Raw genomic sequence first — 57671 nt, forward strand, 5'->3', positions numbered from 1 at the left:
GGTATCGGCGTCGGGGCTGGTATCGGTATCGGTATCGGGGCTGGTGTTGGTCCCGGCGCGGGTATCGGCGTCGGGGCTGGTGTTGGAGTTGGAGTTGGTGTCGCCGTCGGCGCGGGTATCAGCGTCGGGGCTGGTGTTGGAGTTGGAGTTGGTGTCGCCGTCGGCGCGGGTATCGGCGTCGGGGCTGGTGTTGGAGTTGGAGTTGGTGTCGCCGTCGGCACGGGTATCGGCGTCGGGGCTGGTGTTGGATTTGGAGTTGGTGTCGCCGTCGGCACGGGTATCGGCGTCGGCACGGGTATCGGCGTCGGCACGGGTATCGGCGCTGGTGTCGGCGTCGGGGCTGGTGTTGGAGTTGGGGCTGGTGTTGGTATCGATTCCTTAAGGGGAATGAGAGAGACAGTGGCGACTGCCGCACTGATGGCACCGAGGTTATCTGTAGCGCTGTAGGTGAAGTTTGCTCCTGTGAAATTGCCGGACGCCTGGAAGAACAACTGGGTAATTTGCTCGGCTGTAAGGGTTTGACCAGCCGTGACCCGCACTCCCTGGCTCGGATCACCCAAGAACAGCGTGCCTTCATTGGCTGGTGGCAAGGTGTTTACGGTAAAGGAAACCACCGTCCCGTCTGGGTCGGTTCCTCCGAGTCCGGGGATGTTCACGGTTCTTTCCAGCAACACAGCGACGCTGGAGTTGTTGGCGACGGGTGGCTCGTCGGTGGGAGGTAATAGTGCTAGCAGGGAGGCTGTAGCGGGGGCTGGACTAATGGCGCCGCGCCTGTCTGTGGCGCTGTAGGTAAAGTTGGCGGCTGCGAATTCGCTGGTTGCTTGGAAGAATAGCTGGCTGATTTGACTTGTGCTAAGTTTTTGGCCTGCTGTGACCCGGATTCCCTGGCTGGGGTCGCCCAAGAACAGGACGCCTTGGTTTGCTGCCGGCAGGGTGTTGATAGTGAAGAATTCGATCGAGTCGTCGGGGTCTTTTGCCGTGAACCCTGTGAGGTTGACGGTGCTGTTTGGCGCCAGTGTCTTGCTGATGTTTGTGGGTACCGGCGGGTAGTTGAACGCCAGCGACAGCAGAGAAACGGTGGCTGCAGGACTGCTGCCACCGAGATTGTCCCTGCTGGTGTAGGTAAAATTAGCTCCTGTGAAATTGCCGGCCGACTGGAAGAATAACTGCGTCATTTGCTCGGCTGTCAGGGCTTGACCTGCCGTGACGGCGACTCCCCCAGTTGCGGGGTCGCCCAAGAACAGGACGCCTTGATTTGCCGGTGGCAGGGTGCTGATGGTGAATGTAACCACTGTGCCGTCTGAGTCTCTGCCTCCGAGCCCGCTAAGAAGGACAACGCTGTTGGGCGCGATCGCCACATTGCTGCTGTCGGCTGATGGAAGTTTGTTGGGTGTTGGCTGCGGGCTGATGGCGGTGGTGACAGTGGCTCTGGACTCGGAACCGTTGTTATTGCTGGGTTCTGGGTCAAAAGTGGTCGATCGACTCTGGGAAGTATTGCTAATCGTACCCGTCGCTGGAACGACTACTGTTACCTCGCGGTTGATGTTGCTGCCGCTAGTCAAGCGGCGAATTGTTGGGAAGGTGACAACCCCTGTCACGGGGTCGTAAGTGCCGTTATCGGAGGCGCTGACTCCCGTTAAACCGGGAATGATGCTGTCTGTAATCACTACGTTTTCAGCAGCATTCGGCCCATTGTTGGCGGTAGTTATAGTATAAGTCACGGAACTACCACCAGGAGCAGATGTGAGACCGCTCTTGGACGTAACCAGGTCGGCGCGGGCTACATCGATCGAGGTAATAACTTGCCCCCCCGCCTGACCGGGCAATGCGACTGTCGAGCCGTTGTTATTCGTCAAGTCCGGGTCAAAAGTGTCCGATCGACTCAATACAATGTTGGTGATGCTCGTCAGGGTAGGCGGCGGTACAAAAATCAGGGTGCGGGTGACGCTGCTGCCGCTGGCTAAAGTCGCGATCGCTGGGAACTCGATCACTCCTGTGTCTGGATTGTAGGTTCCGCCATCGAACACGCTGACATTAGTTAAGCCGGGAATCAGGCTGTCGGTGATGACTACGTTGGTCGCAGGACTCGGCCCGTTGTTGGTAGTAGTGATTGTATAAAGGAGGGTGTCGCCCACCTGGATGCTGGGCGGAGCCGTTTTTTGGGTGACAACATCGGCCACAGCCTCGATCGAGGTAGTGACGGTGGCGTTGGGGTTTGTACCGTTGTTGTTGGCCGGAGTGGAGTCGGGAGTGATGGAGGTACTTCTTGCCGTGTTGCTGATGGAAGTTAGGGTGGGCGGTACTATGAAGCCGATCGTCCGGGTGACTGTCTCCGCGTTGGCTATTGCCACGGGCGCGAAGGTGACAATGCCGGTTACTGGATCGTAAACGCCACCGTTAGATGCCGTGACTCCGGTTAATCCCGGAACTATGCTGTCCGTGATAGTTACAGCTTCCGCAGGACTCGGCCCTAAATTGACTGTGGCGATCGAATAACTGACCGAACTACCAGCAGTAGCACTCGTAGAGCCCGTTTTTGTGGTTGCGAGGTCGGCGTTGGGCGCAATACTTGTCGTAACCGTAGAGTTAGTGGGAGTGCCGTCTTTGTTGGTTGTCGAACCGTTGTTGTTAGTGGCGATCGGATCGAAAGTGGCCGCGCTACTCCGGGCCGTGTTGCTGATGGCGGTACGGGTGGCTGGGGCAGTGAAACTGACGGTGTGGGTCGCAGTATCCGCATTTGCCAGCACCGTCAGTGCTGGGAAAGTGACAATGCCCGAAACTGGGTCGTAACTCCCCCCGTCCGATAGGCTGACTCCTGTTAAACCTGGAATAATGCTGTCGGTGATGGTTACATTGGCAGCGGGGTCTGGCCCAATATTAGTAGTAGTCAATGTGTAGGCGACGCTTGACCCGGCCGAAGTAGTCACAGGGCCACTTTTGGTAGTAACTAAATCCGCGACTGTATCGACAACTGTGGTAAAAACTACACCCGGCCCCTCGATTTGCCCTGGCGCGAGTACACCGCTGTTGTTGCTGAGGTCGGGGTCGAAAGTCGAGCTATTGCTGAATGCAACGTTGGCAAAACTGCTACCGCTGGTTAAACCGGGCGGCAAATCAATAGTCAGGGTGTAAGTCAAAGTCTCACCCGCATTGAGAACCGGAATTAACGGCCAGGTGACAGCCTTCGTTTGGTTCACGTAAGTGCCGTTGTTGGAGGCAGTGAGAACCGGCGGCAATCCCCCCGGACGCAGCAGTTCAAAAGGTATTTCGTCTTGAATCAGGACATTTGTAGCGGGCGCTGGCCCTCTGTTTACAGTAGTAATCGTGTAGGTAATGCTGCTTCCGGGCTTGACGAACTGCGGGCCGGTCTTAATAGTGGAAACCTCTGCGGCGATACTGGGAGGATTGATAGTTTCAACTACCAGGTTTTGAAGTTCGTGAATGTTGTTTGCGCCTCCTGTGGAACTACCAAAACCAAATTTGAGAAGGGGCGGTACTGGGTCGTTTCCGGTGGCCAAGTTGGAGATGTCGATTAATGTAGTTTCGTAGATGTCGTCGAAATTTTCATCGAAAGCAACGGTGAGACGAGAGGGATTCACCGGATCGTTAGATGGATTCAGGGTAATTTGAACGGATCTTTTGGCTAAATTGCGATCGCTCGTGAACGTATTGCTGAAATTAAAATTTTTGTCGGCAACAGGGCCACTAAAGTCAATGCTCGTAGGAATGTTATCGATGCCGAAGGGAACGATCGCATTTGTTAAAAACCGATAACCGTTTGCTTGATTTCCTCTAACAGTTACTGAATCAGGTCTGAAAGAACCAATAGAGGAGCCGGGAATCGGAGATGGATCAGGGCCAGAGCGCCCTTCTGTGGATGTTGAAAAATTGCCAAACTCGTCAAGCCCAATGCCTAAATAACCTCCCTCAATACCGGGTATACCCGTTCGTGGAGCGTAAGCCAGAGAACCGCCATAACCCCCAGTCCTGGTTGGGCTGGCAGTGCCGTCAATCAAGAAGAAACCCAGCCCGTCCCCTGGCTGAGGGCTAATAAATGGTTGCGGAGCATTAAATTGCTGGCTTGAACCGTAAGAATAAAAATCAAACTGGACTCTGAGACCGTCGGTTGAAGGAATGGGGTTGTTGTAGATGACAAAGGCTTCCCTATCACCTGCTGCTGGAGTTAATTGCAGAGCGCCATCGCCGGGAGTCGAACCGCCCAAAGCCGGAAGTACGCCGGATACTGTGCCTCCGGTAATGCCGGGGATACGTTGATTGGCTGCGGTCACCCCGCTGGTGGGATTGAACAGTGCCCCGTTGTTTCCCCCGTAAATCCAAGGCCCCCTAACTGTGGAGTTTTTGAAGGTTTCGTTAACTAATGTGCCGAGGGCGTAAGGGTAGGCTTCGAGGACTTCTTTTTCAATGGCGATACTCCTCTTTATTCCCCTGATCGCAAATTTTAATTCCCAGTCGCCGCCGAGTGCCGCACTCCCCGTTAAGTTGTCGGAAGCTGCAATATCTGCACCGACTATCAAGCTCAGCCTCCGCACGAATACCTCGCCGCTTTTCCCCGCTGCGACGCTGCACCCGAATAACAAGATATCTCCTCTCTCGCTGAGGGCTTTTCCCCACTGTTGTAACAAATGGCTGTAGGTTTCTAAATTGTCGCTGCAGAGTTCGATCGACCCTAGCTGCACCCTCGCTTCCCGACCGTGAGAAACTATCTGAAGGCTGTCTAAATCGCTGCAATTAGCCAAAATTCTAGTAATTTGCTCGACTCCATCCCGCGTCGAGTCCAATACAAATACCTCTGTATCGGCTGTTGCTCCTCTTGCCAAGCTGTCGAACTTCTCTACTCTGGCATCGAGGAACAGTACATTTTTTATAGTCCGAGGGGGCAACCACGGGGGGTTTGCCCCTACAGTTGCTCGCAAAAATTCTCTGTGGGGATGCCCAATTCTTGTGCCACAACGCAGTTTCTGGGACAGGAAATACTCCTCTGTGTTTACTTGTTTTATGGCTTTTTTCTGATAATAAGTTGCTGTTGTTTGGGAGTTTGTACCCGCAATCATTGCGGTGGAATCACATTTTTGTGGGGTGATGGAAATTGGTTTGTTGCAGATGCTTTGCATGGTCAATTTGGCTCACGGATTGTAGATGATGTACCCATTTCCAGATGATAATTATCACCTGTGGACAAGGTTTAATTGCACAGTAAGAGACTCTGCAGCTTGACGGGGAGCAAGAGCAAAAAGTGAATTTTACTCAGCACAAAGCAGTGCTATATTGACATTTGATAGCATTGCAAATATCGTCGGCTGAAAAGCTGAGGATTTGGGGTTTAAATCCCCATAATCTCTCTATCGGGTGATATTTTGCCTTCGGCTTTTTTCTTTTCTGTTAGCGAGTGTATCTGTTACACGCCTGTCTCTTAAATCGCGCCGTAGATAATAACACGAGTTCTCAAAAATTTACTTGATGAGGTTTTCTGTAGATCGTCTAAGGCACTTTATTTGCAGAGAATTTTCACTATTTCTGGACGCATAAACAGGTTAGATGGACGAAAAGACTTGTTTGCAGCCTTAGCTCCCGGTAAAAACTCGGTTTCTTTTTTTTTTGCGCGCAAACCCTGTTCACAATAGCAACTAGACATTAATTAGGGAGTGATAGCCGTCACATAATTATGCCGACCGTGCCCGAAGTGTCATTCAACTGAGATCTTTTAGCATTCTCAATAAGCCTTCAATGGGGGGGTCTCCTGCCCAGCCCATAAGAAAATTCACTTATTGTGGAACAGGCCAGAAAGCCTATTCTTGAAAATGGTGCAACATATGAGATTCAATTGAAATCGGCATACCCTGTATCGACGAGGCGTCTTAAAAATTCATGACTTGGAGTCTGGAGATAGCAATCTAGGTTTGAGACTGTTTCGCTACGATCGCAAAAACAGATTCGTGCAGCCCACAACTAACTTCTCAAACTGTCCACTTAGAGTCTTCGAGCTGGTTTCTGGTTAAGATAAATGCTCGGGACAATGTTTCGTGCAGAATTTTTCATGATGTTTTGGAGAAACTGATTTGGAGATTTGCCCCTCAGCTAGTTACGATTTTTGTTGGCTAATTTTCTTAACTGCAGGAGTTACGCCCAGGAGACTAGAAACCCTCTTTAGACCTAGATTTCTCGCCGCCCAACCAAAATTTATCATCTAAACCTGGTTCATGATCGTAAGTTGTCAACTAGAAAAACAGCTATCGCAATCCGCCTGTTATGGCAACTGTAACCAAGCAATAATGCTCGATTAGGTTTTAACTGCTGAGTTTGGGCGTGGGTCGTCCAAAACAAGCTCCAACAAGAATCCTTATACGTAAGTAAATATTAACTCATTGATTATTACATCGGTAAATAGACGTAGATACCAGCACCAATATAAGCTATATCTTTTCACCGCGAGCGTCAAGAGTTCTGGCTTGGTAGTACCGACAATCTTGACAGGGCCCAGAAGGATTGACAGCGCAGCGAATGTAATTTGAGCGGGCGTTATACTCGCAAGTGATATCGCCGATCGAATAACCGAGGCTTTGTATGTAAGTGCGATCGGCAGTTGGTAGTTGAGTTCGCATGGGTCTATTCGCTACCGCAAGTCTGGCCGCTGCAATTCTCTCGCGGGCTTGGCTCTGGGCAGAGCGCATCACCCACAAAGACAGCAGCGACGGAGCTAAACCTATGAAAATAATCAGGAGAGCAGTTAGCACTTTTTCAGAGCTTATGTGGAGAATATTTGTTTTAATTTAGGCGATCGGCAACAAAAAATCCTCCTCAAAAAGACGGTTTTAAATAAGAAAAGTTCCCGCTCAAGTCTCAAACTAGACCGCCCCTGTGTTAACCGTTAGCTGGCGCGTGAGGAGGGCGATCGCTGTTGGCGACACTTTCTTGGTAAAGCGCAGCGTCAGGAGCCCAACAAAGCCAGAAGTGCAGATAGGATGTGATATTATGTCAAGTCAATTACCAGCAATCAAATAGGTTTGTAGTGACGAATGCCAGTCCTGATAAAAATCAGAGGACTTGGATTCATCACTACAAACGCGAAATCGGTTATTTTACAGGACTAAACATGAGAAACGGAATCGGTTCAAAAACAAGCAAGTCAGAACATGAGCCAGCTATTGTTTAAAAAACTTGGTTTCTCTCAAAAACTAAAACGGTTAAACCTTAGCAATATCCCCCGCTAAATCCATCAACGAACCCGCACCTTCCACCTTAGCAACATCTAACAAAGTCTTCAAAACCGAATCGGGATTCAAACTAATCGAATCAATTCCCAACTCAACCAAGAAACGAGCAAACTCAGGATAATCGCTGGGCGCTTGACCGCAAATCCCAATCTTGCGATCGTACTTCTTGGCGGCTTTAATGGCAATTGCTACCATTCGCTTGACAGCTTCATTCCGTTCGTCAAAAATGTGTGCGACTAAAGCAGAATCCCGGTCTAATCCTAATGTTAGCTGAGTTAAATCGTTAGAGCCGATCGAGAATCCGTCAAAAACTTGGGCGAATTCGTCAGCAAATATAACATTGCTTGGCAATTCGCACATCACATACACTTGCAAGCCGTTCTCGCCCTTAACTAAACCGTGTTTTGCCATCTCGGCTAACACTTTTCGCCCTTCATCCGGGGTGCGACAAAATGGAATCATCGGAATCACATTTGTCAAGCCCATTTCGTCGCGAACTCGCTTTAATGCTTTGCATTCCAAAGCGTAAGCTTCGCGGTAATTTGGGTCGTAATACCGAGAGGCGCCACGCCACCCGATCATCGGGTTTTCTTCCTTGGGTTCAAACTGGCGCCCACCCAAAAGATTAGCATATTCGTTGCTCTTGAAATCGCTCATCCGCACGATAACTGGATTTGGATAAAATGCGGCGGCAATTGTAGCAATTCCGTGGGCTAGTTTGTCGGTAAAGAAATCGGGTTTGTGTGGGTAAAGTGCTGTGAGTTCTGCAATTTCTTCTTTGACTGATTCATCCACCAATTCGTCAAAGTGAATCAGTGCCAGCGGGTGTGCTTTAATGTGATTGGCAATGATGAATTCTAGCCGTGCTAAGCCTACGCCGTCGCAAGGAATTGCTGATAAACCAAAGGCTTCTTCTGGGTTCCCGACATTCATTAAAATTTGAGTACGGGTGCGGGGCAAATTCTCGATCGCAGTTTCTTGAATTTCAAAAGGAAGCAAACCGGAATAAACTTTGCCTTCGTCTCCTTCGGAACAAGAAACAGTGATTTCTTGCCCGTTTTTCAAGATTTGGGTTGCCTCGCCGGTGCCGACAATGGCGGGAATTCCCATTTCTCTGGCGATGATGGCGGCGTGACAAGTGCGGCCGCCGGAATTGGTGACGATCGCACTTGCTTTTTTCATAATCGGTTCCCAATCCGGGTCTGTTTTGTTGGTAACTAAAACTTCTCCTGATTGAAATTCAGCGATTCTGTGCACATCTAAAATCACGCGGGCTTTGCCTTGCCCGATTGATTCGCCAACGGCGCGTCCTTTTGCTAAAACTGCACTGCTGCCTTGCAATTTGTAGTTTCGCAAAACTTTAGCAGACTTTTGAGATTGTACTGTTTCGGGTCGCGCTTGGACAATAAACAATTCGCCCGTATTGCCGTCTTTTGCCCACTCTATGTCCATCGGGGTATAAGTCCCGCGCACTTTAGAGTAGTGTTCTTCGATGACTACTGCCCATTTTGCTAGTTGCAGAATTTCGTCATCTTGTATAGCAAATTTATTTTTTTCTGCAGCTATAACGGAGACGTTTTTGGTGTATTTAGAACCGCCGATATCGTACACCATTTTGAGCGTTTTGCTGCCGAGGCGTTTATCTAAAATCGGGAGAAAACCTTGTTTTAAGGTTGGTTTAAAGACGAAGTATTCGTCGGGGTTGACGGTTCCTTGGACGACGTTTTCGCCTAATCCGTAGGCGGCGGTGACTAATACGGCGTTTTTGAATCCGGTTTCGGTGTCGATGCTGAACATGACGCCGGAGGATGCTAAGTCCGATCGCACCATTTTTTGGACGCCGACTGATAGGGCGACTTCAAAGTGGTCGAATCCCCGCTGTTGGCGGTAGGAAATCGCGCGATCGGTGAATATGGAAGCAAAGCATTTGTGACAGCATTCGAGGACGCCAGCGCAAGCTTGGACGTTGAGGTAGGTTTCTTGCTGTCCGGCGAAACTGGCGTCTGGTAAGTCTTCGGCGGTGGCGGAGGAACGCACTGCTACGTCTGTACTGTCGCCGTAGCGATCGCATAATTTTTCGTAAGCATCCGCGATCGCCGCTTGGAGTTCTCGCGGAAATGGTGTGTCGAGAATCAGTGCCCGCGCTTGCTTGCCTTTTTGTCGCAGGTTCTGCAGATCTTCTACGTCTAAATCGGCAAAAATTTCGCGCAATTTAGCTTCTAAACCCGCTGACTGGATGAAGTATCGGTAAGCGTGTGCTGTAGTGGCAAATCCGTTGGGAACTCTGACTCCTTGGGCGGTTAACTGTTGAATCATTTCGCCCAAAGAAGCATTTTTACCGCCTACTAATGGGATGTCGGCGATGCCGACTTCATCAAACAACAATACTAAGGCTTTATCTTTGGGAATTACACCGAGTTTTTGTTCAGTTGCTAAATTTTCGATCATTGCTTTTTTCCTCTCAACTTCATCTCAGTTCGGTCAAAGGACAGTAAACAAAAGACAGTTTATTCGGAATTGTAATTTTGTTACCAAAATTCTCGGATTTTTTCCTAGGCTGTATCAACCGAGTTTTCGATTGCCTCTATTTCAAGATTATCACTTTTTGGCTAAATAGCAAGGCCTGTGGAGATTTTTTATTTGATTGCAAAAAGTAAAGAAATCGCAGTAATGAGTTTATGTAAGGTATTATAAAAGAAGTGGTAAAAATATGAATAGTGAAGATAGTTCGCACCGCTTTTTTTTGGTTGAGTGCTCATTGGTGTGGGGATATGCCTTGGATGGTGTTGCTAGGGGAATTGAAGGAAAACAAAGAGTGGCGTTCGATCGCGCGATCGGCTGAACCCGCCAAAAAACCGATACTTACTTTCCGATAGGAGTCGTGATCGGCCCAAAATTGGAGATTCTAGTTCCACATCCTCAATTCATCTCTGGACTGAATCTAAAATCTAAAATCGTGTCACAGAGGCGATCGCCCAAAAAAATACTAAGCAGCTTAGTTTCATCCTGAAACCCAGCTTCTAAAAACCTTAAAAAATTTCCCCCTGATTGCGTTTGCCTACTTAGAGGAAAAACACAATCGCATAGATATCAGATATTGTACCATTTTCAATAAGCCTTTTAAGGGCTGGTTAGAAGAAACTCTCCTAAGAAAATTTACTTTTTGTGCAATGGGGCGGAAAGCCCGTTCTTGAGAACCGTTCAACATCTGAGATAAAGCGCATTGTAATTGTTGAACCAAAGAGTTTTTAACTGGGAACAGCAGGATTTGTGGCTAGACAATTCTTTATATGCTATAATAGTTTGCTACACTGCCTTCTGACAAAAAATAAGGTATATGATATCAGTTTTGAGCCCACCCGCAAAGCGAAACGGCTTTAAAGTTCTTCTGGTCGAAGACAATCAAGCAGAAGCCGATCTGATCGAAGAATTATTATTAGAAACAAATGTCAGTAGAGCCGAACCCCAAAGGCTATCAGTAAGTTGTACAGACCGTCTCAGCAAAGCGCAGCAACTTTTGGTCAGCGAACATTTTGATGTGATTTTACTAGATCTTTCGCTGCCCGATAGCCAAGACTTAAATACAATTGTCAAAATACAAGAATATAGCCTAAATACTCCGATTGTCGTACTGACTGCCCGCAACGATGAAGAGCTTGCCGTGCAGTCAATCCAAGCCGGAGCTCAAGATTACCTAGTCAAGCGAAAAATTGACAGCGAAGTGTTGATTAGATCGCTTCGCTACGCAGTCGAGCGACAGCACAACCAAGAAGCTTTGCGAAAAAGCGAAGAAAAATATCGCTCAGTAGTCGAGAATTCTCTCGTCGGAATTGCCATTCTTGCTCCTCCGAGTTCCCCCTCAGCACCAGAAAAATGCGGGTGGTTGGAAGTGAACGATGCTTTGTGTGATTTGCTGGGATACGATCGCCAAGATTTTTTGCACGAGAATTGGAAGCGGTGGGTTTTTCCTGAAGACGTGCAGCCTAGTTTAGAGCAGTTAAATAAAATTTTGGCAGGGGAGAGTGAAGGCTATGTTTTAGATCAAAGATGGCACAGAAAAGACGGAAAAACAGTTTATACTAGAGTTTCCCTGCGCTGTATTCGCGCCCGAGACGGCTCTATCGACCGCCTGATTAAAGTAGTCTTAGACGTGAGTGATCGCTATCGTTACGAAGCTAAATTAAAAGCATCAGAAGAGTTTTTAAATCACACGATTAATTCTACTCCTGACCCAATTTTTGTTAAAGATGAGCAGCACAAATGGATCGTTTTAAACGATGCTTTTTGCAATTTGATAGGAAAAAGGCGATCGGAACTGATTGGCAAGTCAGGATACGATTTTTTGCCCCCAGCACAAGCGGCTTTTTTTTGGCAACAAGACGAGCAAGTATTGCAAAGAAGTCTTTCTCAGGAAACAGAAGAGAATTTTACCGATAGCGGCGGCAAAGAACGCATTATATCTACTAAAAAAACAGTATTTAACAACGCCGATGGTCGTAAAATGTTGGTCGGAACAATGCGAGATGTGACTGACTACAAGCGCCAGCAAATTGCGTTGCAGGAAAGCGAAGCTCGATTTCAAATAATGACCGACAACGTGCCGGGAATGATTTATCAATATCGGCTTGATGTAGATGGTAAAACATCTTTTAGTTACGTTTCTTCTGGCAGTTGGCAGATATACAATTTAAAACCAGAACAAATAGAAGAAAATGCCACTTTGGCTTTTGCAACAGTTCACCCAGACGACATCTCTGGCTTGCAGCGATCGATGGCAACTTCAGCGGCGACTCAGCAAGCTTGGCAACACCAGTGGCGGCAAGTTATGGGAGATCGAGTGAAATGGCTGCAAGGCGCGTCGAAGCCAGAAAAGCAAGCCAACGGCGATATAGTTTGGGACGGTTTGGTGATGGATGTTACGGAATTGAAACAAACCCAGCAAGACCGCGATCGATTTTTTAATCTCTCGCTGGATTTACTTTGCATTGCAGGTTTTGATGGATATTTCAAACGCTTAAACCCCGCTTGGTCAAATGTATTAGGTTATAGCAGTGATGAAATCTTAGCCAAACCTTTGATAGAATTCCTCCATCCCGAAGACCGAGAAAATACTGTAGCGGAATTAGAAAAACTTAAAAAAAGCCACCCCATTATTAGCTTAGAAAACCGCTATCTTTGCCAAGATGGTACTTATAAATGGCTATCGTGGACAGCATCGCCGTTTGCAGAAGAAGGCTTGATTTATGCAGTGGCCCGCGATGTTACATTTAGCAAGCAAGCTGAAGCTGAATTGCGTAAGAGCGAAGCCACCAACCGCGCTCTTTTAAATGCGATACCAGACATGATATTTCGCTGTCGGGCAGACGGCACTTTTGTAGACTTCAAATCGGCAAAAGATTTCGAGAATATCCTATCACAAAAAGCATTAATCGGCAAAAAAGCACAAGACATATTACCGACTGCTTTTGCTGAAAAAATCTTGTCGGGCAATCAACAAGCGATTGACACTGGCGAGATTCAAGTCGTAGAATATCAAATGCCAGTTAATGGTGAACTGTACGATTTTGAAGCGAGAATTGTCTTCTGTACGGAGGACGAAATTATCGCGATCGTCCGCGACATCACTCAACGCAAACGATCCGAGTCAGTCCTCCACAGGCAAGCAGCAGCAATGGCCCAAGCTTCCGAAGGTATCGCCATATTCAGTGCCGACCATGAGGTGATTTATTGCAACGCAGCACGACTAAAAATCTACGGTTACGACTCTCTAGAAGAAATCTTAGATAAAAGTTGGAAAATGTTCTACCAAGGTGCAGAACTGCAAAGGTTCGAGCAAGAAGTCCTGCCGACTTTAGTTAAGAAAGGTTCTTACAGCACCGAAGCAGTAGGATGCCGTCGCGACCGCTCGGAAGTCCCTATAGATGTCTCGCTGACAATGCTGCCCGACGGAGAAATTATTTGCGTTGTTCGCGATATTTCCCAAAGAAAACAAGCAGAAGCAGCACTGCGGGAAAGCCAGCGGTTCGCTCAGCAAATTGCTGGGGCAATTCCTAATATTTTGTATGTGTGTGACTTAATTGAAAAAAAAAATATCTATGGTAACGCTTCTATCTACCACATTCTTGGCTATACAGTAGAGGAGATTCAGGCAATGGGGCCGTGGATGATGTCAACTTTAATCCACCCCGAAAATTCAATCAAAATGCCTGATTATTTACAGCAAGTCGAAACAGGCAGCGAAGGGGATATCTTTGAAATTGAATACAGAATTAGGCACAAGGATGGTTCTTGGCGCTGGATGGTTAGCCGAGATACTGTATTTGCGAAAACAACAGACGGTAAGTTAAAACAAATTCTCGGCACGGCAACTGATATTACAGAAAGCAAGCAAGCAGAAGATGAAATAAAGCTGTTGCTGGCAGCAACTCAAGCCATTAGTCAGTCAGCAGATTTTCACAGCGCCCTCCCAGAGATTCTGCGGTTGCTGTGCAATGCGATCGGCTGGAATTTTGCGGAAGCTTGGATACCGACTGCTAACGGTACTTTTTTGGAACACAGCGAAACTTGGTACGCTAGCGATCGCGATTTAGATAGGTTCGGCCGCGAAAGTAAAAAAATTAGATTCGCCGCCGGAGTGGCAGTACCTGGACGGATTTGGTCAACCAGAAATGTAGAATGGATTGAAGATATTTCTCTAGCCAAAAATCATCTTTTTGCCCGATCGCAAATGGCGAAATTAGTCGGATTGAAAGCTTGTTTCGGAGTGCCAATTCACGCTAGCTCAAAGGTGCTGGCAGTTTTAGTATTCTGCAAGCGCGAGCGCTCGATTATGGAACCGCGTATAGTAGAGTTGGTCAAGGCTGTAGCGACTCAGTTGGGCGATCATATTCAGCGCAAACAAGCCGAAGAAGAATTGCGTAAAAGTGAAGAACGCTGGCAGTTAGTTCTCAAAGGCAATCAAGATGGAATTTGGGATCTGAATCTTCAAACAAATGAAGCTTTTCGATCGGCCCGCTGGCAAGAAATTATCGGTTACACAGACGGCGAAATCGAAAACACCAACACCGCATGGATCGATCGCATCCATCCAGACGATCGCTCACGAGTCCAAGCAGCGATCCAAGGTTATCTCGATCGCCAAACCCCCAATTACGCCACCGAATACCGCTTGCAGTGCAAAGACGGTAGCTATAAGTGGGTACTCGCCCGCGCTCAAGCAGTGTGGGACGCAGCCGGAAACCCTCTGCGGATGGTGGGTTCGATGACGGATATTAGCCATCGCAAAGCAGCAGAATTAGCTTTACTGCGGGTCACTCAAGCCGTCGAAAGTACCAGCGACGCGATCGTGATCGCCGACTTGAAAGGGCGGTCTATTTACCACAATCAAGCCTTCATTCAGCGCTACGGCTACACGGTGGAAGAACTCAATGATATTGACGATATGACCGCACTTTATGTCCGGCATAAAAATTACAAACAAATCTATAAAAGCCTTCGCCAAGGTCGCTCTTGGTGTGGCGAAGTTGCGCTGGAAACTAAGAGCGACGAAGCAGTAACTGCTCTCGTTCGAGCCGACAGCATTCAAGACGTTAATGGAAATTACATCGGCTTAATTGGAGTGATTACCGACATCACAAAACGCAAAGAATCAGAGCTGATTCTGAGGCAAAAGTTAAAGCGCGAACAGTTGGCAGTAGCCATGCTGGAACGCATTAGATCTTCTCTAAATCTTGAAGAGATTCTTACCAAGAGTGTCGAAGAAGTGCGGCATTTTTTGCAGGTAGATCGCACTATTATTTACCAATTCAATCCAGATTGGAGCGGGTTTATCGCTGTCGAGTCGGTTGCCGAAAATGTCCGACCAATTGTAGGAATGGAAATTTATGACCCCTGTTTCGGGGGAGCCTACGTTCCTCTTTACCAAGACGGCAGAATTAAAGCCATAGAAGATGTTCACAATGCCGGCCTGGCCGACTGCCACTTGAGTTTGTTGACTCGGCTCGATGTGAGAGCGAATCTGGTAGTTCCTATTTTGCAAGGCGAAAACTTGTGGGGGCTGTTAATTGCTCACCACTGCACGGGCCCGCGTCCCTGGCAGCAATTGGAGGGAGAGTGCCTAAAACAATTGGGGGTGCAGTTGGCGATCGCCATTCAGCAATCGATGCTATTTGAACAAGCACAAACCGAAATTGCCGATCGCAAACTTGCAGAAACCGCCCTGCAATTAGCTAAAGAAGCCGCCGAATCCGCCAACCGCGCTAAAAGCGACTTTCTCGCAAACATGAGCCACGAATTGCGGACGCCTTTGAACGGGATTTTGGGATACATTCAACTGCTCAAAGTCGATAAAAATTTTACCGCCGATCAACAGGAAAGTCTTGACAACATTCACCAGTGCGGCAACCACCTGCTGATGCTGATTAATGATGTTTTAGACCTCTCAAAAATCGAAGCTAGTAAAATGGAGCTGTCACGGGCCAACGTGCATTTTTCCAGTTTTGTGAAAAGTATTATTGATTTGTTCCAGATGCGATCGGCTCAAAAAGGAATTGCCTTTAATTACGAGCAGGTTTCAGCGCTGCCAGACGGCATTTTGGCAGACGAAAAAAGGTTGCGTCAAGTTTTGATTAATTTGCTCAGTAATGCCGTTAAGTTTACGGACAGCGGCAGCGTTACATTCAAAGTCGGTTATGCAGAAAATTTCCCCGATAATTATCCTAAAACCAACTGCAAAGATTCTAGTTTGACAGCGGAAATTGCCCCTCAAATAATCAATTTGACCGCGAATTTAGACGCGCAGCAAATGTCTAATCCGCCGCTAGGAACAACAGAAGCGCCCGAGGGGATAATAGCAGACAATACCGGCCGTACCCCTACCTCTAAAATTCGCTTTCAAATCGAAGATACCGGCATTGGCATCGGGCAGAATAAATTAGAAGAAATATTTTTGCCTTTTCATCAAGTGGGCGATCATAACAATTTCGTCGAAGGTACCGGCCTGGGACTTTCCATCAGCCAAAAATTAGTCAAAATGATGGGCAGCCAAATTCGCGTCCAAAGTACCTCCGGCAAAGGCAGCATATTTTGGTTGGATCTAGACTTGCCCGCAGTTGCCCAGTCTTCGGAACTCCCCTCCCGGCCAGAAAAAAGGCGGCTTGTAGGTTTTACCGGCCCCCAGCGGAAAGTGCTAATCGTGGACGATCACGAAGTAAATCGCGCCATGTTGCACAGGCTGCTTTTTCATTTAGGCTTTGAAATTGCACAAGCCACAGACGGCGAAGACTGCTTGCACAAAGCACAGGAATTTCTACCGGATATAATTTTAATGGATTTGCTGATGCCGGTAATGAACGGTTGGGAAGCTACCAGGCGGCTGCGACAGTTGCCGGAATTAAAAGATACGGTTATCCTTGCTTTGTCCGCTAACGTTTACGAGACTACCAAGCAAGAGAGCATACTTGCAGGTTGCGATAATTTTCTCACCAAGCCGATTCAAACTAATGAGCTTTTAGAATTATTGCGCCTGCATTTGAGACTAGAATGGGTTTACGAAGAAAGATCACAAACCAAAAAGCGGACAGATCAAACTGCAAAAGTATCTTCTGAGATTGCTGCTGCTGACTCAACGATGGTGTCTCCTGCCTCAGAGTCAGTCTTGGCGTTGTTAAAATTGGCTGCAATGGGCGATATTGAAGCTATTCTGGAAGAAATTGCTAAACTCGAACATTCTGACCCGACATTAGTGCCTTTCGTTCATCACCTGCGCCAACTTGCTAAAGGATTTCAGCTCAAGCAAATTCGAGATTTTTTGAAGCAACATTTGTCCTAAAATTGACGGTAGCTAACAGACAACTCAAAATCAGTTAAATCTCGCGTCCAGAGTACCATTCTCAATTAGGTGTTCTGGCCTCCCGCGAAGCGACAACTTAATTTGCTTGGGCGCCCCGGACTCGCAGCCGGCTCCTCAAAGGGTTATTGCAAATAGAAGCATCTAGGAAGCAACCAGGTTTCTAGAGCCGCCAAAAATTCATTGAATCCGATTTAACGTCATAACCCACAACTCAAAAATCAAAAATTTGAATGTTTCCCTTGAATATGAACGATAAGAATTCCGAAAGAAGCATCATACTAATTGTCGATGACAACCAAACAAATCTTGACGTGCTTTTCGAGTTGTTAAGGAATTACGGGTTTAAAGTATTAGTGGCTCTAGATGGCGAAAGTGCGATCGAGCAAATTGACTACATCCATCCAGACTTGATTCTTCTGGATATCATGATGCCAGGAATTGACGGTTTTGAAACTTGCCGACGTTTGAAAGCAGACCCGTCAACGCGAGATATTCCCATCATATTTATGAGCGCCCTTTCCGATACGCCTGATAAAGTAAAAGGCTTTCAGACAGGAGCCGTTGACTACATCACTAAGCCTTTCCAGCACGAAGAAGTTTTGAGCCGGATTCAAACCCACTTGACAATCCGCAGCTTGCAAAAAAAACTCGAAGAAAAAAACCTCGAACTTGCCCACCTCAACCAAAACCTGGAAAGACTTGTTGAACAAAAAACCAAGCAATTAATAAATCAGGAAAAAACGGCCATCATCGGACGTTTGACCCAGGGAATGGTTCACAATCTCAAAAGTCCGCTGCAAGTGATCCAGACTAGCGTCGATTTGATTGAAACAAAAGCCACACAAATTCAAGAAGACTCTCTGTTTAACTATACTAAATATATTTTTCAAGCAGTCACAAAAATCAATCAGATCATGGATACTCTGATGATGAAAAGCCGAAATGAGCAAAAGCAAGATTTGCACCCGGTGAATATCAACGATTTAGTGCAGAGAGAAATTCAGCTATTGGAAGGCAACCTGTATTTTAAAAATAAGATTAGAAAAAAATACTTTTATGACGAAGAAATTGCTAGCATTCCATTAATTTATTCCTATCTTTCTCAAGTATTTTATAATTTAATCAATAATGCAATGGATGCTATGTGGGAAAAGAAAAGCAGAGAAATAACTATCGTGACTCGGCAAGACGACTCGAACATATATATGGATATTGCAGATACGGGATGCGGAATATCCTCTGAAGATTTGTCAAAACTTTTTGACCCGTTTTACACATCAAAACCACCTAAAGGCGAGGAAAAAACCGAAGGCGAACCGACAGGAACGGGTCTAGGACTTTATACTTGTATTGAACTTTTAAAACCTTTTAACGGTGAAATTGCTATTAGCAGCAACGTCGGTCAAGGCAGCGTGTTTACAGTTGTGCTGCCCAAACCGCAGAAAAATTGAGCGACTCGACAGATTTAAATTGTGTCCGGTTAGACAACCGTAATTAAGTTGGTAATTAGGTTTGTAGCAAGGAATGCAAGTTTTGGTTCTTCCTCGCTCAAGAGAGGACTTGCATTGCTCAATACAAACAGGCGCTAATTGCTGGCAATTAACCGCACACAATCTCAGAGCATATCTTGTAAGTCAACGGTAATTCTCGTAGCTTAGTAGTAATACCAGTTTGAAAAAATAATGCCACTTTAGGCAAGCTTTAAACGGCAATTTATAATCTAAAGTTTCAAAGGCTATCAGCAATGCAAATCCTGATTCCTCTGCGCTCTTTTGCCTTTCCCCTTGCTATTCCCCTGCCAAAGGTTGTAAATTAAAATATAGTTAAGTTGCAATATGGGTAAGAGTAGGATATTTTTGGGCCACTAGGTTTGGGGCGAGGCGGAAAACTTGCAGTGAACAACTCAATTCTACAAATAAATCTGCGCGGTCTGCAAGCACACAGCGCACTCTAAAGGCTGCGGTTCAAGTTCCCCAATCATCAGCTAGGTAGCTGCATCCGCTACTGAGATTTAATAATTACTAAAAAATAGCAAAAGGATACCAGTACAAAAAATGCCACTGTACGCCAGAACCAAACCGCGATAGTCATCAGTCATTCCAAATCTCCAATTTCAAATCTAAAATATAAAATGGTATGACATCTGTTTTTGAGTCAACTTTAACGCCTGCTTGTTTAAAAATTCTTTTAGTAGAAGATTGTGCCGAAGATGCAGAACTTATTCAAGAACTGCTGTCTGAGCGCCAACTAGGACAATCAATTCATGTGACCAATGTAGTTCGCCTCCGGGAAGCGATAGAAATTTTAAGGGACAAAATTTTTGATGTAATTTTATTAGATCTTTCACTTCCTGACAGCCCAAAATTTAATACTTTTTTCCGACTTCAAGATTGCGCTATAAATACTCCGATCGTCATTCTGACAGCCGCCGATGACGAAGAACTGGCTGTCGAGCTAATTGCCGCCGGCGCCCAAGATTATCTGGTGAAAAGGCAAGTAGACAGCCGGCTGCTGGTGCGGACGCTCAGGTGCGCGATCGCCCGCCAGAAACGGCAAGCAGAATGGCAAAAAAGTCAAGAAAAATACCAGCAGGTTGTTGGCAATATCAAAGAAGTCGTTTTTGAAACAAATACTGCTGGCAATTGGACTTTTCTCAATCCGGCTTGGACGGAAATTACCGGATTTACCGTTGATGAAAGCTTAGGAACTTCCTGTTTGAGTTACATTCATTCTGAGGATCAATACCAATATTTAAATTCGTTTAGAGGTCAGAGATCAAATCAAAAAACATCCTGTTGTTACCAAAGTCGATATATTACCAAAAATGGCGATATTCGGTGGGTGGAAGTGCAAGAATTTTTTATGTTTGGCTGGAACGGCGAGGCGCAGGGGACAACAGGAACTATCAATGATGTTACAGATAAAATTTTAGCACTTTCCGAACTGGAAGCTAGTAAAAAATTCTTGAACTATACAATCGATGCAGTTGCAGACCCACTTTTTGTCAAGGATGAACAGCACCGCTGGATACTGTTAAATGATGCTTTTTGCAAGCTGATCGGGAAGCAGCGCGAGGAACTGCTGGGCAAATCGGATTATGACTTTTTCTCAAAACAAGAAGCTGAGATTTTTTGGCATACTGACCAACAAGTGTTTAGGACGGGGAAAGAAAACGAGAGTGAGGAAATATTTACGGACGCCAACGGTGCAAAGCACATTCTGTCTACTAAAAAAACTGTCTTTGAAAATACCGACGGTAGTAAAATTCTCGTCGGGATAATTCGAGATATCACTGAGGATAGGCGCAAACAATTAGCGCAGCAAGAAAGCGAAGCTAGACTTCGGCAACTTGCTGCCAATTTACCGGGAATAATTTATCAATTTCGTCTCTCAACCGACGGCCAAAAAAGTTTCCCTTATATTTCTTCGGGCAGCCGCTATTTATTTGAAGTAGACCCAGAAAATATTCAGCAGAATCCTCAACTACTTTTTGATTTTATTCATCCAGATGATCGTCAAAAATTTGAAGAATCTATTGCTGTTTCTGCAGCAGATATGCAGCCCTGGCAGCAGGAATGGCGGGCGATTGTACCGTCGGGAAAACTTAAGTGGATGCAAGGGGTTTCGAGACCGGAACGAGTTGATCGTCCGACGGAAATAGGACAGGAAGGGGATATAGTTTGGGAAGGCATGGTGCTGGACATTACTGATTTAAAACAGGCAGAAGCCGCTTTGCGGGAGAGCGAAGCCAGATTTCGATCGCTCGTTGAGAATATCCCAGGCGCTATCTGCCGCAGCTTGTACGATGCTGAGTGGACGATGGTATTTATTAGCGATGAAATTGAGGTAATTAGTGGGTATCCTGCTGGGGATTTTATTCGCAACAACGGCTTGACTTTTGCCAGCATTGTCCACGAGGCAGACAAGGAAATGGTCGATCGACAAATCAGCGCAGCAGTAGAGTCGAAACAGCCGTACAATCTAGAATACCGCATTGTTCGCGATGACGGGGCGGTGCGGTGGATGTCGGAAAGAGGTAGGCCAACTTACAATCTAGAAGGGCTGGTTTTGTGGCTCGACAGAGCGATTTTTGATATTACCGATCGCAAACAAGCCGAACTGACTCTGTGCCTGGTAACTCAAGCTGTAGACAGCGCTAGTGATGCGATCGCGATCGCAGATTTGGACGGTTATTCCGTTTATCATAATCAAGCATTTATTCAGCGCTACGGCTATACAGTTGAGGAACTAAATAATGCCGGCGGCCCAGCAGTAATGTACCCCAAATCTCAAGATTTGAGAAAGTTATTTAAAGTGCTACGGAAAGGTTTTTCCTGGGAAAGTGAAATTGAAATTAAGAGTAAAAATGGCGCTATTATAGAAACTTTCTTGCGAGCTAACTGCATTAAAGATAGCGCTAGTCAACCGATAGGAATGATAGCCATAATTGCCGACCTCACAGAAATAAAACGCACCGAATCGGCATTAAAACTCAGTCAAGAGCGATTGCAGTTGGCGGTTTCAGGCAGCTCTTTGGGGCTGTGGGATTGGAATATAGCTACTGGCGAAACTTATTTCGACTTTTATTGGAAATCAATGCTAGGCTATGCAGAAACCGAAATTGAAAATAACCTCAAAGGTTGGGAAAGTTTGGTGCATCCCGAAGACCGAGTGAAGGTAATGGAATGTTTAAATTCCTATTTAGAAGGTGAGACTGATATCTATGAATTTGAATTTCGGATGCTCAACAAAGCGGGCAATTGGCAGTGGATTCTGGCGATGGGCAAGGTAGTCGAGTACGACGAATGGGGTGCGCCGTTGCGGATAACAGGCACTCACAAAGATATCAGTGCCCGCGTTGCAGCAGAAGCCGAAAAAACTCAGTTGATCGCATCTTTGCAACAACTTGCCGAACAGTTGCAAGCAGCGCAAAAAATAGCCCGCATCGGCAATTGGGAATTCGATAGGGAAGCAGGAGTTCTTACTTGGTCGGAAGAACTGTTTCGAGTTTACGGTCGAGAATTGAATCGGCCGCCGACAATGGAAGAACTTTTAGACCAAATTCATCCCGATGACAAAGAAAGGTTTACACAAGTTGTAGAAAAGGTAGTGACTGAAGGGACAGCTTACGACATCGACCACCGCATCTGTTTTCCATCAGGAGAAATCAGGCACGTTAACGCTAAAGGACAATCTGTTAAAAATGAGTTGGGTCAGGTGGTGGGGCTGTTTGGCACGGCAATGGACATTACCGAGCGCAAAAAAGCCGAAACTGCTTTGCAAGAAAGCGAACAGCGATTTAGAGCTGTATTTGAACAAGCGGCAATTGGCATTGTTAAAGTGTGGCGCGACGGTCAATTTTTGAATTCAAATCAAGGGTTTTGCAATATTGTCGGCTACTCAAAATTAGAGCTAAAATCGCGAAATGTTGGGGAGATTTCTCACCCCGAAGATGTAGCAGCAGATGTCGAGTCGCGCGACAGACTGTTAGCTGGGGAAATTTTTAATTATTCAATTGAAAAACGCTTTATTCGCAAAGACGGTTCATTTGTTTGGACTAATATGACGGTATCTTTAGTGCGGGATGGGTTTGGGGAACCTAGCTATGTAATTGCTGTGATTGAAGATATTAGCGCTCGCAAACTTGCCGAGGCTATCTTGCGCCAGCAATTAAAGCGAGAACGCCTGGTGGTAAAAATGCTGGAACGCATTCGCTCTTCTCTCAATTTAGAAGAAATTTTGACAAAAACTGTTGCTGAGGTACGGCAGTTTTTGCAAACAGACCGGACAGTTATTTATCGCTTTAATCCCGATTGGAGCGGTTTTATAACTGTCGAGTCGGTGGGCGAAAATTGGCAGTCGCTTCAGGGAATAACTATTAAAGATTCCTGCTTTGAAGACAGCTATGCTTCTGCTTACGAAGACGGTCGCCCTCTAGCTGTGGATGATATTTACAAAGCAGGTCTTTCCCAGTGCTACATTAATTTATTAAGTCAATTTCAGGTGCGAGCTAATTTAGTAGTGCCGATTTTGCAAGGCGAGAAATTGTGGGGGCTATTGATTGCTCACGAGTGCGCGGGCCGCCGTCACTGGCTGGAAATTGAGGTCGAGTGTCTCAAACAAATTAGCGTGCAGTTGGCGATCGCGATCCAGCAATCAATGCTGTTTGAGCAAGCACAAAGTGAAATTGCCGATCGCAAACAAGCCGAGTCAGCTTTGCAGGAATCTGAAGCGCGAGAACGTTCAAAAGCGCTAGAGTTAGAAGCAGCTATTAACAAACTCAGAACGACTCAAGCTCAGCTCGTTCAAAATGAAAAAATGGTGAGTTTGGGTCAGTTAGTTGCTGGTGTTGCTCACGAAATTAATAACCCTGTTAGCTTTATTCACGGCAATCTCAGTCCGGCTCGCAATTACACTTTAGATTTGCTGGAATTGATTAAAGTTTACCGGCATTACTGTCCTCATCCTCCCGCCCAAGTCTTGGAGAAAATTGATGAAATAGACTTGGATTATATTGCTGAGGATTTCCCGAACTTGTTTAATTCGATGCAAGTAGGAACCGAGCGAATTGTCGAGATAGTGAAATCGTTACGTAACTTTTCGCGATTGGACGAGTCCGCAGGAAAGTCAGTTAACATTCACGAGGGAATTGATAGCACTTTGATGATTTTACAAAATCGGTTAAAATCTCACAGCAGTTATGGAGAAATTCAGATAGTTAAAGATTACCAACTATTGCCGCCAATTGAATGTTTTCCGGGCGAGTTGAATCAGGTATTTATGAATATTTTAATTAATGCGATCGATGCTTTGGAAGAACGGGACAAGCAGCGTTCCATCGAGGAGTGCGATCGGCATCCCAGCACGATCGCTATTCGCAGTTATCAGGCTGCTGCCGGCTTCGTAGCGGTATCCATTGCGGACAACGGGCGGGGGATACCGGAGTCAGTGCGATCGAGGCTGTTTGACCCGTTTTTCACGACTAAACCTGTGGGCAAGGGCACGGGTTTGGGATTGTCAATTTCTCACTCGATTATCGTCGATCGCCACGGCGGCAGATTGAGTTGTATTTCGACACCGGGAGAGGGAGCGGAGTTTTTGATTGAAATTCCAGTGCGATCGAATTTAACAGCTACAAATTCAAATTCGGGGCAATAAATTAGCTATTGGTGATTGGAAATTGGGAAGTGGAAATGGGTAATATCAAATACCGTAACATCGGAATTATACGCTGCCAGCGAGCATTATCCTTGCTCCGGGTCACTCGATTGCATTCCGTTGGCAGTGCACTCATAAAATTATTATTCTGATGCAAAGGTCAACAATATGAGCTGCGAGTTGTGAGTTGTGAGTGAAAAATCAAACACGATATTACAAATTACCAATTATATCAAATCTGTTAGCATCGGAATAGTAAATTCGAGTTCACTGTTGACGGTTGACGCCGTGAACAGTCAACAGTCAACAGTCAACATCATGTATGAGTGTAACCAGAAATGATATTACCTTCAACTTTTACATAAAAATCGGGGAAGATTCCGAGTTACTGGTGGCGTGACAAATGCGATTTTTGCCTTCGGTTTTGGCTTGAAAAAGGGCGCTGTCAGCGCTGCGAATTAGGGTGTTGGGAGATTCCTGGGCAGAAGGAATCGCTGTCGCAATGCCGCAACTGAGGGTAACGTAGGAGCCGATCGACGATCGCGCGTGGGGCAGTTTCAAGCTGGCGATGCCGTCGCAAATTCTCCGGGCGACAGCGTTTGCCCCTTCGGCGCTAGTGTTGGGAAGCACTAGGGCAAATTCTTCGCCACCGTAGCGCGCAGTCAAATCCCCAGCCCGGTTGGTGGCAATGGCGATCGCCCCCGCAACTTGGCGCAAACAATCGTCCCCGCCCAGGTGCCCATAAAAATCGTTGTAAAGTTTAAAAAAGTCGATGTCCAACATAATTAAAGACAGCGACAGTTGCTCTCTTGCCAATCTGCGCCACTCTAAGCTCAAAACGCGATCGAACTGGCGGCGATTGGCAATGCCAGTCAGTCCGTCAGTAGTTGCCAGTTGCTGCAATTTTTGATTGGCTATTGCTAGCTTGCGGTAAAGTTGAGATTGTTCGATCGCGATCGCCACTTGATTTGCCAAGTGCTGTAAAAAATCTATTTCCCACTGTTGCCATTCCCTGACACCGCAGCAATTGTATGCTGTCAACATTCCCCACAAACTATTGCCATTTTCTGCGATCGAATCCGACAAATTTTCCCCCTGCGCCTGCGGTTTCTCACTCGCCTGGTGCCAGATATAACTTTCCGCTGCATCTTGATTTTTCTCGACTTCCCAAACAGTGGCTTCTTGTGTTTCTTTTGCCGTTTCCCAGTCGCCTGATTGCCAAATTGGTACGCTTATAACTGCTGCAATTTCACAATCTGTCAACAATTCTTTGCAACTGCCAGCCAAGGGGGCAGTGCTGACATCTGCTATTGCTTGTACCGACTGGGATTCGACTAAAATAAAGCATGACACCGCCAAAGCAGCACTAATATTTTGGTTTTCAATATAACCTTCTGGCAAACCGTCACCTGCGACGATCGCACCTTTTTGCTCTTCCCCGTCCAATTGAGACACCCAATCCTGACAGCGATAAATTAAAACGCGGTCTGTTTGGAGAAATTGGCGCACTTCTGCAACGGTACTTTGGAGAATGCTTGCCGGATCTATTGACGATCGAATATGTTCGATCATTTTGCCCAACAGCCGCTGTCGCAGAGCCTGCTGCCGCAATTGTTCTTCGATTTGCTGGCGTTCGATCGCGTAATGGATTGCCCGCACCAGCAGAGTTCTGTGAAATCTTCCCTTTACCAAACAATCTTGAGCGCCCCAGCGCAATACAGACCGGGCAATATTTTCATCGCTGATATCTGTCAGCACCACAATTGGCAATGTGGGCCATCGCCCTTTCAAAACTGCGATCGCCTCGCTTCCCCTCAAGCTGTCTGACACTGACAAATCTAATAGTACCGCGTCAAACTTTTCTACTTCCAGACACCCGACTCCTCTCTCCAGAGACGTAACAGTTTGGAGGAGAAATAGAGACTCGCTGAATGACCCTAGAAGGTCTTCGATCATTGTCGGAGCTCCGAGGTCATCCTCAACCAACAAAATTTTCAGACATTGGTGACGTGTTAACACAACTATAGCGTTCGGAGCGAGTCGAAGGCAACTTTTTTGTTTTGAGAGCGATCCTTGCGATAGGCCAATATTTCGGCTTATTAAATTCACTATACACTCAAACTAGGCATTTAGCGCTCCATTAATACTTACATATCCGGCGGGAGTGAAACGATTTCAAACCAATACTCACATAAAGTCTTCATTACTTCAAGCAAGCCTTCAAAAGTGACTGGTTTGGATATGAAAGAATTGGCTCCCAAGCGGTAGCAAAGCAAGATATCTCCTCTGCGGTGGGAAGTTGTGAGCATTACAACTGGAATTTGTTGCAGATGGGGGTCAGATCTGATCGAAGTTAGTGTTTCTCGTCCGTCCAGCCTCGGCATATTCAGATCCAAAAGTATCAAGTCTGGCTGATGCCAATTGCTGCTACCAAGATATTGACCGCGACGGTACAAGTAATCTAGCACTTGTTCTCCATTTTCCACAAATTCGCTCGTAATTGCTAATCGAACTTCTCCCAGTGCTTCCTTCACCAAAAAGCGCGTGTCCTCGTCATCGTTGGCTATTAAAAGAGTAAATTTTTTCTTTTTATAATTCACGGCTTTGCCTCACTCCGAAAGTCTTTTGTGAGGTTACGGGACTTTGAGCCGTGTCTGAGTACCTGCAAAGTATCTCTTGCCATCATCCGGTCAATCTGGCTGAGAACACTGAAATTGTGTTGCAGTAATTTACCGTTTTTCTCGATTTGCAAAGGTTTGCGAATCATGCTTGTTTCACTTGACAGTCTGTCCGAGAACCGGCAAACTGCAAACACATAGCAAATCCTTCTTTGCGAACTACTAGGGAAACTATTGCATCCCAAAGCAAGATGCTCTGGATACAGTTGAAAAAAATTAACAAGTCTTGCGCGCACCGCTGATTTATAAGTTGTATAAGGATAGAGCTAATAGACTTATATTGATAGATTTTTAGCTCGATGTCATCAGTGAATATGCTACACTTTATAAGCATTTTTGTAAAGAACAGATAAAGATATTTAAAGCTTAAGTAAAGGACGGGTGACAATCAAGCAATTTGGTGAAAAGCCCCCGAATTCATCCGTGGGGTCGCTTTCTTAAAATCTAAAATCTAAAATCTACAATCTAAAATCGATTGACTACTTGAGGCGGACTGCTGACTTCACTTTGGTATAGGAATAGAAAAATAAAAAGTCGAGCCTCGATTGGGTTCTGATTCTACCCACAGGTTGCCGCCATGCCGATCGACAATTCTTTGACAAATCGCTAAACCGATACCGGTTCCCGAATACTGTTTTTGGGTGTGCAAGCGCTGAAAAATCTGAAAAATTCGCGGATGGTACTGTGAGGCAATCCCAATACCATTATCCTGCACTGAAAACACCCAGCTATCCCCCTGACGCGAAGCGTCCACTTGCACCACCGGCGCCTCACTGCTGCGGTACTTAATAGCGTTACCAATTAAATTTTGAAACAGTTGCAGCAGTTGAAAACAGTCACCTTTTACCCTTGGCAAATTTCCCCTAGTAACTGAAGCTTGATTCTCGCGGATGGCCAAATGCAAATTAGCACAAGCATCCTCAAAAACCCGATTGCAATCTATCATTTCAAAAGGTTTCTGACTGCGACCGACCCGCGAATACTCCAGCAAGTCATCAATCAGCGCCTGCATCCGCTCGCAAGAATGAACAATATTGCGGATAAATTTATTCCCTTGGGCATCAAGTTGGTTGGGAAAGCGTTTTTCTAATAGTTGAGCGTAGCCAGCAATTGTGCTCAAAGGCGCTTGCAAATCGTGAGAAGCCACGTAAGCAAACTGTTCTAGTTCTGCATTAGAACGAGTTAATTCTTGAGCGTAGCGGGTTTGAGTGTCTAAACTCTCTTGCAGCAATTCTTGTACCAGCTTGCGTTCGGAAATATCCTCGATCACACAAATCAAATACTGCAGCGTCCCCTTGACATCGCGCATTGCCGAAACAGTAACATTTGCCCAGCGCACTGCCTCATCTTTGCATAGCAAACGCTTTTCCACAGAAAAAGTTTGAATCTTCCCAGATAACAGCGAGCGCAGGTATTCTCTGTCCACTTCTCTATCATCTGGGTGAGTAATTGCCTCCCAATTTTGCTGTAACAATTCAGATTGTGCATAGCGGACAATTTGACAAAAGCCGGGATTGACCCGCATAAATTTACCACAAAGTGCGGTTTTAGCGATGCCGACCGCAGCTTGCTCGAATATCGCGCGGAAGCGTTCTTCGCTGTCTCGGAGGGCAATTTCTGCTCGTTTGCGCTCGGTAATATTACGAAATGTTACTGCCAGACCATCGTTTAATTTGACCGCCACAATGTGCAGCCAAACAATTGTATCTTCCTCCTGTTCATAATAAAATTCTTGGTCTACAGTTTCTCCTGTTTCTACTACAGAAACATACAAATCAAATAACCTTTTATTGCTAACTTGGGAAACTTTGGCTAACAAATTCTTGCCAACTATCTCATTTAATAACAGCCCATAAAATTTTTCAGCGGCCGGGTTAATCAAGAGCCACTGGAAATCTACAATATTTCCCTCATTGTTGCGGACAGCAGAATAAGCCACCACACAGTCTAATGAACTATTTAATATGCTAGCAAGCAGCGACTGTGACTGTTGCAGTTGATAATTTTGTTCTTTTAATTGCTGTTGCAGTTTTTGCAAGCGGACTTGCTTGTCGATGCGCGCTAAAACTTCTTCTACTTGAAATGGTTTAGTAATATAGTCGGCGCCTCCTACTCGAAAAGCTTGTAATTTATCGTTCATTTCATCTAATACGCTTAAAAATATCACCGGAATTTGTTCGGTTTCTGGTGTCGCTTTCAGTCTCCGACAAACTTCATAACCGTTCATTTCCGGCATTCTAATGTCGAGCAAAATTAAATCCGGGCAATGGGTGATCGCAACATTCAACGCCAGTTGACCGCAAATAGCTCGGTAAACTTGATACCCCTGGGATGTTAGCAGTTTGGATAAGAACCGCAGATTGCTTGGTTGGTCATCAACCACCAATACTTTAATTTCGCTATTATCCATTTATTTTAAACTCGATTGAGTTAAATCCATTATCTTGTCTAGTCGGTAATCGGCAAGCAAATCTTTTAAAGCCTCAGCTAAAGTTGGATGACTTTCCCAGATGCGATCGACAAGTTGAATCGCCAGCTCTTCATTAACATCATTAGCTGCGTCATGGAGTTCCTTCACCCAGCTTTGAGGCATTTGAGCCAGCAGCCCTCCGAAAAATGAATCGGGTTTTTCGTTCACACAATAACGCCGTAAAGCCCCGACTGGGAGCCGGGGCAACTCTTGATAAAGATAGCGCACTCCCAAGTAGCAAGCCATCTTATCAAAAAGGATTTGTTCTTGAAAAGGTTTCCGCACAAAATCGTCGCAACCTGCGGCGATAATTTCGTCTTTTTTTTCCTCAAAAGTGCTAGCAGTCAGAGCAATAATTACAGTTCGCCACTGAGTTTGTTTCTCTTTCGCTCTAATTTGTCGGACAGCTTCAAAACCATCCATTACTGGCATTCGCGTATCCAGCCAAATTAAATGAGGCTGCCAACTGTCCCAAAGTTCAACAGCTTGGTAGCCATTTTCCGCTTCTCGGACTTCAAAACCAATTGGTTGCAACATTTTAACCAGCAGCAGCCGATTTTCTTGATTGTCGTCAACTGCTAAAATCCGATAAATTGGTTGATCTGCTTCTAGTGCGATCACCCGCTGCAATGTCGCCACTGTTATTTCAGACGAAATAGCCGCAAATACTCGGATATTAAATTTAAAACTGCTTCCCTCACCTAAAACACTTTTTACCCAAATATCTCCACCCATTATCTGCACATATTTTTTAGTAATTGTCAAACCCAATCCCGTACCATCAGCCGCTTTTCTCCCCGCTTGTGTTTGCACGAAAGCATCAAATAAAGTATCGATTTCTGCTGCTGCTATGCCAACTCCCGTATCTTCAACTTCAAACAAAATTAATAATGGCTCGACTGAGGTATAGTTAGGATGAATTTCTGATTCTGCCGGCTGTTGCTGGTTGCTTTCCACGCTCACCCGCAGCCAAATACGGCCGCCGTCCTGAGTAAATTTCATGGCATTGGCTAGCAGGTTAATTAAGCAAACGCGCAGCTTTTTTTCGTCAGTTTTTATATATTGGGGAACATTTGCCTCCACGAAAAATCTCAGTTGCATTTTTTTTGTTTCAGCTTTTATTTGAAACATTTCTTCGAGAGTGTCGAGGAGTTGATAAAGGTCAAAGCTACGTTGATCTAAGCCAATTATCCCTGCTTCTATTTTCGACAAGTCTAAAACATCGTTAATTAGTTCCAGCAAATGTTGACCGCTGCGGTTAATAATTCGGAGATTTTCGAGATTTTCGTGGCTGAGCAAAGAGTCGCGGCTCATGACTTGGGTAAAACCCAGGATGGCGTTCAGAGGAGTCCGCAATTCGTGGCTCATGTTGGCAACGAATTGACTTTTTGCGAGGGATGCAGCGGCCGCTGCTTCTTCGGCTTTTTTGCGTTCTATTATTTCTTGTTGCAGTTCTTTATTGCGATCGAGCAATTGTTTTTTCAGTCTCTGGATAGTCAGTTGGTGTTCGATTCGCGCTAAAACTTCTGCTACATGAAACGGTTTGGTGACATAATCTACCCCTCCAACTTGAAATGCGGTTAGTTTGTCCAATACTTCATCTAAAGCACTGATAAAAATAACGGGAATTTCGGAGGTCTTCGGATCTTCCTTGAGCTGTCTGCAGACTTCGTAGCCGTCCATGTCCGGCATTTTGATGTCGAGCAAAATCAAATCGGGACAACCAGATCGCGCGGCCCTGATTGCCATTTTGCCGTTAATTACGCCGCGGACTTTGTAGCCCCGATCGGACAGCGTTGCTGATAAAACTTGCAAATTTTCTGGAGTATCGTCAACAATTAATATGTTGCCTTTATTTTCTTCTATTTGATTGTTGGTCATCGCTCGCTATTTTTTGTTAATTTAAGAATTATTGAAATTAGGAAAACTGGTTAAATACTTATTATAGCACTCCCTCCTCAATCAACTCCTTTTATATTTACAGAACTTATCCTAGTTAAGATTTGAGATATGAGATTTGAGATTTGAGATTAAAGAATTGGGAATGACTGAGGATTACGAGGGTGTGGAGCTTGGCTACAAGTAAATTAGTCTATAGCAGGCGAGTTTACAAATAGGCGATCGACCTACATCATCAATAATCCTGAACCTGCCCCTATCCCTTCTTGTTGGAAGCATCTCATATTTGTAAAAACACTTCTTCTGGCTTCTGGCTCCTTCCTTCTTTCTTCTTCCTTCTGACTCTTTCCTCCTGGCTCCTAAATCCTGGCTCCTAACTCCAATTTCTAGCTGGGCTGCTTTCATTGAGATGCTCGCTTCTTCTTTCATCCTTCAACACTTTCTAAATTCCTCAATCAAATCGATAATCCGATCGCACCGGAAGTTATTGGCTAAATCGGCGATCGCGCTGCGGACACTAGCATTAATAGCAGGAATCGACAACAACAGCCGAAAAATCTCTTCGTTATCAACCGCATCCGCCGCAGAATACAATTCATCAACCCATTCAGCAGGCATAGCTTCCAAAAATGAAGTATTGAGCGTAAAAGCCAAATCAGCCGTTTCAGTTGCCGTGGAAACCTCGGCGGACACCGTAGCATCAGAACTTAGCGAAGCTTCTCGATCATAAACATAGCGGACTCCCAGATACTTAGCCATCTTTTCCAGAATCACTTGTTCCCGAAAAGGCTTCGCTACAAAATCATCGCAACCAGCAGACAAAATCAGCGATCGCTCCTCATCAAAAGCACTTGCAGTCAGAGCAATAATCACCGTTGCTTGACCTTTCAAATGCGCTTTAATCTGTTTAGTAGCTTCGTAACCGTCCATCACCGGCATCCGCATATCCATCCAAATCAAATGAGGTTCCCAACTCGACCACATTTCCACAGCTTGAAGGCCATTTTCAGCGTCCTGCACCGCAAAGCCAAGCGATGTCAGCATTCTGACCAACAGCAAGCGGCTTTCCAGGCGATCGTCAACAGCTAAAATCCGGTATTCTGGCTGTCCGGCTTCAATACCCACCACTCGGCGAGCTGTTTGAGCCACCTGAATTTCCATTGCATTAGGCAACAAAACTTTAACATCAAATCTAAAAATGCTGCCGCGACCGAGGGTGCTTGTTACCGTCATCTTCCCTCCCATTAACTGAACGAACTGCTTGCTGATTGGCAAGCCTAAACCGGTTCCTTCTTGAGCTTTTTTCCCGCTTTCTGTTTGCGCGAAAGGTTTAAACAAATTCTCCATTTCTTCCGCAGAAATTCCTGAACCAGTGTCTTGCACTTCAAATAGCAAAAAGCAACTGTCACTTGGCGTAATCTCTCCATGAGTTTTAGTTTTCAACAACTCATGTTTGATTCTCAAATTAACACCACCTTCTGCCGTAAACTTAATAGCATTTCCTACTACATTAATCAATACTTGTCGCAACTTGCTTTCGTCAGTTTCTATATATCGAGGTAGATCTGGTGGGCAATCAAAAATTAACTGCAACCCTTTTTTTTCGGCTTGCAGCTTCAGCATATTTTCAGTATTTTTTAGCATTTTGTGCAAGTCGAAGGTGCTATTATTAAGTGTCACCAGCCCGACTTCAATTTTTGACATTTGCAGAATATTGTTGATCAGAACGAGCAAATGTTCCCCGCTCTGGGTAATAATTCCTAAGTATTGCTGTTGGTCGGCACCGAGGTCTGGGTCGCGGGCTAGCAGTTGGCTGAAACCGAGAATTGCGTTGAGGGGAGTTCGCAATTCGTGGCTCATATTCGAGAGAAATTCGCTTTTTGCTCGGTTCGCTCTGTCGGCTTCTTCTTTGGCTTTTTGCAGGGCTATTTCAGCTTGTTTACGTTCGGTAATATCGCTAGCAGTGCCTGTTGTGCCGATGATGTTTCCTTCAGCGTCCATGCGCGCGATCGCCTTGGTATTTACATCAATCTTTCGGCCGTCTTTTCCTAATACTATATTTTCGTACTGAAACACAGTTTTTCCCGTCAGCAAACGCTGCTGAAGTTCCCACTTCCAGTCTATTTCTCCTGGAGCTAAAAAATCGCTAAAAGTACAGCCGAGCATTTCTTCAGGCTCGTAGCCGTATATTTGTTTAACTGCTTGGTTGACAAAAGTAATGTGTCCTTGATCATTGCAAGACCAGATAATATCTTGAGAAGTTTCAACTAAATGACGGTATTTTTCTTCGCTCTCTGCAAGGGCTATTTCTGCTAGCTTGCGTGGAGTAATGTCCATCAAAGTTGTGAATAGTTTTGTCACTTGCCCTTGTTGATTGACAACTACTTCTCCTCTGGCTTCGATGTAGCGGATGAAGCCGGCTTCACTTATTTGTGACGGGCAATTATCCGTAGCAATTTTCGGTTCCGGTCGCAGAATTCGATATTCCAAAGTGTAAGATTGCCCGCTAGCAATAGCAGTGTCGATCGTTGTTTGCCACTTTTGTCTATCATCGGGATGCACGTATTGCGAAAACTCAGTCAGTGTTGGCGCAAGCTGGGTGGAATCGAGTCCAAAAATCCGAGATAACTCTTCCGACCAAGTAGTTGTGTTGGCCGAGAAATCGCATTCCCAATTACCGACACGGGCGATTCTTTGCGCTGCTGCTAAAGAAGCCGCTACAGATCGGAGTTTTTCTTCGGCTAATTTGCGATCGCTAATATCTTGAATCACAGAAATCACGCAGGTTTCGCCATGAATGTCAATGATTTCTGCTGACAGCAGCCCCGTTCTAAGTTCCTCTGTTTTAGTGCGAAAATCAAATTCGTAGTTGAGAATAATTTGTTCTTCATCTAACATTTTAAACAACTCGGCGCGAGCTTGTGTATTTTCCCAAAAATTCAAATCAAGCACCGTGCGATCGAGAATTTCTGCAGTTGAATAACCGATTGTCTGGCAAAAAGCCTCATTAATTTCTAAATAACGACCGTCATTAAGTCTGGTAATAGTAATCGGATTGGGAGAAGAACGAAAAGCTTTAGCAAACTTTTCCTCAGACAAGCGCAGTTGTGCAGTCCGCTCCTCGACCAAAGTTTCCAAGTCTTGATTCAGCTTTTGGAGTTGAGCATTTTGTTCCGCTAATTGCTTGTCCCTAAAATAGCTGTTAATCGCTTCTTTTACCGTCAACCTCAAATCTTCTGACTGCCAAGGTTTCGATATGTATCGGTACAATTTAGCATATTTAATAGTATTCGCCACTGCTTCTAGGTCTGCTTGCCCCGTCAGCATAATTTTGATAGTTTTAGGGGACATTCTGTGAATCTGCTTCAGCAATTCGTCTCCTTTGATATTCGGCATCAAATAGTCGGAAATCACTGCTACGATTTCGCAGCCCTCTGCCAGTAATTCCTCGATTAACTCTAAAGCATCTTCGCCCCCTTCAGCGGTTTCTAATAAGTGTTCTTCTCCCAGGGTTTTTTTTAACTCAATTTTCAAACTTTCAAGAATTATCGGTTCGTCATCCACGCAAATAATCACAGGTTTATTGCTCATATTTTTGTCAAACCAGATTTTATAGTTTCTACTAATTCTTTGCGCTCCCACGGCTTGTACAAACAACGGTGCAAGTTTGCTTGCTCTTTCACCCGTGCTATTGCTACTTCGTCGGCTTGCCCCGTCAGCATGACTTTCACAATTTTGGGATATTTTTGGTGAACCATAATCAAAAACTCATCTCCTTTAATACCTGGCATTAACCAGTCAGATACTATGACCAAAATATCACTTTCATCTTCTTTTTGAATTTCCTCCATAATTTCCAGAGCTTCATCTGCATTTTCTGCTACTTCATAGAGGTAAGCATCCCCAAATTCTTTTTTCAGTTGAATTTTTAAACTATTTAAGATCACAACTTCATCGTCAACGCACAAAATTACTGGTTTAGGCATAAAACTTTACTTCTATTAAATTTTAAAATTTGGGCATTTCCCTCTTTTTTAAATTGCTATCAAGGGATTCCGATGGGCAAGGATATAGTAAATTTTGTTTGACCTGGCACGCTTTCTACTTGCAGTTCACCTTGGTGTTTTTCCAGAATTTTTTGAACTATATCTAATCCCAAACCACTGCCTTCCCCTGGAGGTTTAGTTGTGAAAAACGGTTCAAAAATTCTCGGCATAATCTCTGGGGGAATGCCGGTACCACTGTCGGTAATACTGACTGATATTGCGTTCGCTTCGTGTTTGATATCAATTTTTAACACTCCTTTGTTGCCCATCGCTTGTAAAGCATTGTGAACCAAATTTGTCCAAACTTGATTGAGTTCATCAGGATAGCATAGCACAGAGGGCAAATTAGTACCATAGTTTCTGACTACTTCCACACCGTGTTTGATTTGGTAGTGGTAAAGCGTTAAAACAGTATCAATACCGTCGGTAATATTAGCGATTACTTTGGAACCCGACTGATCGTAACGAGAGTAGCTTTTCAAAGCAAAAACGATTTTTGCTGCCCTATCTGTAGCAGTAGCAATATTTTTAGTGCTTTTTTGTACCGTAGCAAATTGGTAGGCGGTTTGTACAATGTTTCTACTTTGGCTGTCTTTCAACAAAGGCAAGAAACGTTCTACATTATTGCCGATGCCGATATCTAATAACGTACAGGCAAGACTGGCGGCGTCGTCAATGTTTTCTGATTCTAATTGCCCCTGCAAAATTTTTTTTAACTGACGTTTTTCTTTACTAGATAATGTATCTGTTCCTTGGCTGGACGTGTGTAGCAAAGCAAAGAAATCCTGCCGCTGTTCCGGGGATAGCTGTTGAAAAAATATCGGCAACTGCTGCAATTGTTCGGCCCAGAAATCGGCGATGTTCTGCACAGAAGAGCGAATCGCCCCTAAAGGAGAATTGATTTCATGAGCAACTCCAGCAATTAACTGTCCAAGGGCTGCCATTTTTTCTGATTGAATGAGTTCTTTTTGAGTCCGCTTCAGTTCTTCTAAGGTATGAGATAACTCTGCATTTTTTTGGGACAGCGCTGACTCGGCTATTTTGCGAGCATTGATGTTGCGGGCAACCCAAATGACTGCATCTTTTGAAAACAGAGAAATGCAGGCAGAAAACCAAATTTTGCGACCACAAACTGTTAAGCTGTAGTCAAAATTGAGAGTTTGTTGTGTTTCTAACACTTGCTGAACTAACACCCACCAATCATCCGGGTTGTCGTCGTCAAAAAAATGTTCTATGGTCAAGCTGACTATATCACAATCAGGCTCAGAAGCCGCTGCCACATTCGTTGGCAAAACTTCTATGTTCCGCTGACTGTCTAGCACGAGAACGATGTCGGTCATGGCTTCAAAAACGGCGCGCACTTTCTTTTCAGAAAAGTGCAATTTTTCTTCGAGCAACTTTTTACCGCTAATTTGTTGCTGTAATTCTTCGTTACTGGCTGCTAGTTGAACCGTGCGGTCTAGAACTCGCTGTTCGAGTTCGGTGTTGAGGCGGCGAACTTCAGCTTCAGCGTTGGTGCGGTCTTGTATTTCCTTTTTTAACTGACTGTTGGTATTAATTAATTCTAAAGTTCGCTGTTTGATTTGTCCTTCCAAATTATCATTTAAAACTCGGAGTTTTTCCTCGACTTCTGTTCTCTGTAACGCTTCTTTTTGTAATTCTTCGTTCATTTTGTTTAACTCCTGAATTTTGTCGGCAACTGTTTCCTGCAAAAGCTCGATATTGGCGTGCATTTCTACCGGATCTAATGCCTGCAGCAGGCTAATTTCAGTCACAATTCCGGCTAAATATCCTTCCTCGTCCACCACCACCAAGCGTCGGATGCGGTGCTGCTGCATTAACTGGTGAGCCTGCCACAAGGTGGCTTTTACCTGCAACGGTATCAGCGGAAAACTCATCGCGGTGGTGACGGGAGTACCTGCGAAATCTAGTCCAGAAGCTTGGAATTTAACAATGTCGCGTTCTGTAATTATGCCTACAGGTTTCTGATTTTTGTTGTCGCTTTCCGTGCAAATGACTATGCAGCTTTTCCGCTGGTTTGTCATCTGTTTTGCGACTTCTAAAACTGAGGCGCTGCTTGAGGTAACTATTACTTGTGTAGTCATAATTTCTTCGGCACGCCACATTTTCAGCAAGTCTGCCGGTTTGAGGATTTCACGGATGCTTTCGCAGGTGATAGCGCCTAGCAACTTGCCACCTTCGTCTAGGAGGGGTAAATGACGGATTCTATTCGATCGCAATATGCTCAATACCTTGAAGATATTCCCCGCTTGATCGAGGGAAATGGCGATCGGGTTTTCAGTCATCACCTCAGAAATTGCCACCCCTGCTAGCGGTATTTCGCTAGCAGTTATTTTCACAACATCGCGTTCTGTAAAAATTCCGAGCAATTGCTGCTCAAACGCAATTAAAATACAACTGGCACTCGCCTCAGTCATGGCAGCAATTGCGACTTTCAAGGGTGTGTCTGGAGGCAGCACCGGCGGTTTGGGGTCGATCGCCTGTTCTAGCAAGCTTTGGGTATCATAAACTGTTGTTGACATGGGCAAATCAAGGGGGATAGATGCAGGGGGAACCGGCACTTAATACCATTTTAGATTTCCGATTTTACAGTCGCAGTACGCTAACCGCAATCGAGATTTGACATCGGTCTAGAGTTGCATTTTTTGTCGCGCATTGGTAGGACTTTTAGTGCGATCGCGCTCAACGGCGATCGAAATTGACACAATACACGTCCTTTGACCGATAACTGATGTTACTTCTATTTTACCCGAATGTTTTTCCACACTTTTTTTAACAATCTCCAGTCCCAACCCGCTGCCTTCGTCGGCGGGTTTTGTGCTAAAGAACGGATCAAATATTCGTGGCAAAATTTCCGGGTAATTCAGTTGCCACTGACGAGCAGGCTCTGATTTTCTCTCTCACCTATACTTTTAAAACTCGGCAATTCTCTATCGCTTGTAAAGCATTGTGCATCAGATTTATCTAAACTTGTTTTAGTTCGTCTGCCTCAGACAACAATTTAGGCAGTGGAGCTGGATAATTTCTGACAAATTCTACTCTGTTTTTTTGTTTTTTCAATTAAAAGTTAATAGAGCTTTAATAGGTCAGTAAGATTGGCAATTACTTTTCTAACATACAGTTATATCTAGAACATTTTCCACTTAAACATTAGTTTTGTGGCTCTCTCTAGCAAATTTTTTTCTTGATAATCCGTGAATAAATGACAGAGACTATGTGCCTGAATCAGCAATTTAAGCACCCTTTGATGAAATATGTGATTCAGTGCAAGTTTATGGATTCCTTCTGTTGAGCAAGCAGGTTAATCCATTCAGAAATTTCGCGTTTTATTTCTGTAAGTTATTGCCCTAAAAAATAGGAATATTGCGATTTTTGACACCATAGCAGACAACTTCAAACTCAGCGTTTTTGAGAATAATTTAATAGCTTTCTCGGAACATGGGCAGAGTTTCCCTGGCATGAAACTTGCTGTGACCGATACAAGCTGGTACTAAATATAATATCCTGCCTCTGAGGCTGTTGGCATTGAACATCGATAACTGTAGCTACGTGTTGCAGTAACTAGCAGCCCAGAAAATCACGATGCCCGCAATTGTAAATAATAACCCTGCCTTTGCGCGCAAGCATTCAAGGCAGGGTTATTATTGAGTATTCCGAATTCTCAAGGGTGAAGCGAGGACGCTGCTGCCGACTTCGGCTGCCCAGCAGTACACTACTCGCCCAATCGAGTGATTTTAGCGCTGCGTTGGGCCAACATCAGCAGTACATAAATAGTCATTACATAGCCGGCGGCCAGAATGGGAATAATTAGAGGAATATCGCGATAAATCATAATTAGAACCAAAAGTCAAGGACGAAGAGGAGGAGGACAAGTTCAAGACCTACTACATTAAGTCAGCACCCAAGACCATGCCTTGGTTCTGAAGGCTGTTTTTCCATATCAAGCCTGCGGGAACATTTAGGCGTTCCCGGTCATCAATAATGATTTACTGCTTTACAGATGCTTAAACAGCCTAAAACCATCCACTTTAGCTGCTTTGAGCTACCGTGCACATAAGATGCGCTACTCTTAACTTCTGAAAGCTTTTAGCCGCGAGGAACTAAAAATCTGTCCCAGAAATTTTGGCTGCGATCGACTAACAAGGCTGGCTCTACGAAACTTTTACAGGCACCTAAAAGCTACCTGCCAGTCTGGCTGTACTTAATGTATAGAATTGTTTAAATCCTTAATGCCTATAATAACACAGGGTTTCTGGGATTTAGAGATTTTTTGGCAGTGTCCTTAACAATTCGATACAATAGGGGCAACCCCTCTGACAGCCGGCGACTCGCCTCTGGGAGTCGGGTGACGACCATCGGGTGGAGATGACAAATAACTGCCGATCGCCTAGATTTTTCTTTTCTATTGCAGAGAATTACCTTAAAATAAAGATATGATATGTAAAATTTTGTTACTTTACGGCTTGAGTCGGCGTATCCATGATCTCTAGCACTCTCCTATTTTCCTCGGTTGAAGAAGACCTGCGACTGTTGACAGAAAACTTAAAACAGTTAGTGGGTGCCCGTCATCCCATCTTGTACGCGGCTGCAGAATACTTATTCGGCACAAAGGGAAAACGAGTGAGACCCGCGATCGTTCTGTTGATGGCCAAGGCGACTATGCCTGATCGGGAAATCACAGAAAAACACCGCCGCCTCGCTGAAATCACGGAAATGATCCACACAGCTAGTCTCGTGCACGACGACGTGGTGGACGAGTCGGATCTGCGGCGGGGAGTGCCGACGGTTCACAGTCGGTTTAACAACCGAGTGGCAGTATTGGCGGGAGACTTTCTGTTTGCTCAATCTTCCTGGCATTTGGCAAATCTCGACAACCTGCCAGTAGTCAAACTGCTTTCAGAAGTGATTATGGATTTAGCTGAGGGGGAAATTCAACAGGGACTCAATGGATTTGACACCAGCTTGTCGATCGAAGCGTACCTCGAAAAAAGTTATTACAAAACAGCGTCTTTAATTGCCAACAGTTCCAAAGCAGCGGGCTGTTTGAGCGAGGTTTCAGCGGAAATAGCAGACGATTTGTACAACTACGGTCGGAACATTGGTTTGGCATTCCAAATAGTAGATGATATATTAGATTTCACCGCTTCAACGGAAACTTTGGGGAAACCTGCAGGCTCGGATCTCAGAAGCGGTAATCTGACAGCACCCGCACTATTCGCTTTAGAAGAAAAACCTTACTTGGAAGTTCTCATAGAACGCGAATTTGCCCAAGAAGGAGATATAGAGCAGGCCCTGGCACTGGTAGAAGATTCTAGAGGCATAGAGCGATCGCGAGAACTAGCCACAAATCACGCACAGAAAGCCGTCGAATACTTAGCTGCGCTGCCGCATTCAGAGTCCCGTCAAGCTTTGATTGATTTGGCTGAATACGTTTTGAGTAGGCTTTATTAGAGGTTAAAAAGTTACACTTTATTGGTAATGGGGAATTGGTAATGGGGAATTCCCAATGCCTAATGCCCTGTTACCAATTAATAGAAAATTGAGTTGTTTAGGCAATATCCGGCGGTGGAGCCGATAGATACTGTTGCAAGTAAACGTTAATTAAACTCTGTACTTGCTCGCGAGGGATTTCCGTCCCGACTTCCTGGTTTCCGGGACTTTCAAAAAAAACAATGCTGTCTAGACCTTCCAGAGCTATCATCTGAAATAAAATGTGAGTGACAGGCAAAAGCACCGGTCTGAGGCGATCGCCCCCAGCAGCCGCAGCCTGCGACGCATCTTTAATACTGTTCCAAGCATAAATCACCCTCTTCTCCCGTCCCGGTTGCTTGAGATTGCTCAAAACCACGATCGCCCAACTTTGGTCTACCGCTTGCAGGATCGAGTATTCGAGGTGCTGTAGCTGTTGGGCAATTAACACCAGGGCCGGGGCGATCGCCTTTAAGATTTCTGGCGTCGAACCGTCGGGCGGAGCTTTTTCGATCAATGCTTGAATCTGTTGGTCTAAATCCATCAGTCAGTTCTTTGATATCTAAAATTAAAAATTTCAGGTTAGCAGGTCCGCATCCAAGTATATATTACCCAGCACTGTCCTATTAAAGATAAGCTGACACCCATCTAAATTTAAGATTTTGCAGCCTAGAGTCCTTGTCGCGAGCATTTGGGCAAAAAAAGTAAGTGCGTAATACCTTACACAAGGTCATCCAAAAAGTCTAACCATAGGGTGCTGAGCGCTAGCCCTGTCAAGGTGTGTTAAATCTGAGCCCGATCAAAAGCCGAAAACGGTTATTTCACGTTCGGATTTTTCACACTTAAAGCTATAAAAACTGTTTGGGGGAGTTTGGTTTCAAAATAAAAACGCCCAAAGTTAGTAACCTCATGAGCGGGCTGGGTGCTGATGGCGCACCTTACCCCAGATGGCAACTCAAAGGATTTGTTGGCCCTACTCCTATATATCTATTGTTCATATTTATAGTTGGTCGATCGTCCTTGACGCTACCCATACCTGCCGATGCACTTCGGCCTCATCAGCTACAATCCCAACTTTTGCGTTGTTAACTGCCCCAGAGTCACCTCAAATGTAACGAAATATTACAAGATGACGCTAAAGCAGCATAGAGGCTTGACAGCAAAGAATTAAGCGGCTAATCTGATATACATACCCGGGTAAGTCAATTCACTGTCATATGCAAGAAAAGCAAAAAGTTACATTGTATCTTCCACCAGAACTGCATCGCCAGCTCAAAATCCGAGCCGCAGTCGAAACTGAACCGATGTCATCAATTGCAGAAAGGGCAATTGTCTTCTACCTAGGAAATCCCGAACTGGTTGACGAAGTAGAAGCCTCCTACGGACAAACCCATCGGGTATACAACTGTCCAGAATGCACGGGTTCAGTAGTAATGCGAGATGGAGAACTGGCATCCGTAACAAGTCAGCCGAGCGTATTGGCTGAACAGGATCTTCCAGTAAAGCAAGTGTCAGGCGTCAGTGCCAGCACAGCCAAACCGGGAGAGGAAGAATTGGTTCCCTGCTAAGAATGCCTTGCTTCCCCAAAAAGCTAAAACTGAAATTTTCAGTAAGAGAGCGAAGGGCAGCATTGAGATTCAGCAAAGATAGCACCGTCTCTAGTGGGTCGAGGACTATGCAAGAAGAGATCAGTATTCTAATCCAAGCTCAATATCCTCTGATCTACCTCGTGACATCCGAGGAAGAGCGGTGTGAGCAAGCAATTTCGACAATAGCTCAAGCGAAACCACAGCGACGAGTATTTATCTGGACTGTAACTCACGGCATTGTGGAGTATGGTCAACCCCGCACCACCACCCAACACAACACCGTCTCCCCAGAGGCAGCAATTGAATGGGTGATCAGGCAGCGAGAACCCAACAGTAACGCTAGCATCTACATTTTCAAAGATCTGCATCCTTTTATAGATTCTCCTCCGGTAACGAGGTGGTTGCGCGATGCGATCGCCAACTTCAAAGGAACGCAAAAGACAATTATACTGATGTCTCCTTTGCAGCAAATTCCGATCGAGCTAGAAAAGGAAGTAGTCGTATTAGACTTCGCGTTGCCAGACATGAAGGAACTAAACCAAGTATTGTCTGGTCAGTTGGAGCAAACGAAATCGCGACGCATTACCACAGAAGCGCGAGAAAAACTTTTAAAAGCAGCCTTGGGATTGACTAAGGACGAAGCTGAAAAAGTTTATCGCAAAGCCCAAGTTTCGACTGGGCGCCTCACAGAAGAAGAAGTAGACATAGTTCTTTCGGAGAAAAAGCAATTAATTCGGCGCAACGGCATTCTAGAGTTTATTGAAGAAGACGAAACCCTGGATGCAGTCGGCGGCTTAGAAGAGCTGAAGCGGTGGCTGAGACAGCGTTCCAACGCCTTTACAGAAAGGGCGAGAGAATACGGTCTGCCCCAACCAAAAGGGATGTTAATTCTCGGCGTACCCGGATGCGGAAAATCGCTGATTGCTAAGACCACCTCCCGCCTCTGGGGACTGCCCCTGCTGAGGCTAGATATGGGTAGAGTTTACGACGGCTCGATGGTGGGTCGCTCGGAAGCCAACCTCCGCAATGCCCTCAAAACCGCAGAATCCATCTCTCCAGCCCTCCTCTTCATCGACGAACTAGACAAAGCCTTTGCAGGAGGCACTGGTTCGGCAGACTCAGACGGAGGCACCTCCAGCCGGATTTTCGGTTCCTTCCTCACTTGGATGCAAGAAAAGACTTCCCCAGTCTTCGTAATGGCAACAGCCAACCGAATCGAGCGGTTGCCGGGAGAATTCTTGAGGAAAGGGCGATTCGACGAACTCTTCTTTGTTGATCTGCCTACCAAGGAAGAACGCCAAGATATATTCAAGATTCACCTGTCAAAGCGCCGTCGGGAAATTACTCGCTTCGATTTAGAGCAACTTTCCACTGTTTCCGAGGGCTTTTCAGGTGCAGAGATTGAGCAAGCGCTAGTAGCCGCAATGTACGAAGCCTTCGCTCAAGATCGAGAGTTTACGCAGCTAGACATCATCGCGGCCATTAAATCCACAATGCCACTGTCTAAAACAATGACCGAACAGGTCACCGCCCTGCGAGATTGGGCTAGACAGCGTGCACGGCCCGCTGCGTCTTCCGTCGCTGAATACCAGCGAATGGAATTCTAAAAGCTTTCTCCTGGTCCAAACAGGAGCAAAGGCTAGCAACAGCTAGCAGTTCGATTCAAGAGCCGCCAAGCGGCACCGTTAAATCCAGACCGTTGTTGTTTCTCTCTCAGTTGTATTAGGAGGAAATCCAATGTCTCACTTTAGCACACTGCGTACCAAAATCACCGATGCCGAAATCCTGAAAGCTTCCCTGCGCGACTTGGGCATTTCAGTCAAGTCAGAAGCTGATGTTCGTGGCTATAATGGTCAGCGCGTTCGCTCCGACATCGTGGCGATTCTCGAAGGCGAATATGACCTGGGTTGGTCTCGCAATAGCGATGGTTCTTTTGACCTGATTGCCGACCTCTGGGGCGTCGCCAAAAAACACAATCAAACAGAGTTAATCAACTCCATCAACCAGAAGTACGCAGTTAACAAGACCTTGGCAGCAGTCAAGCAGCGCGGTTTGCAAAATGCCAACGTTAAGCTGGTAGTGCAAAACTAATTGATCTGCATGTTTCCAAGTTCGCGGGTTAACCAAACTAACGGGTTAACCCGTTTTTAGCTAGCTAGGATGTAGAGCGCGGTCTTTGGGCCACCACATACTTTTTTAGCACCCCCAAGCAGCAGCTTTCAACCTGAAAGCTGCTGCTTTATGCTTTAATGGTCGGCTACCTAATGCTTCGGGCAATCGTCGATCGTTTGTTGATAAATTTCAAGTATTCGATCGACTTTGCGTTCCCAATCAAAATGCTGCCGGACTCGTTCCCGTCCCGCAGAACCCATACTCTGCCGCAATTCTGGTGAATGAGCGAGCTTGAGCATCGCATCTGTCAGTCCCTTGACAAATACTTCTCTAGAAGTCGGTTCTACTAAAATACCGCAAGTGGAATTCAGATAATCTGCGGGGCCGCCCCAGTTCGTTGCTATGACTGGCAAGCCCACTGCCATTGCCTCCATCACCACAGCCCCCCCAGGCTCCCGCAAACTGGGGAAAACCATTGCATCAGCTTGTTGCATTTTGAGAGCGCACTGCTCCTGAGACAGCCAGCCACTAAATCCAACGCTGCTGTCGATACCTAAACGAGCTGTTTGAGCTTCGAGTTCCCCTCGGATGTCCCCATCACCGATGATTTCCAAGACTGCATCAGTTTGAGCCACGACGGGCGTGAAGGCTTCCAGCAGCAAATCTACAGCTTTCCAGTCGATCAGCCGACCTAAAAAAATAAAATGAACTTGCCCGGTCGCTGCTCTTGATAAGCTAGAGTCCGATCGCCACACCGAGAAATCCACGCCGTTTTCCACAAGTTCAATAATTTTACCCTGCACCCCAGATGCAAGTGCCTGCTTCGTGCGATCGTTTGCCACTAATAGCGTCTCGGCTTTGATTTTACCGGGAAAAAGACGATTGAAGAAATCGACGCACTGGTGACCGATCTCGATTAAAATATCAATGGTAGGATTTTGACGCGATCGAAAAGCCAGAGGAAATTTAACCGACGTGTTCATCGGCCCGATAACTACCGGAACTCCCAATCCGAACATCAACGAAGGAACTGTTGCCGAGACTGGTGTCGGTTCGTGTACAATATCAATCTGGTGTTCGCTCACCAGCCGCCGGACAATGCGTCGCTGCATCTGTTGGGTGTACAGGTGAGAGAGCAGCCCAAAAGTAAAGTCATTCACTCTTGCAGGAATAAATCGCCCGCAATTGTTAAGCAGCCTGTGCAGCCAAGTGTCGGCTACAAAGTGCATTCGATCGCCATCTTCTGGAAACAGCCCTGTGAGTTCTGCCTGGGTGCGGGCGTGCGTCACTAACCATGTCTCTATTTGGCGCGATCGAAGTATCCGAAAGTAGTTGACCGGCAGCAATGACTCGCCGCCGAATTTAGTTGAGGCATTCTGAGCAACAATTAAAATTCGCATAACTTGTTTTGGGCCCAACTGGATTTATGTAATTTTAGATTAAATTTCTTCTTTGGAATAACTAAGACGGGTTAGTTATTCCAAGTTTTTCCAAGCACTGAGCTAAAGTTTCTGCACTGCGGCCGTGGCTAAATTTGGCCATGATTTTTTTCCGGGATTCCTGACTGATGCTCAAAGCAAGTTCTGGATTTTGGAGGAGATTGGCGATCGCATCTGCTAATTGCTCGGGGGCTTCAGGTTCTACAAGTAGCCCATCAATCCCGTCATCTATAAGCTCCTTTACTCCTCCTGACCCTGTAACTACTACAGGCATCTCCATTGCCATCGCTTCCATGATGGCGACACCTAGAGGTTCGTGCCAACTGGCAAGGACAAATACCTGTGCTTTTTCTAGGGACTCATTGACGGTATCTTCAGACACCGCACCGAGAAGGCTAACACAACTTTTCAGGCCAAGCTGTTCGATCAGCTTTTCTAACTCCAGGCGGTAGCCACTGCCACCCTGTTCGTCTTCTCCAGCAATTTGCAGCTCAACATTAAATCCTCGTTTTCGGAGTATATCTATCGCAGCAATCAAATCCGCATGACCTTTACATCTGTTGAGACGTCCGCAACTAAAAATGTGGCAAGCATCACTTCCATTCCATGCGGAGTATGGTGTTTTTCTGTGGAAACGCGAGAGGTCAACCCCCATAGGAGCTATTTCAACCTTTTGAGGAAGATGACCCGCAAGGCATTTGTTCACTTCCTCATAAAGCTTTTTAGTAATGACTATTGCAAAAGCAGAAAAGTGCCATTTCTGTTCTTGGTTAGGGCCGTAGTCAGTTAGGGGGCCGTGCAGCGTCAGGCTATACGATACTTTTGAGAGTAATGAGGCGAACATCGCTATACTGGCGGCAGTGGCACAGGAATGAACGTGGATGTGCGACCAACCTTTTGTTCTTGCTAACCCTGCTAGTTTGCCAGCAACAAAAACCAAGGCCAAGAGTCGCACCTTTTGAGATAAGGATGTGTCACTCGCTTTGGCAATAACTGCGAGGCACTGCCACCATGCCGCGGGACCAGCTTTGAGAACCTCTACGACTGAGTTAATAAAATCTTTCGCAGCAAAGGGAAATAGATAAACAGTATTTTTTTGAGCTTCTTCTGCCCATACGTGAGAAGCGATCGCTCTGGGGGGCGGTTGAGTTGATACTAAATCTGTTTCAATTCCAAGTTCTGCAAGAAATTGTCGCTCCCGCCAGAAAAAAATGTGTGTTTGTCCTGGAAATTGTGGAATAAAGTATCCAATTTTTGCCTTCATTTTGTACCGACTTTCTAATTTTTAACTCAACAATATCGCTCTACTATGTCGATGCACTAACACTTTTTTCAGCGAGCATTTTTTCGTAAATCTCGACTATTTTCATGGCTTTGTTTTCCCACGCAAATTCTGTGGCTTTTTCGATCGCCTTAGCTGACATACTTTCCCGCAGGCGATCATCTTCGACTAACAGCTTAATTTTACTTGTCAACTCCTGTGTTAGATACTCTCTAGAAATCGGCTCGATCTTAAAACCAGTTTCTTCATTCACGTATTCACCAATACCGCCGTTATTGGCAACTATGCAGGGGAGTCCGCAAGCCATAGCTTCCATTACCACTGCGCCCCCGAACTCTCGGATTGAAGGGAAGCAAAAAATATCTGCTTTCCTGTAATAATCCAGAGTTTCTTGTTGATTTACCCATCCGGCAAAACTAACTATTTCCCCTAGATTAAGCTCCTTTACTCGGTTTTCTAAGTTATTTTTTTCTAGCCCATCTCCTACTATAGTTAAGCGGATTTTACTTTTAATTCCCTGCTCTAATTTCCCAATAGACTCAATGACAATATCGGCACATTTGTAAGGCACTAATCGACCCACAAAAAGCAGATTGATATGGCTAACATCTTTAATTGGGATACTTGTCTGGTTTAAGAAATCCTCCAAAATGCCATTTTCGTAAAACAAATCAATTTTTTGATCCGGTATTGCAAACAAATCTTTTAGCATATTTAAAGTATATGTTGAACCTGCTAAAATTTTGTCGGCTTTTTTGTAAGTTTCTACATAACCTGGAATTAATGCTCGACCAACTGCTCTCAAAAAGTTGAATTGAGCAAATTCTTGTTTTGCCGTTTCTTGAAAACCTGGTGGAAAGGGAATGCCCCCATTCACAGGGCCTAGAATAAAAGGAGTCTGCTGGCAAACACTGACTACCTTAAACGGATACCGCGGCATCATCGGGGTAATTGCATGAACTATGTCATAATCTCCGTTGAGGATTTTTTCTTTGAATTTTTCATATACTTGCTGATTAAATTCTTCATAAATTGGGTAGCTCAAGGTATTATAAAGAGGCCAATTGACTCGCCCGTTTGCGGTGATTTTTTCGACTATTTTATAATATTGTTTGGTTAACTTTCCTTCTTCAAGGTAGACAACTTTTTCGTATTCTGGGTGTTTTTCGATAGCTGGTTTATTTCTAATATGGGTGACGAGGGTTACATCAGCTAAATTATTGATTTCTTGAAAAAAATTGTACCCCACCAAAGGTACTGATGCCCAGTCAGGATTGCACTGCTCTACAATTAGTAAAACTTTTAATTGTTGATCACTCATTTGTTTGCTATTCAGGGGTTGACTTTCTGGGACGTTAGCTGTAATTCTAGCTGGCTGAATGAATAGAGTTGGTTGTTTTGTATTCGATCAACTTGCTCTGCTGCCCCAGCAATCGGCGCTGGTGAAACTGGATTTGACCTTGTAGCTGGGGAAATTTGGCTAATACGCAAGACCAAGCGTAAATGGCTGAGTCTTTAGTGGTGAAAGCCCGATGCTTTAGATAATAGTTATAGGTGCGATAGGTTGCTAAGGGGTAGCCACTCAATAGTAACAAGCTCCAGCCTTTTGTCGGCCATATCATTGCCAAGGCTAGGGCTGGCAAGACTAAGCCCCAAAACCAGGTGCTGCGGGTTTCTTTGACCCAATGGCGCTCTGGTTCGCTTCCGTGCATCCAGGAACCCTCGGCGTAGGCGTAACCAGCTCTTTGGGCGCGCTTCCACCACTGAACAAAACTGGTCATTTGCGCGTCGTGCAGGGTCATTTCTGCATCTAAGCGGAGGATTTTCCAACCTTTTTGGCGAAGCCGCAAGCACAGTTCGGGTTCTTCGCCGGCTATTAGTGCGGGATTGAAACCTTCGACTTGCTGAAATGCGGTGGCGCGCATCATGGAATCGCCACCGCAGGCTTTGGTTTCGCCGATGGGGGTATCCCACTCGATGTCGCACAATTGGTTGTAGAGGCTTGCTTCGGGGTATCGTTCGCGCCTGCGCCCGCATACTGCTGCTACGTCTGGTTTGGCTGCGAGTTCGCTGTAGGCTCGATCGATCCATCCATCAACTACTTCGCAGTCACCGTCCACAAATTGGACAAATTCGATGTCTGGCGCTAGTTCCAGCAAGCGGGCAAAGCCTTCATTTCTGGCGCGGGCTGCGGTAAACGGTATAGATAAGTCTAGTTCTACTGTATCGGCTCCCAGCGATCGGGCTAACTCTAGGCTACCGTCTGTTGAGCCGGAATCGACGTAGACGACGCGCGCAACTTTGTCTGTGGCCGAGACTAGGCATTGGCGGAGGCGCTGCCCTTCATTTCGTCCGATCGCCACTAATCCAACTTGTTTCAACTCTTACCTCTTAAATTCACGAGCTGTTATTTTAATATTTTAGTAACTGTTAAGCTAACTTCACAATATCTTTATAACATAAATCCCAACGAGTTCCTGTCTTCGCTGTTCAACTACTGGTAGATTATGGTGCATTAAACAACACCAATACTTCTGAGTGCTGCTCCGTCACAAATGCTAAATTTAAGTTATTTATTCGCAATTTACTGCATCGATCGGTGAGCCAGCCCTACATTTTTGTCTCTCTGCCGCCAGTGGAATTGCCCATAATCACATTCTGTCGCTTTCTTTGGGGGCGGTTTGATGTAGATTGATAGTCGGAATTGTAAATTTTTGGTAAAACCCGCCCCTAGGAGTATTGTAATTATTTTACCGGAACTGCTGAGCGGAATTCGCAATCAGTGAGGCCAAGAATATCCAGATATTTTTGAGCAGTACCATCCAGGTTGAATTGGGCAAGCCAAGCTGGATCGGCAGGCTTTGTTTGACCGGACAATACTTTTAAAATACCTTGTGCCAGCGCTTCAGTGTCGCCTACTGGAACTAGCTCGCCGTACTTGCCTCCGTCTAAAAGTTCATACGGGCCGCTTTTGCAATTTGTAGAAACAATTGGGGTTCCCAAAGTCATTACTTCTCCCAGTACCATCGACAGGCCTTCCCAAGATGAAGACAATACAAATACTGTAGATCGTGCCATGTATGCAAAAGGATTTCTTACAAAACCGGGCATTGCTACGTCATTTTCCAAGCCCAATTCGCGGATTAGATATTCTAGTCGCTCCCGCTCTGACCCCTCGCCTAAAATCATCAGCCGAGCCGATCGCACCTGTCGTACTTTAGCAAAAGCATTAATTAAGTTAGAAAAATTTTTTTGCTTTTCTAATCTCCCCACTCCCAGAATTACAGGCAATTCTGGGGAATTAAACCAGGGGTGGTCTAAAGGTTCTTTACCTTTTTCTATGATTTCATCAATCTCTATTGGGTTGTTAATTACCTGGATTCGCTCGGCAGCTAAGCCAGTTATAGCCGCTACGTCTTCAGCTACTCCTTGAGAAACTGCTACTATGCCGTCGGCCCAGGGGTAGAAAAGGCGCGCTGTCAGAGGCGACCAATGCTTAAAGGTTAAGGGAGAGGAATTTCCCACTTCCTGGGAAAGATGTGTGTGTTCTGATACCACCACCCGTGTCGGTAAGCCAGAAAAATGCTTACTCAATAGTGCTACTTCGTTAGCAAAATGATTTGCTGACATTAAAGCTGTGGGTTGTTCCTGTCGCAGGTAACGCACTAATTTAGGAACTCTTGTTAATATCTTTTCAGCTTCAAGGTTGATAATCCGAACCGACGGGGGAAAGTCCCACAGGCCAAGATTTCCGGGAAAGTTCATTACCAAATCTACCTTGACACCGCGAGCTACAAAATTGCGGGTTAAGTTCAACATTACCCGCTCTATACCCCCATTGAACAGGCAATGCAGATAAATAGCAATGTGCGCTGGCTTTTTGAGTGTATCCATTGAATTATTGTTTTAGTTTGAGTAGTGTTTTTAGATCAAAATTGATCCTGCAAGCTGTGGCTGCGGGGAATTTCTTGCGCGCCAGCAGACTGCTGCTCATTCTGGTTGGGCTGCGAGTTATTGTGCGACTCTCTGGAGCCAGCCGTCAACCAATTGGCAGTCACCGTCCACAAATTGGACAAATTCGATGTCTCGCGCTAGTTCCAGCAAGCGGGCAAAGCCTTCGTTTCTGGCGCGTGCGGCGGTAAACGGTATAGATAAGTCTAGTTCTACTGTATCGGCTCCGATCGATCGGGCTAACTCTAGGCTACCGTCTGTTGAGCCGGAATCGACGTAGACGACGCGGGCAACTTTGTCTGTGGCCGAGACTAGGCATTGGCGGAGGCGCTGCCCTTCATTTCGTCCGATCGCTACTAATCCAATTTGTTTCAAGGTTTACCTCTTGAATTCGAGTCGCGAGTTGCTATTTTAATATTTTATTGACACTCAAGGTAACTTTACAATATAAAGATACTGTAAACTTACCTTAATTGGCGGTTTTCGGTGTTAAAGTGCCTCTAGATTCTTTTGTATTAAGCCACATCAATCATGTTTAGTAAAGCTTATTAATCAAAAATGCTGAATTTAACTTATTTCGTAATTGCTCAACCCCCTTGACAAGAAGACGAGATAGACATTAGATGAAGGAATGGAAAAACTCCCAGACTTAAAGCAACTATCGAACGAGGCGAAAGAAGCCTTGATAGTAGAGCTATGGCAAGAAATCCAAAAACTTACCGCCGCTTTAGCCACTACAGGGGAAGCAAAACCAAATAAAGTTCCCACCAAAACCAGCAAAAATTCTAGCACTCCGCCGTCGAAGGGATTCAAGGCCAATATTAAGCCATCGAAAATTGAGGGAGTAAAAAGAGCAGGGAGCGTAGGAAGAGCAGGAGGGGGAAGAGAACTACATCCTGAGCCCGACCAAACAATCATCGCCCAACTCAAAAATTGCCCCCAGTGTGGAGAGAAAGTCACCGCCGTCGCACAAAAATTGCAATCGGTCTACGAAAAAATCGAACTACCCCCAATTCGCCCCATCATCACCCGAATCGAACGTTATGGTGGTCAGTGTGCCTGCTGTCAGGCTGAGTATGTTGCACCTGTACCATTGGGAATGGAACCAGGTTCACCGTTTGGCAGTTCTATTCAAAGCTTAGTCACATATCTGCGTTACACTCATGCCATCAGCTACGAACGGCTATCGTCGATATTTGCATCCGTTTTTGGACTCAAGATTTCCGAAGGAGCAATCGCAAACCTGTTGGCAAAAGTCAAAACCAGTTTAGACGACCAAGTAAGTCAAATACTACAACGGTTGCGGCGGGCAAAATTAATTTGTTCAGATGAAACGAGTGCGAGAGTTAACGGACATTGGGAGTGGGAGTGGGTGTTTCAGAACCAGGATGTTTGTTTACACGTCATCCGCCCGAGTCGAGGCACTGGAGTAATTAAGGAAGTTCTAGGAGAACATCGTCCTGATATCTGGGTGTCAGACTTATTTAGCGCTCAAAAAAATCACCCCGCACCACAATGGCAAGTGTGTTTGGCTCATCAACGGCGCGATTGCCAATATGCAATTGACGCTGGGGACAGGATTTTTGCCCCAGGGATGAAGAGGTTATTATTAAGGGCTTTTATCATCCATCGACGACGAGAAAAAATCGACGATGCCAGACTCAAGCGATACCGAGAAAATTTACAGGAAAGATTAACCGGGATTTTAAATTTAGCGCCACATCATCCGGATGGTATCCGGTTACGAAAACGCTATGGTGGGCTAATTGACAATTTATTTCTATTTCTGGAAGATGCGGGGATTCCACCAACGAATAATAGTAGTGAACAGGCGATTAGGATGAGCGTGATATTTCGCCGTGTGACTAATGGCTTCCGTTCTCCATGGGGGCGAGATTTATTTGCAGCAGTTCGTTCAGTTGTCAATACTGGGAAGCGTCAAGGTTTAACTGCTTATCAATCTATTCAACAAGCTCTCTCTATTGATGGCTCGCTTTTTTTCCCTAGTTGAGCAATTACAAAATATTTAACTTTTATCAAAGAAGTTATGCCGGGTTAAGCTTTATTTATTAGTATTATGGAGTTGTTGTTTGAAATGTAAAATACGTTTAGCTTGCCTTTCTGAAGTTCAACCAGACGGTAAAATAAAAATATTTTATTATTGAGCACCGATATTACGCTCTCAAGAAAATTTGAGTATTATCAGGCTCGTTTTCAGATTGAGTTTATTTTTCGTGATGCCAAACAATTTACGGGTTTATCCGATTGTCAATCTCGTAGTAGTCAACGCCTTTGTTTTCATTTTAATGCCAGTCTAATTGCTCTAAATTTAGCCAAATATGAAGCTTATAATCGTCATTCATCTCCAGAGCTATTCGTGTTTTCAATGGCCTCTTATAAACGCCGGGAATTCAACAGACATCTACTTTACACCTTTATTAACAAGTTAGATTTAGACCCTAACTTAATTTTAAATCACCCTAACCTTCCCTCCGTCCTATCTTATGGTACTCTCGTTGCTTAAAAACTGTCCGAAGTATTGTATGATAAAAATTTCTAATTTAATGGTAAGAGTGAAGCGGGCAATGCTCACCCTACAAATAGAGTCCTCGATCGCCCTAATCTAAAATCTATGAGCACCCAATTCTTTGCCCAAAATCCCTTGTCAGTCAGTTTCGCCGATGTGGAGGCGGCGGCAAATCGCTTGCAGGGCAAAGCTTTCAAGACGCCGGTGCTGACTTCGGAAACTTTCAACAAACGCACAAATTCTCAGGTATTTTTCAAGTGCGAGAACTTTCAGCGCACGGGTTCGTTTAAATTTCGGGGTGCTTGCAATGCTTTGATGCAGCTATCTGAAGCTGAAAAACAGCGGGGAGTGCTGACTTTTTCTTCGGGAAATCACGCGCAGGCGATCGCCCTGGCGGCACAGTTGTTGGGAATTCCTGCTACTGTTGTCATGCCCGCAGATGCGCCAAAAGTCAAGCAAGAAGCGACTCGCGGCTACGGCGCAGAGATTATTTTGTACGATCGCACTCAAGTTTCCCGCGAAGAATTAGCGGCTAAAATTGGCGCCGAACGGCACTTGACAATTATTCCTCCTTACGATCATCCGTGGGTGATTGCGGGACAAGGTACGGCGGCGCTGGAATTAATCGCCGAAGTTGGGGAGTTGGATTTGCTGTTAGTTTGTTGCGGTGGCGGGGGTTTGCTGTCGGGATGCGCGATCTCCGCAAAAACTTTGTCTCCGCAGTGTAAAGTAATCGGGGTAGAACCGGAGCAAGCAGACGATGCGGCGCGATCGTTCCGCACGAAAACGCTACAAACTGTTACTAACCCGGATACGATTGCTGACGGCGCGCGCACGCCATCTTTGGGGAAATTAACCTTTCCTTTGGTTCTGCATTATGTTGATGATATGGCAACAGTTTCCGAAGACGCAATTCGCCAGACAATGTTTTTTATTTTGGAACGCATGAAGATAGTTGTGGAACCCACGGGAGTGTTAGCAGCGGCGGCTTTGTTGTCCGGTGTGGTGCAGGCTAAAAATGCGAGGATTGGCGTAATTGTTAGCGGCGGAAATGTGGATTTGAGCGAAGTCAAGCTGTTTTTTTCAGTGTAATTAAGTCTGGCACTTTGTTAGTTCGTCAGTCCGACAGTCCGCCCGGGGTTTTAACCCCTGTCTAATAGCAAAAGTCCTCTCAAAACGACTGGAAAGCATTTTTTATTTTTATATTTAGTCCACTGAAGTGGACTTGCTCTGTGAGACTGGGCTTTAAACCCCCGGCGGACTTTCGGGCAAACGCCAAATATTTATGCAAACGTCAAATATTCATGCAAACGCAAAATATTAATATTGACAAATTTAACCAAATTAAAGAGTAATCTGATAAAATGCTTCCACAACAAACTTCGATTTAATAGCATAATGTCTTCAGAAACAAACTCAGCGGCTCAATCTACAACTGGTGCAGATGCGATCGATGTTGCGATCGCCTCTGGAATCGACTTTGACGGTACTCCGATTCCGCAGGCAAAATTAGACCTCTATAAGCAAGTGATGGGATTAGAAGCCGGCAGACAGCGCAGTGGCGTGTCAAATACAATGCGATCGCGCATTGTCCGAATCGGTGTCAAACATCTGCCTCAAAACGAGCTCGATAAAATGCTCGTTGCTGCTGACTTCGCCCCGCTGAAAGATAAAGAAGTTGCGTTTTATTACGGCGGAAAGTAAAAATTTCTACCCTTCTAGATAGATGAATAGTCATCCCCGGATCGGTGAAACTTGGGACAAATCCTAGCAGAGGGTCAGTTTATGAACACTAACGGAAATACCGTCATCAGCAACCTCGAGTATGATTTGTTAACAGTTCTGCAAAACAAGTCTGAAGCTTTGAAAGCCTATGATACTTACATGAAAGATGCTCAGGAAACAGGTTCTCAGCCTTGTGCTGAGCTGTTTCAAAAATTGCAGCAAGCTGACATGGAGCACGCGCAGGAAATTCGGCAGCACCTTCAACAGGTAATGCAGAAAGGCAAGATGTAAAGCTGGTGCAACTCGCTGTGCAAGTCATGAATTATGAGTTAAGTAGCAGCTATGAGGTAAAGAGTTTGGGATTCACAACTCATCTTCAATTCCTTAAACTCTTTCTCTACCGAGCGATGGAAACATCAATCTGACCGCTCAACCAATGTCGCTTACAACTCTTAATTCATAACTAGCAACTGGTGAGGCAAATCCTTGAAACTTCAGCTACGGGTAGGGACTTAGGCTTTGCTTAAGTCCTTACCTATCTAGTGGTACAGGTTATAAAATCTCCGGTTTCAAAGCTCGTTCCATCAGCGATAAAACAGCTTGTTCAGGAGTAATTTCACCATTTAATAAGCGATAAACTTGACGAGAAACAGGCACTTCAATGCCGCGTTGATTAGCTAAATTAATCAACACATTAGTAGTATTGACCCCCTCAGCCGTACTCTGCAATTCCTGCAAAACTTCCTCTAAAGATTTGCCTTTAGCCAATCCGAAACCAACCCGATAATTGCGCGATAAAGGACTGTTGCAAGTAGCGAGCAAATCTCCCAAACCAGACAAACCATAAAAAGTTTCTGCACGAGCTCCCAAACGAACTCCCACCCGAATCATTTCCGGCAAAGCGCGAGTCAGCAAAGCAGATTTAGCATTAGTTCCTAATTGTAAACCGTCGCAAACACCAGCGGCGATCGCAAATACATTTTTCAAAGTTCCACCTAACTCAGTCCCCAGCGGGTCTTCATTCACATAAACCCGAAAAATATCGGAACTGTAAATATTTTGCACTTGCTTGGCCGCCGTTAAATCCAAACTCGCCGCTACCGTTGCAGCCGGCAATCCTTGCTGAATTTCCTCGGAAAGATTAGGGCCCGAAAGTACCACAATTGAATTGTTAGGAAACGCATTTTGCCAAATTTGAGATGGAGTGCGCGTACTCGCGGGGTCTAAACCTTTGGTAACAGTAACTATAATTGTATCGGGACTTAACTCTAACGCCAGCAGTCGATCGACCGTTGCTCCCACCCCTTTCATCGAAACTGCGGAAACAACAACATCCGCACCTGTTATAACTGATTCTAGATTAACAGAACTGCTGCGCGACCACAAATTAACTCGAGATCCTTTTTTGCCTCCCAGATTTGCCAGTGCCGAACCCCAAGCACCTCCGCCTAATATTGTCAAGCTTGTCATAAAATTTAGTTTGATGAATTTAACCGCAGATTAACACAGATAAATCACCGATAAATCATAGCAATCAATCTGCGTTAATCCGCGTGCATCTGCGGTTAAAAAATCCTCACCCTACAAACGCGGACGCAATCCATAATGACGGTAACGCCAATAATCTCGTAAAATGCGATCGTGATCGAAACACAATTCACGAGGAATCTGCCAAGATTCAAAAAATTGTAAATTTTTAGCATCGTCGGCGGCTTGAGGTTCGCCCGTTGCAGAAGCCAAGAATACAATACTGATAGTGTGTTGGCGCGCGTCGCGATTTGGGTCAGAATAAACGTAAAATTGCTCAATTAATTCTACATTCAAACTCGTTTCTTCTAAAGCTTCGCGTTTTGCCGCCGTTTCTACCGATTCCCCGTAATCGACAAAGCCGCCGGGAATTGCCCAGCCGTAGGGAATATTGCGGCGTTCGATGAGTACGATCGGTCGATGCGGGCGATCGGCTAATTCGATGATAATATCAACTGTAGGAGCGGGATTTCGATAAGTCATACCATTTTAGATTAAAGAATTGAATAATGTATTGTTGTTTAACTGTGGAACCGGCATCTTGCCCGTTACTGAGAATGCTGCACAATGTGCGATCGACCTCACCTACAGTTCTACAATATACTTGCATATAATGTACGGATTGCGATCGCCGACCAAAAAGAGAGATTGAAAGTATGCCTAAGTGGCTGGGAAAAGTTTTAGGTATCGGTACGG

37 protein-coding genes (1 of these 37 running past the window's edge) are annotated in these 57671 nt (G+C 45.4%); 15 read left to right on the forward strand and 22 right to left on the reverse strand.

What is annotated here, in order from left to right:
- The 3 genes from QUA36_RS20840 to ppsA form a co-directional block, all read right to left on the reverse strand.
- Nucleotides 1-5132, reverse strand: a 5132-nt coding sequence (locus tag QUA36_RS20840; RefSeq protein WP_333458943.1) for a DUF4347 domain-containing protein, incomplete at its 3' end; no start/stop codon positions are given.
- A 1299-nt stretch (nt 5133-6431) separates the two neighbouring features.
- Nucleotides 6432-6752, reverse strand: coding sequence for a DUF6464 family protein (locus tag QUA36_RS20845; protein WP_333458944.1), 321 nt, complete (start codon nt 6750-6752; stop codon nt 6432-6434).
- A 450-nt stretch (nt 6753-7202) separates the two neighbouring features.
- On the reverse strand, nt 7203-9680 hold the full coding sequence (gene ppsA, locus QUA36_RS20850) for a phosphoenolpyruvate synthase (protein WP_333362828.1): 2478 nt from the start codon (nt 9678-9680) through the stop codon (nt 7203-7205).
- A gap of 262 nt (nt 9681-9942) precedes the next feature.
- On the opposite strand from ppsA, the gene QUA36_RS20855 reads away from it, so the two are divergent.
- The 4 genes from QUA36_RS20855 (at nt 9943) to QUA36_RS20870 (ending at nt 24240) form a co-directional block, all read left to right on the forward strand.
- Nucleotides 9943-10074: a hypothetical protein gene (locus QUA36_RS20855; RefSeq protein ID WP_333164624.1), complete on the forward strand. Its 132-nt coding sequence runs from the start codon at nt 9943-9945 to the stop codon at nt 10072-10074.
- A gap of 495 nt (nt 10075-10569) precedes the next feature.
- Complete coding sequence (locus tag QUA36_RS20860) at nt 10570-17061, forward strand: PAS domain S-box protein (protein ID WP_333458945.1); 6492 nt, start codon at nt 10570-10572, stop codon at nt 17059-17061.
- 251 nt (nt 17062-17312) lie between these two features.
- A complete protein-coding gene (locus QUA36_RS20865; RefSeq protein WP_333362821.1) occupies nt 17313-18533 on the forward strand; it encodes a hybrid sensor histidine kinase/response regulator in 1221 nt (406 codons plus the stop codon).
- Between the two features lie 685 nt (nt 18534-19218).
- Nucleotides 19219-24240, forward strand: a complete 5022-nt coding sequence (locus QUA36_RS20870; protein WP_333458946.1) for a PAS domain S-box protein — start codon at nt 19219-19221, stop codon at nt 24238-24240.
- Nucleotides 24241-24597: 357 nt separating this feature from the next.
- Here QUA36_RS20870 and QUA36_RS20875 read toward each other — a convergent pair whose 3' ends face one another.
- The 10 genes from QUA36_RS20875 to QUA36_RS20920 all read right to left on the reverse strand — a co-directional run bounded on the left by QUA36_RS20875 (nt 24598) and on the right by QUA36_RS20920 (nt 38203).
- Complete coding sequence (locus QUA36_RS20875; RefSeq protein ID WP_333458947.1) at nt 24598-26259, reverse strand: diguanylate cyclase domain-containing protein; 1662 nt, start codon at nt 26257-26259, stop codon at nt 24598-24600.
- A gap of 128 nt (nt 26260-26387) precedes the next feature.
- Nucleotides 26388-26840: a response regulator gene (locus tag QUA36_RS20880; RefSeq protein WP_333164638.1), complete on the reverse strand. Its 453-nt coding sequence runs from the start codon at nt 26838-26840 to the stop codon at nt 26388-26390.
- Nucleotides 26837-27007 (reverse strand): hypothetical protein, encoded by a 171-nt coding sequence (locus QUA36_RS20885; protein ID WP_333458948.1) that lies wholly within the window; start codon nt 27005-27007, stop codon nt 26837-26839. The genes QUA36_RS20880 and QUA36_RS20885 overlap by 4 nt, the downstream gene beginning before the upstream one ends.
- Before the next feature lie 413 nt (nt 27008-27420).
- Nucleotides 27421-29328 carry a PAS domain S-box protein gene (locus tag QUA36_RS20890; RefSeq protein WP_333458949.1) on the reverse strand — a complete coding sequence of 636 codons (1908 nt, stop codon included), beginning with the start codon at nt 29326-29328 and terminating at the stop codon, nt 27421-27423.
- Complete coding sequence (locus tag QUA36_RS20895; protein WP_333458950.1) at nt 29329-31269, reverse strand: response regulator; 1941 nt, start codon at nt 31267-31269, stop codon at nt 29329-29331.
- A 195-nt stretch (nt 31270-31464) separates the two neighbouring features.
- Complete coding sequence (locus QUA36_RS20900; protein ID WP_333458951.1) at nt 31465-31716, reverse strand: hypothetical protein; 252 nt, start codon at nt 31714-31716, stop codon at nt 31465-31467.
- Between the two features lie 3 nt (nt 31717-31719).
- The gene (locus QUA36_RS20905) at nt 31720-34878 is read right to left on the reverse strand and encodes a PAS domain S-box protein (protein ID WP_333458952.1); all 3159 of its coding nucleotides are present in this window, start codon (nt 34876-34878) and stop codon (nt 31720-31722) included.
- A complete protein-coding gene (locus QUA36_RS20910) occupies nt 34875-35273 on the reverse strand; it encodes a response regulator (RefSeq protein ID WP_333164652.1) in 399 nt (132 codons plus the stop codon). The genes QUA36_RS20905 and QUA36_RS20910 overlap by 4 nt, the downstream gene beginning before the upstream one ends.
- Nucleotides 35274-35332: 59 nt before the next feature.
- Entirely contained in the window at nt 35333-37876 is a 2544-nt protein-coding gene (locus QUA36_RS20915) for a CBS domain-containing protein (RefSeq protein ID WP_333458953.1), read from the reverse strand.
- Between the two features lie 108 nt (nt 37877-37984).
- Complete coding sequence (locus tag QUA36_RS20920) at nt 37985-38203, reverse strand: ATP-binding protein (RefSeq protein WP_333450875.1); 219 nt, start codon at nt 38201-38203, stop codon at nt 37985-37987.
- A gap of 1630 nt (nt 38204-39833) precedes the next feature.
- Between QUA36_RS20920 and sds the strand changes: the two genes are divergently transcribed.
- Nucleotides 39834-40805 carry a solanesyl diphosphate synthase gene (gene sds / locus QUA36_RS20925; RefSeq protein WP_333214464.1) on the forward strand — a complete coding sequence of 324 codons (972 nt, stop codon included), beginning with the start codon at nt 39834-39836 and terminating at the stop codon, nt 40803-40805.
- Nucleotides 40806-40902: 97 nt separating this feature from the next.
- Here sds and QUA36_RS20930 read toward each other — a convergent pair whose 3' ends face one another.
- The gene (locus tag QUA36_RS20930; RefSeq protein ID WP_333458954.1) at nt 40903-41367 is read right to left on the reverse strand and encodes a hypothetical protein; all 465 of its coding nucleotides are present in this window, start codon (nt 41365-41367) and stop codon (nt 40903-40905) included.
- A 673-nt stretch (nt 41368-42040) separates the two neighbouring features.
- On the opposite strand from QUA36_RS20930, the gene QUA36_RS20935 reads away from it, so the two are divergent.
- From QUA36_RS20935 to QUA36_RS20945, 3 genes are all read left to right on the forward strand, one after another.
- Nucleotides 42041-42391 (forward strand): hypothetical protein, encoded by a 351-nt coding sequence (locus QUA36_RS20935; RefSeq protein WP_006635783.1) that lies wholly within the window; start codon nt 42041-42043, stop codon nt 42389-42391.
- 107 nt (nt 42392-42498) lie between these two features.
- Nucleotides 42499-44019 carry a stress-responsive protein Ycf46 gene (ycf46, locus tag QUA36_RS20940; RefSeq protein ID WP_333154480.1) on the forward strand — a complete coding sequence of 507 codons (1521 nt, stop codon included), beginning with the start codon at nt 42499-42501 and terminating at the stop codon, nt 44017-44019.
- A gap of 130 nt (nt 44020-44149) precedes the next feature.
- Nucleotides 44150-44503, forward strand: a complete 354-nt coding sequence (locus QUA36_RS20945; RefSeq protein ID WP_006635781.1) for a DUF1257 domain-containing protein — start codon at nt 44150-44152, stop codon at nt 44501-44503.
- A gap of 170 nt (nt 44504-44673) precedes the next feature.
- On the opposite strand, the gene QUA36_RS20950 is transcribed toward QUA36_RS20945, so the two are convergent.
- The 6 genes from QUA36_RS20950 to QUA36_RS20975 all read right to left on the reverse strand — a co-directional run bounded on the left by QUA36_RS20950 (nt 44674) and on the right by QUA36_RS20975 (nt 51571).
- Nucleotides 44674-45924, reverse strand: a complete 1251-nt coding sequence (locus tag QUA36_RS20950) for a glycosyltransferase family 4 protein (RefSeq protein ID WP_333458955.1) — start codon at nt 45922-45924, stop codon at nt 44674-44676.
- A gap of 61 nt (nt 45925-45985) precedes the next feature.
- Nucleotides 45986-47227: an exopolysaccharide biosynthesis GT4 family glycosyltransferase EpsE gene (epsE, locus tag QUA36_RS20955; RefSeq protein ID WP_333458956.1), complete on the reverse strand. Its 1242-nt coding sequence runs from the start codon at nt 47225-47227 to the stop codon at nt 45986-45988.
- 43 nt (nt 47228-47270) lie between these two features.
- A complete protein-coding gene (locus tag QUA36_RS20960) occupies nt 47271-48566 on the reverse strand; it encodes a glycosyltransferase family 4 protein (protein WP_333458957.1) in 1296 nt (431 codons plus the stop codon).
- A gap of 46 nt (nt 48567-48612) precedes the next feature.
- Nucleotides 48613-49626 (reverse strand): glycosyltransferase, encoded by a 1014-nt coding sequence (locus tag QUA36_RS20965; RefSeq protein ID WP_333458958.1) that lies wholly within the window; start codon nt 49624-49626, stop codon nt 48613-48615.
- Nucleotides 49627-49990: 364 nt separating this feature from the next.
- A complete protein-coding gene (locus QUA36_RS20970) occupies nt 49991-51139 on the reverse strand; it encodes a glycosyltransferase (protein ID WP_333458959.1) in 1149 nt (382 codons plus the stop codon).
- Nucleotides 51140-51256: 117 nt separating this feature from the next.
- Nucleotides 51257-51571 (reverse strand): glycosyltransferase family A protein, encoded by a 315-nt coding sequence (locus tag QUA36_RS20975; RefSeq protein ID WP_333456098.1) that lies wholly within the window; start codon nt 51569-51571, stop codon nt 51257-51259.
- A 256-nt stretch (nt 51572-51827) separates the two neighbouring features.
- Here QUA36_RS20975 and tnpC point away from each other — a divergent pair, with 256 nt between their 5' ends.
- The 5 genes from tnpC (at nt 51828) to QUA36_RS21000 (ending at nt 55739) form a co-directional block, all read left to right on the forward strand.
- On the forward strand, nt 51828-53207 hold the full coding sequence (gene tnpC, locus QUA36_RS20980) for an IS66 family transposase (protein ID WP_333458960.1): 1380 nt from the start codon (nt 51828-51830) through the stop codon (nt 53205-53207).
- Nucleotides 53208-53357: 150 nt separating this feature from the next.
- Nucleotides 53358-53720, forward strand: coding sequence for a hypothetical protein (locus tag QUA36_RS20985; RefSeq protein ID WP_333458961.1), 363 nt, complete (start codon nt 53358-53360; stop codon nt 53718-53720).
- Nucleotides 53721-53828: 108 nt separating this feature from the next.
- Complete coding sequence (locus QUA36_RS20990) at nt 53829-54815, forward strand: threo-3-hydroxy-L-aspartate ammonia-lyase (protein WP_333458962.1); 987 nt, start codon at nt 53829-53831, stop codon at nt 54813-54815.
- 306 nt (nt 54816-55121) lie between these two features.
- The gene (locus QUA36_RS20995) at nt 55122-55427 is read left to right on the forward strand and encodes a small RNA NsiR4-regulated ssr1528 family protein (protein WP_006635311.1); all 306 of its coding nucleotides are present in this window, start codon (nt 55122-55124) and stop codon (nt 55425-55427) included.
- 81 nt (nt 55428-55508) lie between these two features.
- Entirely contained in the window at nt 55509-55739 is a 231-nt protein-coding gene (locus QUA36_RS21000; RefSeq protein ID WP_333168361.1) for a hypothetical protein, read from the forward strand.
- 261 nt (nt 55740-56000) lie between these two features.
- Here QUA36_RS21000 and QUA36_RS21005 read toward each other — a convergent pair whose 3' ends face one another.
- Both QUA36_RS21005 and QUA36_RS21010 read right to left on the reverse strand, forming a co-directional pair.
- On the reverse strand, nt 56001-56918 hold the full coding sequence (locus tag QUA36_RS21005) for an NAD(P)H-dependent glycerol-3-phosphate dehydrogenase (RefSeq protein WP_333458963.1): 918 nt from the start codon (nt 56916-56918) through the stop codon (nt 56001-56003).
- Between the two features lie 111 nt (nt 56919-57029).
- Nucleotides 57030-57458, reverse strand: a complete 429-nt coding sequence (locus QUA36_RS21010; protein ID WP_333458964.1) for an NUDIX hydrolase — start codon at nt 57456-57458, stop codon at nt 57030-57032.
- A gap of 19 nt (nt 57459-57477) precedes the next feature.
- Here QUA36_RS21010 and QUA36_RS21015 point away from each other — a divergent pair, with 19 nt between their 5' ends.
- Nucleotides 57478-57627: a hypothetical protein gene (locus QUA36_RS21015; protein ID WP_333458965.1), complete on the forward strand. Its 150-nt coding sequence runs from the start codon at nt 57478-57480 to the stop codon at nt 57625-57627.
- A gap of 4 nt (nt 57628-57631) precedes the next feature.
- Nucleotides 57632-57671 carry the beginning of an alpha/beta hydrolase-fold protein gene (locus QUA36_RS21020; protein ID WP_333458966.1) on the forward strand. Its footprint extends 881 nt past the window's final position, so 40 of the gene's 921 nt are visible here — the first part of the coding sequence; its start codon is at nt 57632-57634; its stop codon lies off the right edge, out of view.

Origin of the sequence: Microcoleus sp. Pol10D4 (assembly GCF_036701555.1) — a bacterium.
Classification (GTDB): Bacteria; Cyanobacteriota; Cyanobacteriia; order Cyanobacteriales; family Microcoleaceae; genus Microcoleus.

Bases quoted from the DNA above. Each gene is read 5' to 3' on its own strand.
- ppsA (WP_333362828.1), bottom strand. From the start codon at position 9,680: ATGATCGAAAATTTAGCAACTGAACAAAAACTCGGTGTAATTCCCAAA.
- QUA36_RS21010 (WP_333458964.1), bottom strand. From the start codon at position 57,458: ATGACTTATCGAAATCCCGCTCCTACAGTTGATATTATCATCGAATTA.
- QUA36_RS20960 (WP_333458957.1), bottom strand. From the start codon at position 48,566: ATGAGTGATCAACAATTAAAAGTTTTACTAATTGTAGAGCAGTGCAAT.
- QUA36_RS20895 (WP_333458950.1), bottom strand. From the start codon at position 31,269: ATGACCAACAATCAAATAGAAGAAAATAAAGGCAACATATTAATTGTT.
- QUA36_RS20945 (WP_006635781.1), top strand. From the start codon at position 44,150: ATGTCTCACTTTAGCACACTGCGTACCAAAATCACCGATGCCGAAATC.
- QUA36_RS20890 (WP_333458949.1), bottom strand. From the start codon at position 29,328: ATGGATAATAGCGAAATTAAAGTATTGGTGGTTGATGACCAACCAAGC.
- QUA36_RS20930 (WP_333458954.1), bottom strand. From the start codon at position 41,367: ATGGATTTAGACCAACAGATTCAAGCATTGATCGAAAAAGCTCCGCCC.
- tnpC (WP_333458960.1), top strand. From the start codon at position 51,828: ATGGAAAAACTCCCAGACTTAAAGCAACTATCGAACGAGGCGAAAGAA.
- QUA36_RS20855 (WP_333164624.1), top strand. From the start codon at position 9,943: ATGAATAGTGAAGATAGTTCGCACCGCTTTTTTTTGGTTGAGTGCTCA.
- QUA36_RS20900 (WP_333458951.1), bottom strand. From the start codon at position 31,716: ATGAAAGAAGAAGCGAGCATCTCAATGAAAGCAGCCCAGCTAGAAATT.
- QUA36_RS20915 (WP_333458953.1), bottom strand. From the start codon at position 37,876: ATGTCAACAACAGTTTATGATACCCAAAGCTTGCTAGAACAGGCGATC.
- QUA36_RS20860 (WP_333458945.1), top strand. From the start codon at position 10,570: ATGATATCAGTTTTGAGCCCACCCGCAAAGCGAAACGGCTTTAAAGTT.
- QUA36_RS20950 (WP_333458955.1), bottom strand. From the start codon at position 45,924: ATGCGAATTTTAATTGTTGCTCAGAATGCCTCAACTAAATTCGGCGGC.
- QUA36_RS20995 (WP_006635311.1), top strand. From the start codon at position 55,122: ATGTCTTCAGAAACAAACTCAGCGGCTCAATCTACAACTGGTGCAGAT.
- QUA36_RS21000 (WP_333168361.1), top strand. From the start codon at position 55,509: ATGAACACTAACGGAAATACCGTCATCAGCAACCTCGAGTATGATTTG.
- QUA36_RS20905 (WP_333458952.1), bottom strand. From the start codon at position 34,878: ATGAGCAATAAACCTGTGATTATTTGCGTGGATGACGAACCGATAATT.
- ycf46 (WP_333154480.1), top strand. From the start codon at position 42,499: ATGCAAGAAGAGATCAGTATTCTAATCCAAGCTCAATATCCTCTGATC.
- sds (WP_333214464.1), top strand. From the start codon at position 39,834: ATGATCTCTAGCACTCTCCTATTTTCCTCGGTTGAAGAAGACCTGCGA.
- QUA36_RS20970 (WP_333458959.1), bottom strand. From the start codon at position 51,139: ATGGATACACTCAAAAAGCCAGCGCACATTGCTATTTATCTGCATTGC.
- QUA36_RS21005 (WP_333458963.1), bottom strand. From the start codon at position 56,918: ATGACAAGCTTGACAATATTAGGCGGAGGTGCTTGGGGTTCGGCACTG.
- QUA36_RS20865 (WP_333362821.1), top strand. From the start codon at position 17,313: ATGTTTCCCTTGAATATGAACGATAAGAATTCCGAAAGAAGCATCATA.
- QUA36_RS20910 (WP_333164652.1), bottom strand. From the start codon at position 35,273: ATGCCTAAACCAGTAATTTTGTGCGTTGACGATGAAGTTGTGATCTTA.
- epsE (WP_333458956.1), bottom strand. From the start codon at position 47,227: ATGAAGGCAAAAATTGGATACTTTATTCCACAATTTCCAGGACAAACA.
- QUA36_RS20990 (WP_333458962.1), top strand. From the start codon at position 53,829: ATGAGCACCCAATTCTTTGCCCAAAATCCCTTGTCAGTCAGTTTCGCC.
- QUA36_RS20935 (WP_006635783.1), top strand. From the start codon at position 42,041: ATGCAAGAAAAGCAAAAAGTTACATTGTATCTTCCACCAGAACTGCAT.
- QUA36_RS20870 (WP_333458946.1), top strand. From the start codon at position 19,219: ATGACATCTGTTTTTGAGTCAACTTTAACGCCTGCTTGTTTAAAAATT.
- QUA36_RS20885 (WP_333458948.1), bottom strand. From the start codon at position 27,007: ATGATTCGCAAACCTTTGCAAATCGAGAAAAACGGTAAATTACTGCAA.